The sequence below is a fragment of the Colwellia sp. 5_MG-2023 genome, assembly GCF_030547795.1.
Taxonomy (GTDB): Bacteria; Pseudomonadota; Gammaproteobacteria; order Enterobacterales; family Alteromonadaceae; genus Colwellia.
Genome location: NZ_JAUOPW010000001.1, coordinates 288,357 through 346,027 on the forward strand (window position 1 = coordinate 288,357; position 57,671 = coordinate 346,027).

General features: G+C 35.8%; 40 protein-coding genes and 1 pseudogene (2 of these 41 cut by a window edge). 21 read left to right on the forward strand and 20 right to left on the reverse strand.

The window, feature by feature from the left end; translation table 11 throughout:
- From Q4496_RS01185 to Q4496_RS01200, 4 genes are all read right to left on the reverse strand, one after another.
- A protein-coding gene (locus Q4496_RS01185; RefSeq protein ID WP_303602479.1) for an SLC13 family permease crosses the window boundary here: on the reverse strand, positions 1-242 show its start. It extends 1,486 nt beyond the left edge of the window; only the first 242 of its 1,728 coding nucleotides appear in the window; the start codon lies at positions 240-242; its stop codon lies off the left edge, out of view.
- Positions 243-350: 108 nt separating this feature from the next.
- Positions 351-1,751 carry a sulfate adenylyltransferase subunit CysN gene (cysN, locus tag Q4496_RS01190; RefSeq protein ID WP_215973793.1) on the reverse strand — a complete coding sequence of 467 codons (1,401 nt, stop codon included), beginning with the start codon at positions 1,749-1,751 and terminating at the stop codon, positions 351-353.
- 94 nt (positions 1,752-1,845) lie between these two features.
- Positions 1,846-2,751, reverse strand: coding sequence for a sulfate adenylyltransferase subunit CysD (gene cysD, locus Q4496_RS01195; RefSeq protein ID WP_354668420.1), 906 nt, complete (start codon positions 2,749-2,751; stop codon positions 1,846-1,848).
- A 216-nt stretch (positions 2,752-2,967) separates the two neighbouring features.
- Positions 2,968-3,276: a ComEA family DNA-binding protein gene (locus tag Q4496_RS01200; protein WP_303602478.1), complete on the reverse strand. Its 309-nt coding sequence runs from the start codon at positions 3,274-3,276 to the stop codon at positions 2,968-2,970.
- A gap of 170 nt (positions 3,277-3,446) precedes the next feature.
- Between Q4496_RS01200 and mfd the strand changes: the two genes are divergently transcribed.
- The 5 genes from mfd to Q4496_RS01225 all read left to right on the forward strand — a co-directional run bounded on the left by mfd (position 3,447) and on the right by Q4496_RS01225 (position 14,270).
- A complete protein-coding gene (mfd, locus tag Q4496_RS01205) occupies positions 3,447-7,052 on the forward strand; it encodes a transcription-repair coupling factor (protein WP_303609797.1) in 3,606 nt (1,201 codons plus the stop codon).
- A gap of 27 nt (positions 7,053-7,079) precedes the next feature.
- Entirely contained in the window at positions 7,080-8,483 is a 1,404-nt protein-coding gene (locus tag Q4496_RS01210) for a CsiV family protein (RefSeq protein ID WP_303609798.1), read from the forward strand.
- Positions 8,484-8,541: 58 nt separating this feature from the next.
- On the forward strand, positions 8,542-8,820 hold the full coding sequence (locus Q4496_RS01215) for a DUF1244 domain-containing protein (RefSeq protein ID WP_215973788.1): 279 nt from the start codon (positions 8,542-8,544) through the stop codon (positions 8,818-8,820).
- Positions 8,821-9,530: 710 nt separating this feature from the next.
- Positions 9,531-12,446, forward strand: a complete 2,916-nt coding sequence (locus Q4496_RS01220; RefSeq protein WP_303602475.1) for a TonB-dependent siderophore receptor — start codon at positions 9,531-9,533, stop codon at positions 12,444-12,446.
- A gap of 156 nt (positions 12,447-12,602) precedes the next feature.
- A complete protein-coding gene (locus tag Q4496_RS01225) occupies positions 12,603-14,270 on the forward strand; it encodes a tetratricopeptide repeat-containing sulfotransferase family protein (protein ID WP_303609799.1) in 1,668 nt (555 codons plus the stop codon).
- Positions 14,271-14,400: 130 nt separating this feature from the next.
- Here Q4496_RS01225 and ccoG read toward each other — a convergent pair whose 3' ends face one another.
- On the reverse strand, positions 14,401-15,774 hold the full coding sequence (gene ccoG, locus Q4496_RS01230; RefSeq protein ID WP_215973785.1) for a cytochrome c oxidase accessory protein CcoG: 1,374 nt from the start codon (positions 15,772-15,774) through the stop codon (positions 14,401-14,403).
- A 114-nt stretch (positions 15,775-15,888) separates the two neighbouring features.
- Here ccoG and Q4496_RS01235 point away from each other — a divergent pair, with 114 nt between their 5' ends.
- Positions 15,889-17,337, forward strand: coding sequence for a PLP-dependent aminotransferase family protein (locus Q4496_RS01235; RefSeq protein WP_303609800.1), 1,449 nt, complete (start codon positions 15,889-15,891; stop codon positions 17,335-17,337).
- A gap of 149 nt (positions 17,338-17,486) precedes the next feature.
- Positions 17,487-21,107: an EAL domain-containing protein gene (locus Q4496_RS17975; RefSeq protein WP_368411044.1), complete on the forward strand. Its 3,621-nt coding sequence runs from the start codon at positions 17,487-17,489 to the stop codon at positions 21,105-21,107.
- A 69-nt stretch (positions 21,108-21,176) separates the two neighbouring features.
- Here the strand turns inward: Q4496_RS17975 and Q4496_RS01250 are convergent, their stop codons facing one another.
- The 4 genes from Q4496_RS01250 to Q4496_RS01265 all read right to left on the reverse strand — a co-directional run bounded on the left by Q4496_RS01250 (position 21,177) and on the right by Q4496_RS01265 (position 26,716).
- On the reverse strand, positions 21,177-21,869 hold the full coding sequence (locus Q4496_RS01250; protein WP_215973783.1) for an ABC transporter substrate-binding protein: 693 nt from the start codon (positions 21,867-21,869) through the stop codon (positions 21,177-21,179).
- 171 nt (positions 21,870-22,040) lie between these two features.
- Positions 22,041-24,536 carry a GGDEF and EAL domain-containing protein gene (locus Q4496_RS01255; protein WP_303609801.1) on the reverse strand — a complete coding sequence of 832 codons (2,496 nt, stop codon included), beginning with the start codon at positions 24,534-24,536 and terminating at the stop codon, positions 22,041-22,043.
- A 156-nt stretch (positions 24,537-24,692) separates the two neighbouring features.
- Entirely contained in the window at positions 24,693-25,454 is a 762-nt protein-coding gene (locus tag Q4496_RS01260) for a pseudouridine synthase (RefSeq protein WP_303602016.1), read from the reverse strand.
- Positions 25,455-25,564: 110 nt separating this feature from the next.
- Complete coding sequence (locus tag Q4496_RS01265; protein ID WP_303609802.1) at positions 25,565-26,716, reverse strand: cupin domain-containing protein; 1,152 nt, start codon at positions 26,714-26,716, stop codon at positions 25,565-25,567.
- A 390-nt stretch (positions 26,717-27,106) separates the two neighbouring features.
- Between Q4496_RS01265 and Q4496_RS01270 the strand changes: the two genes are divergently transcribed.
- The 9 genes from Q4496_RS01270 (at position 27,107) to Q4496_RS01310 (ending at position 39,763) form a co-directional block, all read left to right on the forward strand.
- Positions 27,107-27,748, forward strand: a complete 642-nt coding sequence (locus Q4496_RS01270; protein ID WP_215973780.1) for an ANTAR domain-containing protein — start codon at positions 27,107-27,109, stop codon at positions 27,746-27,748.
- A gap of 10 nt (positions 27,749-27,758) precedes the next feature.
- The gene (locus tag Q4496_RS01275) at positions 27,759-28,826 is read left to right on the forward strand and encodes a CmpA/NrtA family ABC transporter substrate-binding protein (RefSeq protein ID WP_252727568.1); all 1,068 of its coding nucleotides are present in this window, start codon (positions 27,759-27,761) and stop codon (positions 28,824-28,826) included.
- Between the two features lie 466 nt (positions 28,827-29,292).
- Positions 29,293-30,690 carry a CmpA/NrtA family ABC transporter substrate-binding protein gene (locus tag Q4496_RS01280; protein ID WP_215973779.1) on the forward strand — a complete coding sequence of 466 codons (1,398 nt, stop codon included), beginning with the start codon at positions 29,293-29,295 and terminating at the stop codon, positions 30,688-30,690.
- Positions 30,691-30,791: 101 nt separating this feature from the next.
- Positions 30,792-31,748, forward strand: coding sequence for an ABC transporter permease (locus tag Q4496_RS01285; protein ID WP_215973874.1), 957 nt, complete (start codon positions 30,792-30,794; stop codon positions 31,746-31,748).
- Between the two features lie 22 nt (positions 31,749-31,770).
- Positions 31,771-32,613, forward strand: coding sequence for an ABC transporter ATP-binding protein (locus Q4496_RS01290; protein ID WP_215973778.1), 843 nt, complete (start codon positions 31,771-31,773; stop codon positions 32,611-32,613).
- Positions 32,614-32,693: 80 nt separating this feature from the next.
- Entirely contained in the window at positions 32,694-33,878 is a 1,185-nt protein-coding gene (locus tag Q4496_RS01295) for an alginate export family protein (RefSeq protein ID WP_303609803.1), read from the forward strand.
- Between the two features lie 139 nt (positions 33,879-34,017).
- On the forward strand, positions 34,018-36,600 hold the full coding sequence (gene nirB / locus Q4496_RS01300) for a nitrite reductase large subunit NirB (RefSeq protein WP_215973776.1): 2,583 nt from the start codon (positions 34,018-34,020) through the stop codon (positions 36,598-36,600).
- A gap of 10 nt (positions 36,601-36,610) precedes the next feature.
- A complete protein-coding gene (gene nirD / locus Q4496_RS01305) occupies positions 36,611-36,976 on the forward strand; it encodes a nitrite reductase small subunit NirD (protein ID WP_215973775.1) in 366 nt (121 codons plus the stop codon).
- Between the two features lie 102 nt (positions 36,977-37,078).
- Positions 37,079-39,763: a nitrate reductase gene (locus Q4496_RS01310; RefSeq protein WP_303609804.1), complete on the forward strand. Its 2,685-nt coding sequence runs from the start codon at positions 37,079-37,081 to the stop codon at positions 39,761-39,763.
- Positions 39,764-39,892: 129 nt separating this feature from the next.
- Here the strand turns inward: Q4496_RS01310 and Q4496_RS01315 are convergent, their stop codons facing one another.
- The 4 genes from Q4496_RS01315 to Q4496_RS01330 form a co-directional block, all read right to left on the reverse strand.
- A complete protein-coding gene (locus Q4496_RS01315; protein ID WP_215973773.1) occupies positions 39,893-40,099 on the reverse strand; it encodes a Trm112 family protein in 207 nt (68 codons plus the stop codon).
- Positions 40,100-40,258: 159 nt separating this feature from the next.
- On the reverse strand, positions 40,259-41,278 hold the full coding sequence (gene lpxK, locus Q4496_RS01320) for a tetraacyldisaccharide 4'-kinase (RefSeq protein WP_303609805.1): 1,020 nt from the start codon (positions 41,276-41,278) through the stop codon (positions 40,259-40,261).
- A gap of 53 nt (positions 41,279-41,331) precedes the next feature.
- A complete protein-coding gene (msbA, locus tag Q4496_RS01325; protein WP_303609806.1) occupies positions 41,332-43,095 on the reverse strand; it encodes a lipid A export permease/ATP-binding protein MsbA in 1,764 nt (587 codons plus the stop codon).
- Between the two features lie 78 nt (positions 43,096-43,173).
- The gene (locus Q4496_RS01330) at positions 43,174-45,588 is read right to left on the reverse strand and encodes a DNA internalization-related competence protein ComEC/Rec2 (RefSeq protein WP_215973771.1); all 2,415 of its coding nucleotides are present in this window, start codon (positions 45,586-45,588) and stop codon (positions 43,174-43,176) included.
- A gap of 90 nt (positions 45,589-45,678) precedes the next feature.
- Here Q4496_RS01330 and Q4496_RS01335 point away from each other — a divergent pair, with 90 nt between their 5' ends.
- Positions 45,679-46,194: a DUF2062 domain-containing protein gene (locus tag Q4496_RS01335; protein WP_215973770.1), complete on the forward strand. Its 516-nt coding sequence runs from the start codon at positions 45,679-45,681 to the stop codon at positions 46,192-46,194.
- An 82-nt stretch (positions 46,195-46,276) separates the two neighbouring features.
- Here Q4496_RS01335 and ruvB read toward each other — a convergent pair whose 3' ends face one another.
- Positions 46,277-47,287, reverse strand: coding sequence for a Holliday junction branch migration DNA helicase RuvB (gene ruvB, locus Q4496_RS01340; RefSeq protein WP_215973769.1), 1,011 nt, complete (start codon positions 47,285-47,287; stop codon positions 46,277-46,279).
- A gap of 103 nt (positions 47,288-47,390) precedes the next feature.
- Complete coding sequence (gene ruvA / locus Q4496_RS01345; RefSeq protein WP_215973768.1) at positions 47,391-48,020, reverse strand: Holliday junction branch migration protein RuvA; 630 nt, start codon at positions 48,018-48,020, stop codon at positions 47,391-47,393.
- A 257-nt stretch (positions 48,021-48,277) separates the two neighbouring features.
- Between ruvA and Q4496_RS01350 the strand changes: the two genes are divergently transcribed.
- Positions 48,278-49,378, forward strand: coding sequence for a Gfo/Idh/MocA family protein (locus Q4496_RS01350; protein WP_215973872.1), 1,101 nt, complete (start codon positions 48,278-48,280; stop codon positions 49,376-49,378).
- A gap of 81 nt (positions 49,379-49,459) precedes the next feature.
- Here Q4496_RS01350 and ruvC read toward each other — a convergent pair whose 3' ends face one another.
- Both ruvC and aspS read right to left on the reverse strand, forming a co-directional pair.
- On the reverse strand, positions 49,460-49,987 hold the full coding sequence (ruvC, locus tag Q4496_RS01355) for a crossover junction endodeoxyribonuclease RuvC (RefSeq protein WP_215973767.1): 528 nt from the start codon (positions 49,985-49,987) through the stop codon (positions 49,460-49,462).
- A gap of 68 nt (positions 49,988-50,055) precedes the next feature.
- Complete coding sequence (gene aspS / locus Q4496_RS01360) at positions 50,056-51,840, reverse strand: aspartate--tRNA ligase (RefSeq protein ID WP_215973871.1); 1,785 nt, start codon at positions 51,838-51,840, stop codon at positions 50,056-50,058.
- Positions 51,841-52,131: 291 nt separating this feature from the next.
- Between aspS and cmoA the strand changes: the two genes are divergently transcribed.
- A complete protein-coding gene (gene cmoA, locus Q4496_RS01365; protein WP_215973766.1) occupies positions 52,132-52,881 on the forward strand; it encodes a carboxy-S-adenosyl-L-methionine synthase CmoA in 750 nt (249 codons plus the stop codon).
- A gap of 66 nt (positions 52,882-52,947) precedes the next feature.
- Positions 52,948-53,913: a tRNA 5-methoxyuridine(34)/uridine 5-oxyacetic acid(34) synthase CmoB gene (cmoB, locus tag Q4496_RS01370; RefSeq protein WP_215973765.1), complete on the forward strand. Its 966-nt coding sequence runs from the start codon at positions 52,948-52,950 to the stop codon at positions 53,911-53,913.
- 54 nt (positions 53,914-53,967) lie between these two features.
- Here the strand turns inward: cmoB and Q4496_RS01375 are convergent, their stop codons facing one another.
- On the reverse strand, positions 53,968-54,744 hold the full coding sequence (locus Q4496_RS01375) for an ABC transporter substrate-binding protein (protein WP_303609807.1): 777 nt from the start codon (positions 54,742-54,744) through the stop codon (positions 53,968-53,970).
- A gap of 156 nt (positions 54,745-54,900) precedes the next feature.
- Between Q4496_RS01375 and Q4496_RS01380 the strand changes: the two are divergent.
- Positions 54,901-55,227, forward strand: a pseudogene (locus Q4496_RS01380) (dGTPase); the annotation flags it as partial.
- Between the two features lie 127 nt (positions 55,228-55,354).
- On the opposite strand, the gene yfbR reads toward Q4496_RS01380, so the two are convergent.
- Entirely contained in the window at positions 55,355-55,945 is a 591-nt protein-coding gene (yfbR, locus tag Q4496_RS01385; RefSeq protein WP_303609808.1) for a 5'-deoxynucleotidase, read from the reverse strand.
- Positions 55,946-56,163: 218 nt separating this feature from the next.
- On the reverse strand, positions 56,164-57,671 hold the 3' portion of the coding sequence (locus Q4496_RS01390) for a hypothetical protein (protein WP_303609809.1). It continues 178 nt past the right edge of the window; only the last 1,508 of its 1,686 coding nucleotides appear in the window; the start codon falls outside the window, past its right edge; the stop codon is at positions 56,164-56,166.

The window sequence follows — 57,671 nt, forward strand, 5'->3', positions numbered from 1 at the left end:
TTACTTAAACGGCGTAATATACTGGTTCGCTCAAATGAAAATGAGCAAAGCACTAATAAAATTAAGGTGACTAAACCTGGGTTTACTGCATTACTAAGAATATCGTCAACACTTACAAAAGAAAGTGCTAAACAAACAAGTACTGTAATAGAGAAAACCCGTTCGGGTGCTTGTTGATATTTAAGAAGGCCGACAAAAGTGGCGATAAAAACCGCTATAATCAACCACTGTTGTATTGTCATTTTTATCCTAGGTGTTAGATATTCATACTTAGCGTTGTTGATGACAAAGAAAATATGTACGCCTAACTAATTCAAGAAGGCGTCACGACAAACTGAGCTATAGCTAATCTATTTAGTTATATCTCTAGCACCCCAGTGAGGGAACTGCTTACGAACTAATGCATTTAACTCTAACTCAAATGCTGAGTATTCTTTTACTTCTTCAGCGATAGCATGATTAATCATACCTGCACCAACCGTTAGGTTACTTAGTCTATCAATAATAATAAAAGCACCACTACCACGGTTAACTTGGTAATCGTCAAAATGCAATGTTTCACCCATGACAAAATCAACATTACCAATTTCGTTAACAGCCAGTTGCGCTGAAGCCGATTTTTCCATGGTATTAACGTCAAACTTATTCACAATTTTACTTGCGTGACCAGTAGTCATTTTACTGCCATGCTTAATAAAGTATTCACGTCCCGCTTCTAATTCATTTTCATGCATCCATACTACTGTTGCATTTAATTCTTTAGCCGATGTTGGTAAACAACCTTTTTTAACAATGATTTCACCACGGCTAATATCAATTTCGTCTTCTAATGTTAGTGTTACTGCCATACCTTTATCGGCACGGTCTATGTTACCGTCAAAGGTAACAATTTCTTTCACAACACTTTCTTTACCTGAAGGTAAGGCAACAATGGTATCGCCGACAAGTACATGACCTGAAGAAATAGTGCCGGCAAAACCACGAAAATCTAAGTTAGGGCGGTTGACATACTGCACTTGAAAACGTAATTCTGTGAATGCATTTTGTTCTTTTACATCAATGGTATTTAGCAACTTCATTAATGTTGCGCCTGGGTACCAATCCATGTTTGCACTTTCTTCTACTACGTTGTCACCATTAAGCGCCGACATAGGTACAAAACGTACATCTTCAAAGTTAAGTGATTCAGCAAATTCACGGTAATCTTTTTTGATTGCTTGATATTTTTCTTGCGAGTAATCAACCAAGTCCATTTTGTTCACGGCAACGACAATATGCTTAATACCTAATAACGAACAAATAAATGAATGACGACGTGTTTGTGTTTGCACCCCGTAGCGTGCATCAATTAAGATAATTGCGATATCACAAGTAGACGCACCTGTTGCCATATTACGCGTATATTGTTCGTGGCCAGGAGTATCTGCAATAATAAATTTACGTTTATCGGTAGCAAAATAACGGTATGCCACATCAATGGTGATACCTTGCTCACGTTCAGATTGTAAACCATCAACTAATAATGCTAAATCGATAGCTTCACCAGTGGTCCCTGATTTTTTTGAATCTTTTTCAATAGCGGCTAATTGATCTTCAAAAATCATTTTAGAGTCATGTAACAAGCGACCAATTAAGGTACTTTTACCATCATCTACGCTACCACACGTTAAAAAACGTACTAATTCTTTGTTTTCATGCTGCTTTAAATAAGCTTGAATATCATCTGCAATTAAGTCTTGCTGGTTACTCATAATGTTTTCCTTCGAAAATTTTTAATCAAATAAAATGTTATGTTGAAAATAGAAGCCTCACCTTAGTTATACATATAAGGTTTATATTTAAGGCTTAGAAGTAACCTTCCATCTTTTTCTTTTCCATCGAGCCAGCACTATCATGATCTATTACACGACCTTGGCGTTCAGAGGTTTTTGTTAATAACATTTCTTGAATAATTTCAGGTAACGTAGTCGCTGTTGACTCAACTGCACCTGTTAATGGGTAACAACCAAGCGTTCTAAAACGAACACTTTTCATTTGTATTTCTTCATCTTCTTCAATTGGCATACGATCGTCATCAACCATGATTAATGTACCATCACGTTCAACAACTGGACGTTTTTCAGCTAAATAAAGTGGCACAATTGGAATGCTTTCTAGATAGATATACTGCCAAATATCAAGCTCAGTCCAATTAGATAAAGGGAAAACACGAATACTTTCGCCTTTATGAACTTTACCGTTATAGATATTCCATAATTCAGGACGTTGGCTTTTAGGATCCCAACGATGTTTATCATCACGGAATGAGTAAACACGCTCTTTGGCACGAGACTTTTCTTCATCACGGCGTGCGCCGCCAAAAGCAGCATCAAATCCGTATTTATTTAGCGCTTGCTTTAAGCCTTGTGTTTTCATCACGTCCGTATGGGTTGCACTACCATGAGTAAATGGTCCCATTCCCATGGCAATACCTTCCGGGTTTTGATGAACAAGTAGCTCAAAACCATAGTCTTTTGCCATTTGATCACGAAAAGCGATCATTTCTTTAAATTTCCAATTCGTATCAACGTGCAATAATGGAAAAGGGATTTTACCTGGAGCAAAAGCTTTGCGAGCAAGATGTAACAAAACTGCAGAGTCTTTACCGACAGAATAAAGCATTACAGGGTTATCAAACTCTGCAGCCACTTCACGAAAAATATGAATAGATTCCGATTCTAATTTTTTTAAATGAGTTAAATTCATTGCCAATACACAACTGTTGATAAAATTAATAAGGTAAGAATGCCACACCTACCTTGATTTTTCTATAATAAGAAACAGCTTTATTATAACCAAAAGGAATAACAAGGTGATCTGTCTAACTTTCATAACGATAGTTAGACAGTAGTGTTAATTTAGTAGCTCAACTTATAAAAAAGTCAGCGAAATGCTGACTTTTAGAAACACACATTAATGATATCCGTGCTATATTTTCAGGCGACCCATATTATCCTTTAATACTTTTTCGCCTATACCTTTAACATTCATTAAATCGTTAATAGACTTAAAATCTCCCATTTTTTTGCGATATGCTAAAATCGCTTGTGCTTTTTTCTGACCAATTCCTTTTAAAGTCATTAACTCTTCGAGGGTAGATTTGTTCAAATGAACAACTTGTTGTATTGCTTTAACTTCCTTCGTGACCGTTGGTGCAGCAATAGCTAAATTTGAATTGAACAATAACGTAGTAGTGAATAACGCACAGAGCAGTGCTCTCATAATTAAAACTTTCATATTAATTCCTTATAAATAGTCCCATTAAAAGTTCAAACATCGATGCAACTGGTTAGATGTTCATTATTATGTTTAGATGTGAAATATATTTTTGTCAAATGCATTTAAAATTGTACAGAAATAGTTAAACTATACAGTTATAATTTTTGAACTATCATTTAAAGCATTCCATGAGCAAAAAAAGCTATTTACTGGCGCCAACTCTAGCTAAAAATAAAACAACTAATACAAGTACCACAGTTGACAGAAAAACTTGGCACAATTTGCAAGGCTCAAGTGCGAGTATTGCTTTGTATCGAGGAGCGTTAACAAGTGATGTTCCAATATTATTACTCACTCATGACACGCCTTCTGCACTCAAACTAGAGCAGGAGCTACAAAGTTTATCGCAAGACGAAAATGCATTATCGATTTGCTTATTTCCTGATTGGGAAACACTACCCTACGATACTTTTTCTCCTCATCAAGATATTATTTCTCAAAGGCTAGCGACTCTTTACCAATTGTCCCGCATGAAAAAAGGCATTGTTATTGTGCCTGTAACAACATTGGCGCAAAGGCTAGCACCTAAGAAATATATAGAAGTAAATAGTTTAGTCATTAAAAAAGGTGATAAGAAAGACTTACATCAACTTCGACAAGATCTAGAAGCAAGTGGTTACCGCTGTGTTGATCAAGTTATGGAGCATGGTGAGTTTTCTGCTCGTGGTGCTATTTTAGATCTATTTCCTATGGGCAGTAATACCCCATTTCGTTTAGACTTTTTTGATGACGAAATTGATGAAATCCGTTTGTTTGATCCTGAAAATCAACGGTCAAATGAAAAAGTAGACAATATTGATTTATTGCCCGCTCATGAATTTCCAACAGACAAAGAGGCCATTAACTTATTTCGTAGCCAATATCGTGAACTGTTTAAAAGCTCGATTGATAAGGAGTCTATCTATCATCAAGTAAGTAATGGAATTCTTCCTCCTGGGATAGAATATTATTTACCGCTTTTTTTCAAAAATGAAAGTACTGAAGATTGCACCGATACGCTTAAAAATACCAATACACTGTGTGATTATTTAATGCCTGATACGCTAATTGCTATTTCAGGTGATTTAGAAAAATCATTAAAAAAACACTGGCAAGACATTGAATATCGCTATGAAAATAGACGCTACAATCCTACTCGACCTTTATTACCACCAGAGCAACTATTCTTAAGCAAAGATGAGTTATATAGCGCATTAAAGCCATTTGCACGTATTACTATAAAAAGCTGTGAAGAAGAAGCTCAACTAAGCACTGATGAAAATGACAATATCAGTGGTAGTATTGATAACAAAAAACAAAAATCGAGTGCTATTTATTTCGATGTTAATGCCCTGCCCGATCTGACTATTGATCATAAGTTAAAACAACCTTTTGAATTAATAAATAACTTCATTCAGTCAAAAGAGACACCCAATAAAATTTTATTTATCGCTGAGAGTCAAGGTCGACGTGAAAGTGTTTTAGAGTTACTCGCACGTGATAATGTCAAACCCAGCATTTTTAATACTATTGAAGACTTTATTGAGTCAGATGAATTATTAGGTATCAGTGTTAATGCACTTAACCAAGGTTTTAGTTTTCAATCAAAAAGCAGTGCAAAGAAAAATGCGATTGCTTTAATTACTGAAGCTGAGTTATTAGGCGATCATGTTCGCCAATCAAGACGACGTAACAAATCACAAGAAATTGAAACTGACGCTATTTTCAAAAATTTAGCGGAACTTTCTATCGGTCAAGCTGTTGTACATATAGAACATGGTATCGGTCGATATTTAGGTTTACAAACACTAGAAACCGGTGGCATAACCACTGAATTTTTAATGCTTAGTTATGCTAACGACGCAAAACTCTATGTACCTGTTGCCTCTTTACATTTAATTAGCCGCTATTCAGGTACCGACGCTGAGCATGCTCCTTTACATAAATTGGGTACAGATACTTGGAGTAAAGCGAAACAAAAAGCAGCTGAAAAAGTACGTGATGTAGCAGCTGAATTACTTGATATTTATGCCAACCGCGCAAACAATACCGGCTATGCTTTTAAGCGAGATAAAGATGATTATTTAGCCTTTAGTGATAGTTTTGGTTTTGAAGAAACATTTGATCAGCAACAAGCGATAAATGCCGTTATTAGCGATATGCTGTCTGCAAAAACAATGGACAGGTTAGTATGTGGTGATGTCGGCTTTGGTAAAACCGAGGTCGCAATGCGCGCCGCTTTTGTGGCGGTAAATGATGGTAAACAAGTTGCCATACTAGTACCCACTACGCTGCTTGCCCAGCAACATTATGAAAGTTTTCGCGATCGTTTTGCGAACTGGCCAGTTTCAATCGAAGTATTATCTCGCTTTAAAACAGCAAAACAACAAACTGAAATTATAAAACAAGTTGAATCTGGGCAGATAGATATCTTAATAGGCACTCATAAACTACTGCAAAACAGTATTAAATATAAAGACTTAGGATTATTGGTAGTAGACGAAGAGCATAGATTTGGCGTAAAACAAAAAGAAAAAATTAAACAACTACGTAGCAATGTTGATATTCTTACCTTAACTGCAACCCCTATTCCTAGAACACTTAATATGGCAATGGGTGGCATGCGTGATTTATCAATTATTGCGACACCACCAGCAAAACGACTAGCTGTTAAAACTTTTGTTCGCCAGCATGATGATGCCTTAATTAGAGAAGCGATTTTACGAGAAACATTACGTGGTGGTCAGGTTTACTATTTACATAATCATGTCGATAGCATAGAAAAAACCGCCGCAGATATTCAAGCACTAGTACCAGAAGCTAGGGTTATTACTGCTCATGGACAAATGCAAGAACGAGAACTTGAACGTATCATGAGTGATTTTTATCACCAACGGTTCAATGTTATCGTTTGTACGACCATTATAGAAACAGGTATTGATGTACCTAGTGCAAATACCATTATAATGGATCGAGCTGATAATTTAGGGTTAGCTCAATTACATCAACTACGTGGCCGTGTTGGTCGTTCGCACCATCAAGCCTATGCTTACCTGTTAACACCTCACGAAAAACGCATGACTAAAGATGCGAAAAAACGTCTTGAAGCTATCGCGTCATTAGAAGATTTAGGTGCTGGATTTACATTGGCAACACATGATTTAGAAATACGTGGCGCAGGGGAATTACTTGGTGAAGATCAATCAGGATCCATGAGCCAAGTTGGCTTCAGTTTATATATGGAAATGCTTGACCATGCGGTAGAAGCCCTAAAAGATGGTAAGCAATTATCATTAACACAAGTCACCGCAAAACAAACTGAAATAGAGCTACGTTTACCTGCCCTTATTCCTGAAAGTTATATTTTTGATGTAAGTATACGATTAAGCTTATATAAACGTATCGCTAGTTGTAAAAATAAAAATCAACTGGATGATATTCAAGTTGAGTTAATCGATCGCTTTGGATTGTTACCACAAGCAACGAAGAACTTAATTCAAATAGCTAAAATACGCTTGAAAGCTCAAACTATTGGTATTTCACGTATTGAAGTCAACGAAAAAGGTGGATCAGTTGAATTCAATGACGATACCAGCGTGGATCATATGTTGATCATTGCCTTAGTGCAAAAGCAACCAACAACGTATAAAATGGTGCCTCCTAATAAGCTTAAGTTTAGTCGAGCAAGTGAAGGTGAACAAGCCAGGTTTAGCTTAATCACCACTTTATTAAATGATCTAACCACAGCTAAATAAAGATAACTTAAAATAATTGGACTATTAATGAAAGTAAATCCAGCTTTTTTCTATTCACTATTTGCTCTTGGCATCTCAACAGTAACCATGAGTTCAGACGTGTACGCTAAAAATAAAGCAGCAGATGAACGTTGGTTTGAAGTTGAAGTGATACTTTTCCAACAATTAGGCAACAAAAACGAATTAAAAGAACAATTTCCTGAGGATATTGACGTATCCAGTTTGCCTAATTACCAAAAATCTTTTGATTTATTAGGGCCTCACATCCAGCCCGATTTAACAAACATAAAACAGTTCTTGCCACTTTGCTCTAAAGAAAGTGAAAATAATATTCAGCCAGTATTGTTACACCCTCTTAAACGTACTAATGCTACTTTTGATAAAAAAGTTAATCAAGTTACACAAATCACCGCGATTAATACATTTGAGTTAAGAGAAAGAGCGGATATCTCTTCTCAAAATTTACTATTCGACAACTTAACCCATAAACTTTTATCTACTGACACTATATGTGCTATTTCTCAGCAAGAAATGGAAAGATTATTTGATAAAGAGCAGCTCGCTAATATGAATATAAATTCAGTCGAGATAAATGCGCTGCCAAATAAGTTGAATGCTTTAGGTATACACAATGAATACAACCCTTACTTAATTGCTGATGAATCTTTACTATTAACTGATATTAGTCAGCGACTACGCTGGAGCAAAACATTTAAACCGCTACTACATTTTGGCTGGAGACAAGTTGGCGTAACGCAAAAAGATGCTATTCCACTTAAGTTATTTGCGGGTCAAAATTTAGCGCATGAATACCAAAAAGCATTAGAAGAATATCAACTTGAGGTTGAGAAAGAAAAACTATTAGAAGAAAACTTAATTAATCAGCTAACTAAAACACAAAACTCAACACTGACAACAGAGTCGACTAACATTGAAAGATCTCGTAATAATCAGCAAGTCTTAAACCAAATATTTACACGTTTTAATGCGTTTAGTCGAGAGCCTATTGATATAGATACAATTAATAAGACAGTTAACCAAGTTAACGAAATGGATTTGGAAACTATTATAGCCACCAATTCTGTAGAGACTATTGTCAACAAACAACACTCAGAACTAGGTACCCCACTCAAGACACCAATTCAACCTTGGTTCTTAGATGGTTTTCTTAAAATACACCTAGATCATTATCTTTATATAACTGCTGATTTCAATGTATTTAATGAAAGTGATCTTGAAAAAATAATTAAAAATGTGCCAACTAGTAGTAATGATAGTACAGCAAAACTTATTAACTTTAGCCAAAACCGTCGAGTAATAACAGGTGAAATACACTACTTTGATCACCCTTACATTGGCATGATAGTACAAATAAGACGTTTCGATCCAACAAAACCAGAAGGTGAACAAGTAAGCCAAGCGATAAAATAGTCTTAGCAAGCAACTTCTTCATAGAAATCATATAACAATTAGCTTTAATAGGAATATCATGAACAAAGAAACTGAAATTCAAGCTGCAGTCTTTCGTCGTTTATTAGCTCATTTAGATAGTAGAAAAGATGTACAAAACATTGAACTGATGAATTTAGCGGGTTTTTGTCGTAATTGTTTTAGTAAATGGACAGTAGCTGAAGCAGAAAAACTTGGTGTTTCAGTCGATATCGATAGCGCACGAGAACAAGTATACGGTATGCCTTACAGTGAATGGAAAGAAAAATATCAGCTGCCAGCTACCGAAGAGCAACTTGCTAAATTTAATAAAGGTTAACGAAACAAATTAACGTTATCAAGAATATAAAGTACTCGTTAATTTACACTATTAAACTCATGATAATTCTCTGAAATGATTAGCCTCAGAGAATTATCATTTTATCACCTACTTATCATCACCTTTATCGATAATGGCAATACAAACAGCTCTTGCTTCTAACTCGATAGGCACGTTATTTAAAGTTTTTAAAATTAATAATTACCGCTCTTAGGACGTAATAACTTATTACATCTAATAAGTTAAAAAAATTCAATTGTTCTTTTTTTGTACTAGTAAATTAAATTTAAATAGATAAAAACACGCAAAAAAATATAACTAATTGATTTTTATTTATTTTTTACTAAGTTTAATATTTAAACAACTAGTAACGAAAACTTTACTACCTCCAAAACAAAGTAACATATTGATTTTTATATATTTATCATAATCTAACATGCTAAGTTTACTTTTTCTAAGTTTTTTTATTTAAGTAAATGATACTATATTAAAGTAAAGTCAACTTGTAACCAGTTGATTTAAAATAAAATTACCCGCCCTTCTCCGTTTATCCTTTTGTTGAATTTAAATGTTACAATTAGTGTTGCCTTATTAAGCGCTAAGTACTAGTATTTTAAAGGTTAGTTCCTGCCGTTAGAGCAAAATAATATTAGGATTAACACTTTACTTAAACACTGCAAGTAACCACGTTAGTGGTTCAGGGAGAAAATATGTATAACAATACTAAAATAGCGAAAGCTGTTCGTTTGGCCGTAATGTTCGGTGCAGGCGCAACGGCTGCAATGAGTTCAACCTCATTTGCTGCTTCTGAAGAAAGTGCAGAACAAATTGAAAAAATCGAAGTAACTGGTTCTCGCATTAAACGTGCAAATATCCAAAGTACAAGCCCTATTACTACAATATCCGCTGAAGATATTAAAGTTTCTGGTATTACTCGTATCGAAGATGTATTGAATGAAATGCCGGCTATTTTTGCTGACCAAACATCTGGTGTAGCTAATGGCGCAACAGGTACAGCAACGGTTGATTTACGTAATTTAGGCTCTGTACGTACCCTAACATTAATGAATGGTCGTCGATTACCATCAGGTTCACCTGCAGCCGGTGGTACTGGTGCTGATATTAACCAAATTCCAGCAGCGCTAGTAGAACGTGTAGAAGTTTTAACTGGTGGTGCTTCTGCTACATACGGTTCAGATGCTATTGCTGGTGTTGTTAACTTTATCATGAAAGATGATTTTGAAGGTGTTCAATTTGAATACCAAAACAGCTTCTATCAACACAATAATGACCATAGCGATATGCAGCGTGCTGTATCTGAGGCTGGTTTCCCTTTACCTTCAAGTAATGTAACTGACGGTGATACTAACGATTTTTCATTGATTATCGGTGGAAATACTGCTGACGGCAATGGTAATGTTACGTTATATGCTACATACCGTGATATTAAAGCAGTAACACAAGATAACCGTGATTACAGTGCTTGTGCAATGGATATTGATGGTAATGGTCAGCGTGTTTGTGGTGGTTCAAGTACTATACCTGAAGGTCGTTTTACCGATTTTGCTACTTTTGATTACATAGTTCAAGGTACTGATTTTGTAGATCGCAACGGTCTCTTATATAACTACGGTCCTTTAAATTATTATCAACGTCCAGATAAACGTAAAACCTTTGGTGGTTTCGGTCATTATGAAATTAATGAGCATTTTGAAGTTTATGCTGAAGCGAGTTATATGGATGACCGAAGTGTTGCACAGATAGCGCCATCAGGTGCGTTTTTTGTAACTGATAGCTTAAATTGTGATAACCCACTTTTATCAGATCAACAATTTGATGCAATTTGTGGTAGCCAAGGCTTAACCGCAAGCGACAGTCAAACCGTTTATATTGGTCGTCGTAATGTTGAAGGTGGTCCTCGTCAAGATGATTTAAGACATACGTCTTCACGCTTTGTTCTTGGTCTACGTGGTTATATCAATGATGACTGGTCTTATGATGCATCAGTAAACTTTGGTTCAGTTGCTTATTTAGAAACTTACCGTAATGAAATGTCAATAACGAACATTAAGCGTGCGCTAAATGTTAAAGATGTTGATGGCGTAGCGACGTGTCAATCTGTTATTGATGGTTCAGATCCTGATTGTGTACCATGGAATGTATTTGAAGAAGGTGGTGTTACTCAGGATTCCCTAGACTACCTAATTAAAAACTTATACTCTCGTGGTGATACAAAAAGTACACAAATGGTTGGTTTCGTATCGGGTGATTTAACTGAATCTGGCTTTATGGTACCAGGTACCACTACTGGTGCTGGTGTTGTATTTGGTTATGAGTACCGTAAAGAATCATTAACTCTTGAACCAGATAATGGTTTTACTTCAGGTGATGGTGCTGGTCAAGGTGGCCCAACTGCCGGTGTTAAAGGTGAGTACTCAGTAACAGATTTATTTACTGAATTTAATTTACCACTAATTGAAGATGCTAAGTTTGCACAAGAGTTAGGTGTAGAGCTAGCATATCGTTATTCAGATTATTCAGTAGAAGGTACTACTGACAAGTCTACAGATACTTATAAAGCAGCACTTAACTGGACTGTTAACGACGAAGTTCGCTTCCGTGCTAGTTACCAACGCGCAGTACGTACAGGTAATGTACGTGAATTATTTGCACCAACATCAATTGGTTTATTCAACTGGTCAGATCCTTGTGGACCTAACCCTACGTTAACGGAAGAGCAATGTGCACGTACTGGTGTTACAGCCGCACAATATGGTTCTTCTAGCTTAGAGAGTCCTGCTGGTCAATATAACTCTGTTTCTGGTGGTAACCTAGATCTTAGACCTGAAAAATCAGATACGGTTTCATTAGGTTTAATTTTATCTCCTAGCTTCCTTGATGGATTAGATATCACATTCGATTACTTTAATATTCAAATTGAAGATGCTATTCAATCGAAAGGTGCTGCTGTTGTTCATAACGAATGTGCGGTTGATAATCTTCAATCTTCATGTGACTTAATCAACCGTAATGCAAATACAGGTGCATTATGGGTTGGACAAGATAGCATCATTGATACTAATAGTAATATCGGTTTTATTGAAACTTCAGGTATTGATGTTGATGCTTCTTATGAACTTTCTTTAGATGATATGGGTGAGGTTCGCTTCAATTTTGTTGGTACATACTTGATGCAACTTGATACGCAAAATACTCCGGGTATTGCTATTGACTCTTGTGAAGGTTACTGGGATCGTTCAGTGTGTGGTTCTCCTTCTCCTAAATGGCGTAGTAACTTACGTGCTGCTTGGATAACTCCGTGGGATGCAACAGTTACAGCAACATGGCGTTACTTTGGTGAAGCTGAAGAATTCACTCGTAATGCTGAATCAAATACTATTGAAGCAGGTCCAACTACGTTAGGTGCTCAAAACTACTTAGATCTTGCAGCATCATTTAACACGTTTGAACATGTAACAATACGTTTAGGTGTAAATAACCTTCTTGATAAGGCGCCACCAATGGTACCAAATGCACCATCAGGTAGCGGTAATGGTAATACATTCCCTGGCGCGTATGATGCACTAGGTCGTTTAATTCATGCAGGTGTAACAATTAGCTTCTAATTGTCGTTTGTTTGTAATTTAGATAAAAGAGCCAATATTACATTGGCTCTTTTTTTATATAATCATATATACTTTATTTCGTTTATTTTAATAAGTGCTTTAAAATAAACGAAATAAAGTAAAGTTACTTACTCATTAAATTTTAATTATGGACTTATGAAAGCTGAAGTTACAATCGAATATGCTTTACGGCTACTAAATTCAAATAAATTAGACCAAGGCCAAATGGCACTTGAAGATTTATTAATACAAGATCCTACCAATATCCAAATACACCAGTTATTAGTAAAACTTGGTTTCACTAATAAAAATTATAAATTAGCTGAAAAACATTTAATTAAACTGCTAACCTTTCAACCCTTATCTAAAAACTATTTTAATACCTTAAGTGAGCTCTATAATGCTCAGTCTCGTTGGCAAGATCTAGCAAACTTATATGAAAAACAATCAAAAAGTAACATTGCTAATGCCACAACTTTTTTCAATTGCGCCTATTATCAAAAGCTTTCGGGTAATTTTGAGCAAGCCATTATTTTTTATAATAAAGCATTAGCCATTGGTATTGATAAAGATTATGAAGTATCTTTAAATGTAGCAACCATTCTCAGTGAACACTTATCTGAACCAGATAAAGCCATCGATATTCTCACTAAAGCTATTGTTAAGCATCCTGAACAAGATTCTTTATGCTACAACTTAGCCAATTTATATGAACAATTAGGTAATAGAAATAAAGCGCTATATTACTTTCAGTTAGCTTGTACAATCAATCCTAAAAATTATACTGCTCTAGCTAGACAAGCTGATCTTTATAAAATTGAAAATCAAGAGCACCCACTAATTAATCAATTAAAAGATGCTTTCTTAAGCTCTGATATTGCTCAGTCAGATAAAATCAATGTTGGTTATGCTCTAGGAAAGGCTTTTGATGATTGTAAAGCTTATGATCTTGCGTTTCATTATTATCAACAAGCTAATGAATTAGATAAAAAAACGCTACCGTCATACGATGCTATAAAGTTTGAACATACAGTAGACAGTATTATAGCTACTTTTAATAAGCAGTGGTTTTCTACTGTAGATAGCACAGAGTCTAGCAGCACTTCACCTGTTTTCATCTGTGGTATGTTTCGTTCAGGTTCAACACTTTGCGAACAAATATTAGCTGCACATTCAGGTATCAGTATTGGAGGTGAGCAAGAGTTTTTTCATCGTTTAATGTTTAATAATTACCCTGATTTTCCACAAAATGTTCTTGAAGATATACAGGTAGATCGAAAAAAAGATAGATTACTTTCAGAATACTTAACGGAAATTAACCGCTTTAAAAACCAAGGTGATCAATTAACTGACAAACGACCAGATAATTTTTTATACTTAGGGATAATTAAATTACTTATGCCTAATGCTAAAGTTATATGGACTACTCGTTCAATACTAGATAATTGCTTATCAATTTATTTTCTGCGTTTAGGATCTTCTATGGCTTATGCGACAGAGCTAAAAAATATTATTCATTTTTACCAGCAACAAGAAAGGTTAATGGCACATTGGCAGTCATTATTTCCAGAAGATATTTTAACATTTAATTATGACAATCTAATCCAATCACCTAAAGAGCAAACCCAACGACTGCTTTCATTTATAGGGTTACCTTGGGAGGATAACTGCCTTAATTTTCATCAATATAAAAATCAAGTTAAAACAGCAAGTGTTTGGCAGGTAAGAAGACCACTATATAATAGCTCTTCAGGTAGGTGCAATAATTACCAAAAGCATTTAGAGACTTTATTCCCCTTAAGTTCACTAAAGAGTATTAAGTAATCAGAGCTTGGCTTAATAATATCAACAATATTAGGTGTAAAAACTCAGTATGCTCTAAATAAAATAATAACTCTGTCAACGTAGAAATATACGAGAGAGTTATTATTGCTATTGCCCTAGTAAGTGAATATTACCAACCACCATCACCACTATAAAAAGATGTATTTTTTATTACCTGCTTATTATCAACTATATCGACAATATTAAAGCGAATATCATTTCTCCCATCGACTAAAGGCTGCTCAACAGCTACTGTTACTGATGATGTTTTCATATCCCCAGGTAAAACTTGTACCTTTGCTTGTCCCATAATACGAGCATGAGTTAAATCTGCGACAGCAATTTTAAAGGTTTTAGTTTCACTCGATTTATTTCTGATTTTAAAAACATACGTATTTTCGATATGGCCTTCATGGTTAACACGATACAATGCTTGTCGATCTCTAATAATATTCACTTCAAAAGATTGCCAAGTTAAAACCCACACCAGCATAGATAAAATACTTAAAGATACTATAGCGCCATAAACTATATGCCTTTTCCACCTGTTTTTCGGCGCTTGTTCATGAGTAAAAGAGATTAACCCTTTTTCGTAATTAAATTTATCCATTGTCATATCACACGCATCAACACATAAACCACAATTAATACATTCGTATTGTAAACCGTCTCGAATATCGATGCCTACCGGACAAACTTGAACACATAAATTACAATCAACACAGTCACCTAACGCTGCTGCTTTTTCCTGTGTGCGTTTTCTTTTACCTCGGCTTTCGCCTCGCTTAAAGTCATAGCTGACAAGCTTAGTTGATTTATCAAACATTGCAGACTGTATTCGTGAATAGGGACACATATGTAAACACATTTTCTCCCTTATCCAACCAGCGTTTATATAAGTACAAGCCATGAAAAATAAGACCCACGAAACAACCAATGAAGATGATTCTAATGTAAAAAAATTAATATAGAGTTCTTTAACGGGCACAAAATAAGAAATAAATACTAAGGCAGTAAACAGTGAAATAATCAACCAACAACAATGCTTAACGAGTTTTTTAACTAATTTATTAAAGTTTAATTTTTGTGCATTAAGATATTTACTATGATTATGAGAGCCTTCAATTCTGCGTTCAACCCAATTAAAGAGTAGCATCCAAATAGTTTGAGGACAGCTAAAACCACACCATATTCGTCCATAAATTTTAGTTATGTAAAATAGTAAAAACGCGGAAAAAATAAATACTAGGCAAAGAAGCAGCAAATCTTGTGGGAAAAGTGTTAATGAAAACAAAGAAACCCTTTGCTGTTCAAGATTAAAATATACGGCTTGAGAACCATGATATTCAATAAAAGGAATCAAAATAAAAATAGCCATTAAGGTAAAACTTAAATAACGACGAATTCGCTGAAAACGCCCTTTTTGTTCTCTAATATATATATTTTCATCAACTACTGATGTTTTACAAATAAGATTTTCTTTCGATAAATATGACGAATTCACCTTGCTACTCCGATAGTAAGTTACACGAAGCTTAGTTTAAATATTCAATCTGTTATTAATAGATACAAATAAATAAACTATAATAGGTACAGTTTAATTAATGATAATTAACTTATGACACAGTTTAAATATGAACAGCTAGCAAATACTTTAAAAGCCAGAATAGACGACAAAGAATGGTTAGCCTATGAAAAGCTTCCTTCAATTCGATCGCTAGCCCGTTGCTATGGTGTTTCAAAAATATCGGTTCAAAAAGCACTGCATACCTTAGAAGCAAGAGATATAGTTTTCGTAAAGTTTAAATCTGGTTATTATGTATCCCCCGTTAACCAAAATCATAATATACATATTGAACTAAAAAAAATTAGCCAACCTAAACTTGTTGATGTACCTGAAGTGTTTTATGAAATAATGGAACGAAGTGCGGCTTTTGACATTACGCCTCAACACATAAATAACGAACAAGTATCGACTAACTTATTGTTATTAAACAGACATATCAGTCGCGCTTTAAGACAAAAACCACAAAGTAATGCTTTGTATTATTCAGAGCCCCCAGGTGATCGCAACTTAAGGCATCAAATTAGTAAGCATTACCGAAAACGGAATCTCAATATAGCAGAAGAACAAGTCTGCATTACTTCTGGTTGCCAAAATAGTTTGTTTTTAGCGCTTATGGCAACTTGTGAAGCTGGGGATATTGTTGCTATTGAGAGTCCAGCATTTTATGGCGCCTTACAATTATTCCAGCAATTAAAATTAAAAGTCATAGAATTACCTAGCTCTCTTACCACTGGCTTAACCGTTCAATCGTTACAAAAAGCAGCTGAAGAGTGGGAGATTAAAGCCTGTATTTTAACTCCTAATTTTGCTACACCAACAGGCGCTTTGATGCAAAATAAGGAAAAACGTAAACTCGTTGCGCTCGCCGCAAAGAACAATATCACGTTAATTGAAGATGATATCTATGGTGATTTAGGATTTCATACCACTGTCGAGCCACTTAAAAGTTATGATACACAAGGAAATGTTATACTTTGTAGCTCATTCTCTAAAGCACTATCACGAGATCTACGCATTGGTTGGATAATAACGAATAAGCATTACAAAAAAATCGTTCATTTAAAATTAGTTAATCAACTCTCTACTAGCCAAGCAATTCAAAACGGCTTAACAAGTTTTATGGCTGAAGGAAGTTTTGATCGGCATATTTATCAATACCGCAAAACTTTACTAAAACAGCGTGATCAATTAATTAATGGCATAAAAGATAACTGGAAAATACCGACTAAATTTATGGTACCTGATGGCGGCCTAACAATCTGGATAGAGTTACCCCCCGAAGTTGATACATTTGTACTTTATAATCAAGCAATATCCGAAGGCATTATTATAACGCCAGGAAAACTCTTTTCTACCACTAATAAATTTTCAAATAATCTTAGATTAATTTTTGCACATCCAACAACAGGATCTCGTTTACAAGCACTAGTTAGATTAGGGGAATTATGTAAGGAATTAACCAATACCCGACAAAAATATTTACCGGAATATAATGGTTGAGCCAAATCTTTGCTATAATTGCTGATATGACATCTATGTCAATATCAAGCGCTGTTTTTTATAAGAAATATCTGTGCTTAAGGTTAAATACAAAGAATTTTTTGTTAACAAGAAGAATTCACCTCCTATATTAAGTGCGGATATTACTGATGAAAACTGGCTCTCATAAAATAATTTCATTTATTTTAATCTTAACATTGATAACTATCACGATTGTTTACTATCCATTTAATACCGGACGTGACATAGCTGAAAGACACTCCCCCCTAATTAACGCTGCTATAAAAATTAAGCTTGAAGTAAGTACTGCACACTTGTGGTTTGAAGAAGTTATTAGTGGTGATAAAAATGTAAATATTGAAACTGTCTGGCTCCACCTTGATCAATCAGAATGGTACGCCAAAGCAATGCTTGATGGCGCCACTTACGAAGAAACCGTATTCATCCCCTTAAACGATGCCAATTTACGTACACAAATTGAAAAAACGATAGAGGATATTCATTATTTTCGCCAAATAGCACAAAAACGATGGGCATCGAAGTCAACATCTGGCATAGGGTCTGATTTAGATCAGGCGCTAGATCTCGCCTTTTCTAAACTGACCACATCTGCAGATAATATTGAGATATCATTAAAAAAGTCGATCGCCGCAGATATTAAAAAATTCAAAGAACGACAACTATTCATCACAATTTTTATTGTTATATTATGTACTGTCATAGGTGGATTATTCCTTCGTTATAATAACAAGCAACTAAAAAGTATTAATGCATTAAAACAAAATAAAGATAGTGCTCAAAAATCTCAACACCAACTACAAAATATCATTAATGGTGCAAAATTAGGATATTGGGATTGGAACTATCAAACAGGTGAAAATATTGTTAATGATGAATGGTTATCCATGCTTGGTCTCACTAGACAAGATATTACTAACCATATTAGTGATTGGGAAAAACTTATTCACCCAAATGATAAAGAGTACATAGAAAACATTATCCAATCTCGTATTGCATCAGGAAGCAACTACATGATTGAATTCAGAATGAAGCATGCCGATGGTAGATGGATATGGCTTAAAGGCTCTGGCTCTGTCATTAAATATGATGAAGACACTAATGAACCTCTTCAGATTTGTGGTACACATCATGAAATAACAGCGCGTAAACAAGCTGAATTACGCGAACGTTCACGCTCTTATGTCTTAGAACTTATTACAAAAAATGAGAAGCTTTCAGTAGTCTTAGAAGCTATTGTGCATGGTGTTGAGGAAGAAAACACAGGTATGCTTTGTAGCGTTTTATTACTCGATGAGGCCTGTAAACATCTATTAGTTGGAGCCGCCCCTAGTCTCCCCGACTTTTACAACCAAGCTATTCATGGAACTGAGATTGGCTTTGGGGTGGGCTCTTGTGGTACTGCAGTATTTACAAATAAGCGAGTTGTCGTAGAAGACATTCACCACCACCCTTATTGGACGTCGTACAAAGATCTTGCAAGCAAAGCAAAATTAAGCTCATGTTGGTCAGAGCCAATACGTACGACCCAAGGAAAGGTACTAGGTACTTTTGCCATTTATCATCGTACAGTCAATACACCAACAGAAGATAACATAGCTTTAATTGAACAATCGGCTAACTTAGCGAGTATCGCTATTGAAAAAAATCAAGCTAACTTAGCACTAAAATCAAGAGATGAACAAATGCGCTTGGTATTGGCAGGAGCTGAGTTAGGGTTTTGGGATTGGAATATAGTAAAAAGCACTGTTGAAAGGAATGAACGCTGGGCAACAATGTTAGGCTACACTCATGAAGAAATCAAACAAACCACAAATCAATGGTCTGACTTTATCCATCCTGACGATAGAGAAAAGGCCTGGCAATCAATTAATGACGTATTAGAGAGCCGTTCAAAATCCCATAGCCTTGAATATCGTATGTTAACAAAAGAAGGTGATGTTAGATGGATACATGATCAAGCAAATGTGATGCAGCGTGATATGGATGGTAAACCTTTACGTATGAGTGGTATTCATAATGATATTACCAATCGTAAATTAGCAGAAGAAAAGCTCAAACTCGCTGCAAGCGTATTCACTCATGCTCGGGAAAGCATCATTATCACTGACACAGCAGGCATAATTATTGATGTTAATGATACATTCACAGCAATGACAGGCTATAGCCGTGAAGAAGCCATTGGGCAGAACCCACGTATTCTAAAATCAAGTCGCCAGTCTTCTGAATTTTATAACAATATGTGGTCAACCTTAAACGAAGAAGGACATTGGCAAGGTGAACTTTGGAATTATCGTAAAAATGGCGACTTATTTGTTGAAATGAAAACAATAAGTGCCGTTCAAGATGAACAAGGAATTACTACCCATTATGTCGCTCTAGGCAATGACATTACGGCAATAAAGGAACATCAAGATCAGTTAGAACACATAGCACATTACGATATACTTACACGTTTACCTAACAGAGTATTACTGGCGGACCGATTATCTCAAGCGATGTTACATTGTAGCCGTCATGAAGAATCTCTTGCGGTTGTCTTTCTAGATTTAGATGGTTTTAAAGCAGTAAATGATACTTATGGCCATGATATCGGAGATGAGTTATTAGTTACTCTGTCTATTCGCATGCAAGAAGCGTTACGAGAAGGTGATAGTTTAGCGCGTCTTGGCGGTGATGAATTTGTCGCAGTGTTAACAGACTTAACACCATCAACTGCAGCTAACGATTGTGAGCCGGTATTATCACGATTATTACTGGCCGCTTCTGAGCCTATAACTATCCGTGACATTGTCTTAAATGTATCTGCCAGCATAGGGGTAACCTTGTACCCACAAGATAATGTCAATGCCGATCAACTGATGCGTCATGCGGATCAAGCTATGTATGTGGCTAAAGAATCAGGAAAGAATCGTTATCACTTATTTGATACAGCACAAGATGTTGCTGTTAAAGTGCAACGAGAAAGCTTAGAGGCAGTTCGCAGTGCTTTAGAAAATAACCAGTTTGTACTCTACTATCAGCCTAAAGTGAATATGAAAACAGGCACTGTAGTTGGGGTTGAAGCACTTATTCGTTGGCAACATCCTGAGCGGGGTTTACTAGGTCCAATAGAGTTTCTACCCGTTATAGAAAACAACCCCATGATGGTTGAGCTAGGGGAATGGGTAATTGACACTGCCTTAACACAAATTGGTGAGTGGCAAGCTATGGGACTGCAACAGCCATTTAATACCAGTGTTAATATTGCAGCGGTTCAATTACAACAATCAGACTTTACAGAGCGATTAACAAAGCTTCTTTCGAATCACTCAAATGTCGATCCTCGGTGTTTAGAGTTAGAAGTATTAGAAACAAGTGCTTTAGATGATGTCCATCATGTGTCAGCTATTATGTGTGCTTGTATGGCGCTAGGAGTAAAATTTGCGTTAGATGATTTTGGCACGGGTTATTCATCGTTAACTTATTTAAGACGATTACCAGCTAAAATCATTAAGATAGATCAGACTTTTGTACGCGATATGTTAGTTGATACAGATGATTTGGCGATTGTTGAGGGGGTAATTGCGTTAGCTAAATCATTCAAACGAGATGTGATTGCTGAAGGTGTTGAAACGATTGAGCATGGTACTGCGCTCTTGCAGTTGGGGTGTGATTTAGCTCAAGGTTACGGTATTGCTAAACCTATGCCGGCAAATGATATTCATACCTGGATTAATAACTGGAAACCAGATGTTAATTGGCAAAAGTAACTATTTACTTCACCTTTCTGCCTAATTTTTTTATTTGATGAAGCATTGCTGTATTTTAAATAAGTACAATTATTCTTTTATTTTAATTAGCCCTTTTTCTAGTAGATTCATTGCTTTTATCGTATTTTTTGATTTGCTAAAAGCAACATAAATATCACTTGTGTGGTTAATAGTGCCTTTTTTGATATCGTTAAATTGAAGTCCCATTTCGTTTAACTTACTTTTAACAACTTCATCGAACATAATTGCCATATCTATTCGTTTGTTTCTTAGTAGTCCAATTAATTGTGACTGACTCGCTACTTTAACTTCTCTAAATCGACTTTTATAAATATCATAATTATCACCATATTCGTAACCAATAATGACTCCAATAGAAGTACCTTTAGGAATATCTTTGACTGAAGTAAAATTCAATGACGAATCATTATGATAATAAAATGAAGCACTAGCCTGTAAAATTGGAACATTACCGAAATTAAACATTGCTTGCGTGCTCTTTTGTTTTGTCACATTAAACGCACCATCTACTTGACCTTGCTCAGTCATTTTAAGTGCTCGAGCATATGGAACAGAAATAAACTCAACGTTAACATTAACCGCGTTATACGCTGCTATAATAATATTTTTAGAAAGACCATTTCCGTTCTTATCTGAATAAGGTGGCCAGCTATTTTCGACAGCTAAAACAATAGGCTCTATAGCCAGACAAGCTTTGCCTATAATTAATAAAACAATAGTGAACAAGTTTCGAATTAACATTACGAAGATAAGTTTTTCCAGACATAATAAAGAGTAAGTATAAATTAAAAGCGTTACGACTTCTAAAATTCATACTGTATTTTACGTTCTATATCAATATAGATTGTATTATCCCCCTTTATTTTCGAGACTAACGTATCTAGCTCTTTAAAAACAATGTTAGTATATTTCTTAGCTTTGCCAGCATATATCAGGCTTCCAATTTTCACACCACGTTGGAATGTCAGCTCCAGGCATCGGCCTAGCAATGCCATAACCTTGGGCTAAATCACACCCCAACTGCAAGAGCGCAGTACCATGCTCAATCGTTTCAACACCTTCAGCAATCACATCTCGTTTGAATGATTTAGCTAACGCAATTACCCCCTCAACAATCGCCAAATCATCTGTATCAACTAACATATCGCGTACAAAAGTCTGATCTATCTTAATGATTTTAGCTGGTAATCGTCTTAAATAAGTTAACGATGAATAACCCGTGCCGAAATCATCTAACGCAAATTTTACCCCTAGCGCCATACAAGCACACATAATAGCTGACACATGATGGACATCATCTAAAGCACTTGTTTCCAGTACTTCTAACTCTAAATAAGATGGATCTACATTTTTATGCTCAGCAAGTAGTGCCGTTAATCGCTGCGTAAAATCAGATTGCTGTAATTGAATACCTGCAATATTAACACTGGTATTAAATGGCTGTTGCAGTCCCATAGCTTGCCACTCACCAATTTGTGCTAAGGCAGTGTCAATTACCCATTCCCCTAATTCAATCATCATAGACGTATTTTCAATAACGGATAAGAATTCTATTGGACTTAGCAAACCACGCTTAGGATGTTGCCAACGAATAAGTGCTTCAACCCCAACCACTGTACCTGTTTTCATATTCACTTTAGGTTGATAGTAGAGTACAAACTGGTTATTTTCTAAAGCACTGCGAACTGCCTCTAAGCTTTCTCGTTGCACTTTAACAGCAACATCTTGTGCTGTATCAAATAAGTGATAACGGTTTTTCCCTGACTCTTTAGCCACATACATAGCTTGATCCGCATGACGCATCAGTTGGTCGGCATTGACATTATCTTGTGGGTACAAGGTTACTCCAATACTGGCAGATACATTCAACACGATCTCGCCGATAATAATAGGCTCGGAGACTGCACGTAATAATCGTGTTAATACTGGCTCACAATCATCAGCTGCTGTTGATAATGTTAAATCCGTTAACACTGCAACAAATTCATCACCACCAAGACGCGCTAAACTATCACCTTCTCGCAATGCTTTTTGCATACGAGCGGAAATAGCAATCAAGACTTCATCACCCATTTTATGGCCATAAGTATCATTTACCGCTTTAAAGCCATCCAGATCTAAAAAAACAACGGCAAGAGATTCTTCATGACGATTACAGTGCAACATAGTTTGAGATAATCGATCAGAAAGTAATACTCGATTAGGAAGGTTAGTCAATATGTCGTAATGAGCAATACGCTCTAATTGATCTTGATGCTCTTTTATTAAAGTAATATCGTTTCCTAAAGATACATAATGAGTTGTAACACCTTGTTCATCACGTACTGCGCTGACTGTTTTAATTTCAGCATATACTTCGCCGTTTTTACGACGTTTCCACATTTCGCCTGACCAATAGCCATCTTTTAATAACACTTGCCACATGTCAGCATAGTTTTGTTTTGCTTGTCTTCCAGGCTGAAGCTCACTTGGGTAATGCCCAATAGCTTCTTCACGACTAAATCCCGTTGTGGAGGAAAAGGTATCATTAACATCAACAATAATGCCCGTAGCATCAGTGATCATGATGCTTTCCCTAGCGTGTGTAAATACACTGGCAGCTAACTTAATTTTTTCCTCTACCAACTTACGACGAGTAATATCTTGAATTATGCCAACAACCCATAAAGGCCTACCTTGCTCATTATGCTCAAGAATAATTCCTCTATCCCAAATCCAAATTTGTTTATTATCACTTGGACGTATCATTCTATATTCAATACTATAAGGAACATTTTCGGTAACTAGCTTTTCAATAGCCTCATTGACTTTTTCTTTATCACCGGCAAAAATGCAACGTTGAAATTCTTCAAACGAATTCTCTAAATCAACAACACCTGTAATTTTTTCCCATCTTTTATTATGAAATACATCATTAGTTTCAGTATTCCAGTCCCACATTCCTTCGTGTGATACTTCTAAAACCCCTGCCAACCTTTTTTCATTTTTTTCAGCTTTATCTTTTAAGATAGTGATATCGGTAATATTATTGGCAATAATAACAACATTATCTTCCCCTTTACTGTTAACAAATGGGGTTTTTAAAGAAAGAAAATTGTTAATTTTTCCAGTTTTTATATCTGTAACATTCTCATAGACAACCTGGGGCTTTTTACTTTTAATAATGGCTTGTACACTTTCAGTGAAAAACTCTGTTTGCTCTTTATTACAGTTGAAATATGAGTCATCTTTGCCAATTAAATTCTGAGGTGTGGTATTGTAAAAGTCAGCAAGAGCTTTATTCGAAAAAATAAACTTACCATGCCAATTTTTTGCCATTATCGGCTCAGGAATAGCATTAATAATATCTAGCAAAAACCTAGTTTTTTCTTGTTCTTCTTTAAGTTGTTGCTGATAATTAGCTGCCATTCTAAAGAATTCCTTATTTTACTTAACAATTCAATGAAGCATATAAACTTAATTATAAAGTAATAATTGTAGTCAATTTTTTAAAATAAGTGACATTAAATTCAAAAATAATACTTCCACTTGTCAAATAAACAATTCAACTTGAACTCTGATTATTTAAGAAAACAGCGCTATTTCGTCTTCGGTTAGCGATCGCCACTCTCCCGGTGCTAACTCACCAAGTTCAATACCGCCAATTTTTTCTCGATGTAAACCTACAACACGATTACCAACAGCCGCAAACATTCGTTTTACTTGGTGGTATTTACCTTCCGTGATAGTGAGTAATACCTCACTCGTTGCCTTCTCTCGAGTATCAATTTCATCGTTACTTTCTGTACTGTTATGTTCCTCATCGTTATAAACTAACTCTAGAATCGCCGGACGTGTTAATGCCGGCTCTCCTTGTAGTTGAATACCTTGTTTAAATTGCTCAATTAATTCATCGGCTTGATGTTCAACAATTGCATTCCTAAGCCATACACGATATGTTTTTTGGCAATCTTTTTTCGGTGAAATAACATTATGTGACCATCTACCATCATCCGTAATAAGTACTAAACCTGTGGTATCGGCATCTAACCGACCAGCAATATGCAAATCAAATGCTTTATCAACATCAATAAAATTTAACACTGAAGGATAAATTTCATCCACGTTAGAACAAATAGAATCAACCATTTTGTGGAGCATAAAATAACGTGAAGTACGAGCAGTTAATACTTGACCATCTATGGTAATGGTATTGTTTTCATGTACCTGCATCGCTGAATTTTTTGCTACTTCACCATTAACACGTACTTCACCACTTTTAAGCAGTTTCTTTGCTTCGTTTCGTGTTAACTCCGTACTTTTACAAATAAATTTATCTAAACGCATGCTATTTCCTGGTAAATCAGCTTATGTCGATGTTTTGTTTGTTCAAACATATTAGTTTTAATGTTTTATCTCTTTCTAATACATAATTTTATTGCGCTATAAGTTTTAAATTATTCGGCTTCAGTCCAAAACCAATAACCTTGATCAAGTAACCCTACCATCAAAGTAACAAAGTGCTCATTTGTACTCCATGGCGCTAATTCACTTGGCGTAACGACTACCTGATTACATAAAAGTTTAATCACCGGCGCTATTTCACTATTAAAATTAATTTGCTCACCGTTGAGATAAAAAACGCCATCGTTTAACGTATCTTCAAAATAAAAAGCACGTAATCCACCTAAGCGTTTAATCGCATGAATAGCTAGAAGTTCACTAACTTCAGCTGCTTCAAAAGGCTCATCACTCGGCATTAGATCTAATTCATGTTTTGCATTAGTTAAAAAATTACCCACAAAATTTTTGAATAATTTATCGTCATCAAGTAAATTTTGTAACTGCTGTTTAATATTCGCATAATCACTATTAGTAATTTCTCCGCTATTGGTAATTGCTTTTCGCTGCGGGTCTTGAAGTAATTGACCACCTAATTCATTATCAATTAAGTGATCTGCAAAACCACTTAACAAGCTAATAGCAGAATTAGCACGAAAGCCTATTGAGAAACTCATTGATGGCTCTAAAGCAACACCTTCATGTGGAAAACCAGGTGGAATATATAAGATATCACCAGCTTCTAATTCAACATCGATAATCGCTTCAAAAGGCTCTACATGTAATAACGCTTCATGGGCAATAACTTCGCTATGTCGACCATTATCTCCAACTCTCCAATGACGCTTACCAGATCCTTGACAAATAAAAGTATCATAGTTATCAACATGAGGACCAACACTACCGCCTTCAGTAGCAAAGCTAGCCATTAAATCATCTAAGCGCCAATGCGGTAAAAATCTAAAGGGCTCTATTAATTCAGCTGCTTCTTCAGAAAAGTTATCTAGGGCTTGAATAACTAAAGACCAATCACGTTCACCTAAATGTTCATAACTTTCAAACGGGCCAAATTCGGCTTGCCACTCACCATTTTCTTTAGAGATCAGACGAGATTGCACCATTTCTTCCATCGCAATACCAGCAAATTCATCTGCTGCAATAGGGTCAACAAAATCTTTAAAGCCTTGACGAATCACCACTGGTTTTTTCTGCCAATAAGTCGTTAAAAATTCATTTTTGCTCATTTGATTTAAATCTAAGTTATACATAATGCTCTCTAAGGTGTTTAAGTGTGGTTACTACTATTGGCTTACGCTTTATTATTGAGATTATACGGGGAAGTGAACCTAGTTTGAATGTTATTAAGTACAAAAAATTTACTTCCTTACAAAATTAGTTTTCTATTGTTACCTTTCCCACATAGATGCACCAATAAAGTAATAAATAAGTTACTTTTAAGGAATATACTTAATCAACAAGAATAACCCACCATTAAGCTTCTGTTACATTTGTTATTATGGGGCAGTCTTGCATCATAAACTAACAATTAACAACATAAAAAGTAATGAAAACAATTTAATAAATTGATTTTATTGACTTTATTAAATGGCACGAATACTGCTTCATTCTATAAAATATACGTTATTAGTTAATTTAATTTGAATAAATTGAAAAAAAGCACTTTATCATTATCTAAAAATAATCATATAAAAGAGCCAACTGCTAAGTTGAAAGTATTACTTGCAGAAAATAATCATGTAAAAGCGAAAGCTTTAATGGATGTGCTCACAAATACTGAATATGACATCTATCATATCGCTAATTCAGGTGTTCCTTTGTTAAAGGATGTAGAACAACTAAATCCTGATGTCATCATTATCGACATAGAGTCACCTGATCGGGATATGCTCGAGAATCTTAATAAAATATCTCAATTCGCCCCTAAACCTATTGTTGTTTTTTCTGAACAAGAAAACGATAAAACAACAATTAATCAAATAGTTAAATCAGGTGTCAGTGCTTATGTGGTCGGTGATATTGGTCAAGATAGAGTAAAATCAATTATTGATGTCGCAATTGCTAGATTCGGCCTTTTTCAAGGCATGAAACAAGAGCTTGCTGATACTAAGCAAAAACTATCGAGTCAAAAAAATATTGATAAAGCTAAACGATGGCTAATGGAAACAAGACAGCTTTCTGAAAGTGATGCCTATAATTTCATCCGAAAAATAGCTATGGATAACAGCCAGAAAATGGACGATGTTGCTAAAAACATTCTATCTGTTGCAAGTATATTTTAGAGAAAAAATCATGTTTAAAATTGAAAAGAAAAATATAAACTTAGGGTTTATGCCCTTAACAGATAGCGCTCCTGTGGTCATTGCTTACGAAATGGGCATGTTCAAAAAATGGGGGTTAAATGTTACCTTAACCAAGCAAAATTCTTGGGCTACCCTAAGGGATAAGCTCCATTTAGGTGTAATTGATGCTGCACAAATGTTGGCACCCATGCCAATAGCAAGTAACTTAGGTTTGTATGGTCAAGAATCACAAGTGATATCGCCATTGATCTTAAGTCGAAACGGCAACGGTATCACCATATCAACAGCCCTATATCAAAAATTATTAGCACATAAAAATAATACTGAAATTAGCATGCCATTTTCAGCAAATATTCTTAGCCCTGAAATAAAAGAACGTAAAAAAGAGGGCGAAAAACTTACCTTTGCTGTGGTATTTCCTTATAGCTGTCATTACTATGAACTCATTGAATGGTTAAAAGAAGGTAATATCGCTTTATCAGATATAAACTTGTTATTTGTACCGCCTTCTGGAATGGTACCATCAATGCAGTCAGGCGATCTTGATGGTTTTTGTGTCGGTGGCCCGTGGAATGCTAAAGCCGTTCGTGAAGGCGTAGGCGTAACCGGTGTAACTTCATCAGATTTATTGCAAGACTCCCCAGAAAAAGTACTTGGGTTAATGTCGTCTTGGCAAAGTAAATACCCTCAAACAACGCTCGCTTTAGTGTCAGCTTTATATGAAGCCTGCCAATGGCTTGAAAATGTTCCCAATCGTTTTGAAGCAGCAAGATTATTGAGCCGTGCCTGCTACCTAGACACACACATTGATGTAATAGCACCTTCATTGCTTGGCAGTTGCTTAACCTTTAACGGCACAACACCACGAAAAGTAACAAGTTATAATCAATTTTCCACACTAGACGACCCAGAGTTTAACAAGCCTGCCCTAAATTGCGGTGAAAAAATTGCCGATTTAATGCAAGAATGTGGGCATATAAGCACCAAACAACGAACTGAACTGAGCATTGCCAATATTTATAGAGAAGATATATATCTAACGGCTATTAGCATTTGAAACAAACTTAATTCTACATAATAGCTAATCTCGAATATTAGTATAAATTATCAACTTATAAATTCGATTCACACTGAACATTAATTAAGGCTGATAATGTAAAGTAGAGGTTAAGCGGACAAATAAGCGCACCAAATTAAGGCGAGACTTTCCCAATATTGGATCAATTAAACAGTTTGAGCACCACAAAAAAAAAACTGAAAAACACTAAACCATTGATTTACATATAAATAAAAACAATGGCACTAAATATGCTTTATTATTAGCATTATGTTTTCGAATTAATACAATCAACAGCGGTTGCATTAATATAAGTTGAAAACAATATAAGCTAAAAAATTACTAAAAATTTATCTCGTTAAAACTAATCGCACTGCAACGGCGTAGTCACTATTAGTTTGGCATTGTAGCCCATAGCACTTGGATTTATCCAAAGTGCTATGGGCTTTTTTATTTGGAGAAAAGTATGTTGAAAATACCTTTAAAAAAGAAATGTAAAAAGTTATACCATGCTGCCATTGCCAGTATATGTATATCAGGTGCCTTGCTAACCTCGACTTTACAAGCAGCTGAATTAGGTTATCCAGAAAAAGAAGAATTGAAATTCGGTTTTATTAAACTAACTGATATGGCCCCTATTGCTATTGCATATGAAAAAGGCTTTTTTGAGGATGAAGGCTTATACGTCACCATTGAATCTCAGGCAAACTGGAAGGTTTTACTTGATGGCGTCATAGATGGTCGCTTAGACGGCGCTCATATGCTAGCTGGTCAACCAATAGCAGCGACAATAGGTTATGGCACTAAGGCTGATATTATCACGCCTTTTTCAATGGATTTAAATGGCAATGCCATTACTGTTTCTAATGATGTTTGGAAACAAATGAAGGTTAATATTCCTAAACAAGCCGATGGACGTCCTGTTCATCCAATTAAAGCTGATGCACTAAAACCTGTAGTAAGCAAATTCCTTAATGAAGGTACCCCTTTTAAAATGGGGATGGTCTTTCCTGTTTCTACACATAACTATGAATTACGCTACTGGTTGGCTGCTGGTGGTATTCACCCTGGATTTTATGCACCTCATAAAGGTGATACTTCTGGCCAGATTGATGCCCAAGCATTGCTATCAGTTACGCCTCCACCGCAAATGCCTTCAACATTAGAGGCTGGCACTATCCATGGATATTGCGTAGGTGAACCTTGGAATCAACAAGCGGTATTTAAAGGTATTGGTGTACCCGTAGTTACTGATTATGAAATTTGGAAAAACAACCCTGAAAAAGTCTTTGGTATCACAAAAGAGTTCGCCGAAAAATACCCGAATACCACTATTCGCTTAACCCGAGCGCTTATTCGCGCTGCAAAATGGTTAGACGATAACAATAATGCCAATCGCCCTGAAGCCGTTAAAATTTTATCTCAATCTAACTATGTTGGTGCTGATTATAAAGTTATTGCAAATAGCATGACCGGAACCTTTGAGTATGAAAAAGGCGATATACGTTCATTACCTGATTTCAACGTATTCTTCCGTTATAACGCAACTTACCCTTACTACTCAGATGCAATTTGGTATTTAACACAAATGCGCCGTTGGGGACAAATTAGCGATGACAAGCCAGATAGCTGGTACAAGGAGATTGCCGCAAAAGTTTATCGTCCTGATATTTATATGGCTGCCGCTCAATCTTTAGTTGATGAAAAAATAATGTCAAAAAGCGATTTCTCAGATCTAGCTGATGAAGACGGTTTCCGTGCCCCACAAAAACACTTTATTGACAATATTGTATATGACGGCACAACACCAAACGCTTATATCAATAAGTTTAATATTGGTTTGAAAAATGGTGACAAGCTTTAGTCCTTGAACAAACTTTAATGCGCATTAGTGCGCTGTAACCAGCGCACTAGGGAGAGAAAATGACTGCCTTAATAAATAAACAAAAGACAGGTATAACGCCTATGAATAGGAACAAAATCATCATGCCCTTGTTGTTAAAAAAAGTACAAACCTTTATTTTACCTATGGCCGGTATTTGCTGTTTCTTGCTGCTATGGTCATTAACTGCCAATAGCATTGAAACTTCACTAGGTAAGTTTCCAGGCCCTAGTGCTGTTGCAACTCAAATGGTTAACTTAGTTAATGAGCACAATACAGAACGTGATAAAGAAAAAGCTTTTTATATACGCCAAGATGAACGAAATGAAGCTCGCATGGCAAAGGATCCTAGTTATCAACCAAAAGTACGCATGTACACCGGCAAAGAGACCTTCTTAGATCAAATAGTTACCAGTTTAATTACCGTATTAAGTGGTTTTTTAGTGGCTGCAATTATTGCTATTCCCTTAGGTATTGCTATCGGATTAAGTAAAAACTTGAATCGAGCGATTAACCCAATAATACAAGTATTCAAGCCGGTATCCCCTTTGGCTTGGTTACCCCTAGTTACCATGGTAGTAAGTGCTGTGTACGTATCTCCGGATCCAATGTTTGCAAAATCATTTGTTAACTCATTAATCACAGTAACCCTATGTAGCCTTTGGCCTATGGTTATTAACACTTCGTTTGGTGTTGTGTCGATGAATCAAGATTGGGTAAATGTCAGTAAAGTATTAAGTCTGCCAAAACTCGTACATATTCAAAAAATTGTTTTACCTGCGTCTGTTCCTGCCATTTTTACGGGTATGAGAATGTCATTAGGTATTGCGTGGATGGTACTTATTGCGGCAGAAATGTTGGCACAGAATCCAGGGTTAGGAAAGTTCGTTTGGGATGAATTCCAAAACGGTAGTTCACAGTCATTAAGTCGAATCATGACAGCCGTTATTGTTATTGGCCTTATTGGCTACATGCTTGACCGCACCATGCTGCAATTACAAAGAATGTTGTCTTGGGACAAATCAAGTGCGCAACTGTAATCAATAACAAAGAGGAAATCACATGAGTATTATTTTAGACATCAGTAAAGTAGATATGGTATTTCCAACCCCTAAAGGTGATTTCACCGCATTAAAGGGAGTTGACTTACAAATTAAAAAAGGGGAGTTCATTTCACTTATTGGCCATTCTGGTTGTGGTAAATCAACTGTATTAAATATTGTTGCCTGTATACACAAAGCAACTATTGGCGGTGTTTTACTGAACAATAAAGAAGTAACTGAACCGGGTCCTGAACGCGCAGTAGTTTTTCAAAACCATTCATTATTACCTTGGTTAACCGCTTATCAAAATATTGAATTAGCCGTAAAACGTGTATTTAAAAATAAAATGTCAAAAGCAGAGATGAAGGAATGGATTGAACATAATTTACGTTTAGTTCATATGGATCATGCGAAAGATAAACGTCCTGATGAAATTTCAGGTGGTATGAAGCAACGAATTGGTATTGCCAGAGCTCTTGCAATGAAGCCAGAAGTTCTCTTAATGGATGAGCCGTTTGGTGCACTTGATGCTTTAACGCGTGCACATATGCAAGACTCTTTAATGGAGATCCAGCAAAAGCTTAATAATACCGTGATTATGATTACTCATGACGTAGATGAAGCCGTTTTATTATCTGATCGCATTGTCATGATGACCAATGGTCCTGCCGCAACAATTGGTGAAATATTAGATGTTAATTTACCTCACCCACGAAACCGTTTAGCCCTCGCAGAAGATCCTGAATATAACCGACTTCGATCAGCCGTCTTAACTTTCTTATATGAAAAACAAAGAAAAGTTGAACATATATCGGTACCTGATACAGACAAAGTAAAACAGAAATCATCGAGTGTAGCTTAATTAATTGAGCAAAATAAAAAATATAAAAATAAGAACAAAAAATAAAAAATAAAAAACATCAAAAAATTTAAGGGATAACCATGCAAACAGAATATAAATTATACACAATTGCTGCCTTGACTTTATTAGCCACTGTAGGTATTTCAGCTAACGCCAATGCAGAAAATCAAGCGAAAACAACCATTGATTTAAACTTACGTTACGAAGCAGTAGACCAAGAAAATACGTTAAAAGACGCATCAGCATTAACATTAAGAACGCGATTAAATCATACTACTGCTAGTTACAATGGCTTCTCAGGTGTGGTTGAATTTGAAGACTCACGTCAAATTGCAGGAGTGGATGACTATAACGATACCGTTGGTAATAACGCAGAGTACTCTGTAATTGCCGACCCTGAGTCAACCGAACTTGATCAAGCTTTTGTACAATATAAACAAGGTAAGCTTACCGCAAAAGTTGGCCGCCAAGTCATCGCGTTAGATAATCACCGTTATGTTGGCCATGTAGGATGGCGTCAAGATAGACAAACTTTCGATGCTGCAACAATCAACTACAACGCCTTAGAAAATCTTAATATCAGCTACAGTTTTCTTAATAAACGTAATCGCATATTTGCACAAGCAAATGACCTTCATTCAAAAGATCATTTAATTAATATTGCTTACAAAACCCAATACGGGCAACTAACTACTTATGGCTACCTTTTAGAAGTTGATGAAGGCACAACCAATGGTTTAGATACTTTTGGTCTGAGTTTTAAAGGACAAAAGGATAACTTTTCATATTTTGCTGAATTTTCTACTCAAGACTCTGAAAGTGGCACAACAGACTATTCGGCAACTTACATAGCGCTTGAAGGTGGCTATAGCTTTAATGCCGTAACCTTAAAACTAGGTGCTGAAGTGTTAGGTAGCGATGACGGAATGTACGGTTTTTCAACGCCACTAGCAACCCTTCATAAATTTAATGGTTGGTCAGATCAATTCTTAGCAACACCTAAAGAAGGCTTAGTTGATCTATATGCATCATTATCAGGTAAAGCATTCGGTGGCGGTTGGACAGTAGTAGTACATGACTTTTCAGCTGATGAAGCAAGTGAATCTGTTGACGATTTAGGTAGCGAGATCAATGCCGTATATGCGAAAAAATTTGCTAACAATTATACCGCTGGTATCAAGTATTCAGCTTATTCAGCAGGTGATACTGCCTCAGGTAAAGTTGATACCGATAAGGTTTGGGTCTGGGTTAGCGCTAAGTTTTAACTCAGTGAAAACCGTTAATTATCTCACCCGACAATCACTAACTTGAACGAATAACAATATACAAGGTTAACTCCCGATATTTAAATGAGGAGTTAACAAAATTTATAAAACCAATATCAATATTGAAGCAGGTATCCAAATGAGCTCAAATAATCAACAATCAATAAAAAAACAAAGCGTGGTCGTTGTCGGTAACGGCATGGTTGGTCATCATTTTGTTGAGCAATTAGCTCAATTGAGAACAGCTAAGCAAGCAATAGAGATAACCGTTTTATCAGCTGAATCTCGTCTAGCCTATGATCGTGTGCACCTTTCAGAATACTTTAGCGGTAAAAGCGCTGAAGATTTAGCAATGACTGATGAGAAAACCTATCAAGATTGGGGGGTTAATTTTCAAACTAATGCAAAAGTCGTTGATATTGATCGTGTCAATAAGAATGTTGTCACAGAAAATGGCCAAATAATCAATTATGACAAACTTATTTTAGCAACTGGTTCTTATCCATTTGTTCCACCTATTCCAGGAAAAGATCGCGACCATTGTTTAGTGTATCGAACTATCGATGATCTTGATGAAATTCAAGCCAGTGCCAATGTCAGTAAAGTTGGAGTTGTCATTGGTGGTGGTTTACTTGGCCTTGAAGCAGCAAACGCCCTAACCCACCTAGGTTTAAAAACACATGTTGTTGAATTTGCACCACAATTAATGGGGGTTCAAATTGATGCTGGTGGTGGTCGGTTACTAAAAGAAAAAATTGAAGCTTTGGGTGTAGAAGTTCATACCTCAAAAGCAACAAATGTTATCGAAGATGGTGAAACGTGCCGTTATAAACTCTGTTTTAATGATAATACCACTCTAGAAACTGACCTTATTTTATTCTCAGCAGGTATTCGTCCCTACGATAACCTTGCGCGAACTTTCGATTTAGAATTAGGTGAACGTGGCGGTATTGTTATTAATAACCAATGCCAAACGTCTGATAAAGATATATACGCTATTGGTGAATGTGCACTTTGGAACAACTTTATCTTCGGGTTAGTTGCCCCTGGTTACAGCATGGCCAAAGTAGCTGCAAAACATGTTATTGGTGAACATGAGTCGTTTACTGGTGCAGATATGAGTACCAAATTAAAACTGATGGGCGTTGAAGTAGGCTCAATAGGTGATGCACATGCAAAAACATCAGGCGCATTAACTTATACTTATGAAAACCAACCTGAAGGCGTTTACAAAAAAATCGTTGTTTCAAGTGATAAAAGTAAAATGCTTGGTGCCGTATTAATTGGTGATACTAGTGAATATGACTCGTTACTACAATACATGCTTAACGGTATTGATTTACCTGAATCACCAGAAGCATTAATACTCCCTTCTTCAGGTGAAAAACCAACATTAGGTGCAGATGCATTACCTGATACCGCGATGATTTGTTCATGCCATAACGTCACTAAGGGCGATATTATTGCCTCAATAGATCAAGGTGCATGTACCGTCGGTGATGTAAAAACCTGTACTAAAGCCAGTACTGGTTGTGGTGGTTGTGCTGCTTTATTAAAAAATGTTGCTGACGCAGAATTTGAAAATCGTGGTGTTGAAGTTAAAAAGGATATTTGTGAGCATTTTGCTTATTCACGTCGTGAAATTTTTGACATTATTACCGTCGAAGAAATAAAAACCTTTGATGAACTTCTATCTTCGCATGGTAAAGGACATGGCTGCGAGGTTTGTAAACCTCTTACTGGCTCTATATTAGCCTCAGTATGGAATGACTATATTCTTAAAAAGCCACACTTATCACTACAAGATACTAATGATACTTACCTTGGCAATATGCAAAAAGATGGGACTTATTCCGTTGTACCACGCGTCGCTGGTGGCGAAATTACTCCCGATAAATTAATAGTTTTAGGTCAAGTTGCGAAGAAATATAACCTGTATACCAAAATAACCGGTGGCCAACGTGTTGATCTATTTGGCGCACGTGTTGAAGAGCTACCGCCTATTTGGCAAGAGCTTATCGATGCCGGTTTTGAAACAGGTCACGCCTACGGTAAATCACTTCGAACTGTTAAATCTTGCGTTGGCTCGACCTGGTGTCGATTCGGTGTGCAAGATTCAACCGCAATGGCAATATATTTAGAGAATCGTTACAAAGGCTTACGAGCGCCACATAAAATAAAATTTGGTGTATCTGGTTGTACTCGCGAATGTGCAGAAGCACAAAGTAAAGATATAGGCATTATAGCAACAGACAAAGGGTGGAACTTATACGTTTGTGGCAATGGCGGCATGAAACCTCGACATGGTGACCTATTCGCTATCGACCTAGATGATGAAACTTTAGTTAAATACATAGACTGTATTTTGATGTTTTATGTGCGTACCGCTGATCGTTTACAAAGAACCTCGGTCTGGATGGATAACATGGAAGGCGGTTTAGATTATTTAAAGCAAGTTATTATAGAAGATAGCCTTGAATTATCTGAGAGCTTAGAACAACAAATGTCATTAATTGTTGATACCTACCAATGTGAATGGAAAACAACGCTAGAAGACCCAGAAGCATTAAAACGTTTTAGACCTTTTGTTAACTCATCTAAACCCGATAGTAATATCATTTTTGTGCAAGAGCGCGACCAAATACGCCCTGCGACTAAAGATGAGAAAGCAACAAAAGTGTTAATTGAAGAAAAAATCAAGAAAATTGCTGAAGAAGCCTAAGGAATTAATCATGTCAGAGCAAAATATATCGGTAAAAAATAAAGACTGGCTAACAGTATGTAAAACAAGCGACTTAGTTAAAGATTCTGGTGTTTGTGCTTTAGTAGAACAAGGCTTAACAGAGAAGCAAATCGCTATTTTTCACTTACCTAATACAGAAAAAAAAGTATATGCCGTAGACAATTATGACCCTATTGGTGACGCTAATGTGCTGTATAGAGGTATTGTTGGTAATGTCGGTGACGATATTGTTGTCTCCTCACCTTTGTATAAACAACATTATTGTTTAACCACAGGAAAATGCTTACAAGAAGAAATAAGTATTGATGTATTCCCCGTAAGAATTATTGAAGACCAAGTACAGCTTTTTGTCTAATGATGTCAGCTGACTATTAAATATATGCAAACAAACTCAGTACACGCGTTATAAACCTTGTAGTACTGAGTATTACTCTCTGTTGTTGAAAAGGTAAATTTTATGAGTTGTTCTCAATCGTCACATATTGTTCAATCTACTTGTGCTTACTGTGGTGTGGGTTGCGGTATTGATATTACGGTTGAAAATAATGAAGCTAATGCTGTCGTTGGTACACTAGAGCATCCAGCTAACTTTGGTAAACTATGTGTTAAAGGAACCAATTTATTAAAAACGACTGACTTAACTAATCGCTTACTTGAGCCACAAATAAATAACCAAGCGGTTAATTGGTCCATAGCAACAAACCATGTAGCTGAAAAGTTTTCACAAATTATTAAAAAGCATGGCCCTGACTCAGTTGCTTTTTATGTTTCTGGACAAATCCTCACTGAAGATTATTACCTCGCTAATAAGTTAATGAAAGGTTATATAGGCTCAGCCAACATTGATACTAATTCACGCCTTTGTATGTCATCAGCGGTAGCCGCTTATAAACGTAGTTTTGGCGAAGATGTTGTTCCTTGTAGTTATGATGATTTAGACACGACTGAGCTTTTATTAATTACAGGATCAAATGCAGCTTGGACACATCCTGTTTTATTTCAGCGTATTGAAAGAGCTAAAAAACGTAATCCGAAAATGAAGGTGGTTGTTATTGACCCCCGTAAAACAGCAACCTGTCAAATAGCTGATTATTTTTTACCGTTAAAACCCGGTAGTGATGCAGCATTTTTTAATGGCCTACTAAATTATTTAGCTAACAATAAAGGATTAGATAGCAACTATATCAACAATAATACTCAAGGTTTCGAAGCCGCATTAATAGAAGCTAGTTACTGGTCAATAGAGAAAGTCGCAACTTATTGCGATATTGATCAACAAGATGTTGAACGTGTGTACCAACTATTTTTAATGACTGAAAAAGCAATTACCTTTTACTCAATGGGCATAAATCAATCAAGCTCAGGCGTGGATAAATGCCATAGTATTATAAATTGCCACTTAGCTACTGGTAAAATAGCTAAAGATGGTTGTGGGCCCTTTTCAATAACGGGACAGCCTAACGCTATGGGCGGTAGAGAAGTTGGCGGCTTATCGAATCAGTTAACATCACATATGGACATCGAAAACCCCAAGCATCGCTCTACGGTTCAGCGCTTTTGGCAATCACCAACTATGGCTGATAAGGCCGGCTATAAAGCCGTTGAATTATTTGACGCCATCAATGGAGGGAAAATAAAAGCTGTCTGGATTATGGCGACGAACCCATTAGTGAGCTTGCCTGATCGTAAAAAAATAGCTCAAGCATTAACTAAATGTGAATTTGTTGTCGTTTCTGACTGTGTTGAAAGCAATGATACTTTAGACTTTGCCGATGTAAAATTACCGGCAACCCCTTGGTTAGAAAAAAATGGTACTGTCACCAACTCAGAGCGTCGTATTTCGCGTCAAACTAATGCGATAGCACCTAACGGACAAGCAAAACACGACTGGGAAATTATTGCAGACGTAGCGACTGCTATGGGGTATTCAGGCTTTAAATACTCACATGTAAGTGACGTTTTTCGAGAGTTTTCTCAATTATCTGGTTTTGAAAATAATGGTGAGCGGATATTTGATATTTCAGCTTTTTCAGCCATTACAACAGCACAGTATAATCATTTAAAACCCGTACAATGGCCGGTTAATGACACTTACCCTGAAGGAAAAAAACGTGTTTTCGAAGATGGTAAGTTTTCTACACCGTCTGGCAAAGCAATTTTTTTTCCTATTACTCCGCAAGCACCAACACAAAAAAAATCGGCTAAATATCCCTTTAGGTTAAATAGCGGTCGTTTAAGAGATCAGTGGCACACTATGTCGCGTACTGGTAAAGCATCACAACTTACCGCCCACACAGACAAGTGTTATCTTTACATTAATCCAGAAGATGCCGCACAGTTACACATAGTTGATGATGAAATAGTTAATGTTTTATCAAATACTGGCCAAGTAACTGTTCATGTAAAATTAGATAAAAGCCAACGCAGCAAAGAATGCTTCATGCCTATTCATTGGAATGAACAGTTTGCTTCTAGCGCGAACGTCAGTAATTTATACGCAAGTATTGCCGACCCTATTTCTGGTCAACCTGAAAGTAAACATGGGGCAATTACTTTAAATAAAACTTCTTTTAAGCAATTTGGTCAACTACATGTTGATAAAGACTTTATTGTTCAAACACAAGTTAATAACGAATTTTGGACTAAAGCCAAAACCAGTTATGGTATGCGCTTTGAATTTGCCAATACGCACATTGAAACAGATATGTTAAATTGGTGTCAAACTACTAGCTGCATCTCAGGTGAATGGATGCAATTCACAAAAGAAAATACCTATTATGTCATTTGCTTACAAGCAGGTAAGTTAGTTTTTTTATGTTACTGTGCAGCAGCAACCCCAACAATAGAAAACGCATGGCTTGAACATGTTTTTAGTCAAAATAATTTACCTGAGAGCGATATTCAATCATTATTGTCTGGTAGAGCAAATGAGAGTTTTGCTAAAGGTCGACAAATATGTAGCTGTTTTAATATTGGAGAAAAAGAAGTTATTAACGCAATAAAGTCGGGGTGTCATTCAATTAGCCAGTTAGGCGATAGATTAAAGTGCGGTACTAACTGTGGCTCTTGTAAGTCAGAATTAGGTGTGTTGCTTGGTGAACATCAGGAAAATAAAGAAGAAATAGTGTTAACCATGCTTTAAGCAGGTTTCAATCACGTGCCAAATAACAATTAGTTTTAAAAAATGATTTGTCCACGTCAGGTTAAAGCTGGTTAGCTATATTACTTCTATTATGGTTACTAGTACGCTATACACTCATACTTTAGTTGACTATTCCGTGGCTTCTAACGGGCTAGTAGCATCATCTAGACTAATTCGGCGCGCTTCACTTTCCAGCAAAACAGGAATATCTTGCTCAATGGCATAAGCTAATTTATCAAATTTACAAATAAGCTCTTGCTGCTCTTTATTATAATCAAGCTTCCCTTTACACACAGGGCACGCTAATATTTCCATTAACTTTACATCAAAAGCCATAATTTCATTCTCTTCATTGGTTATATCTTTAAGTAGAATCAGTTCACTTCTACCTTGGTAATTAAATTAACTAATTAGTTACTAGCTAATTTTATAACTAAACTAATAATTAGCTTAATAGTTTAACTCGTCACTATCGTCACTTTACTTAAAAAAACTTTATACTTTAAAGCTACTTATAGCCTGAATTAATACTTCTTTGTCTTGCTCTGAAAACTGGGCACTAACAGGTAAATACCACCAGTTTTCTTGTGCGAAGGTTCGACATTTTACCGCATCTTTCTCTGTCATTAATAGCGGTAAATCGGCTTTAAATTCAACAAAATCATCAACAGAAAAGTTTTTATGGTCGATAAAGCCTTGCTCTATTGCTAAATTAAACCCTAGCGTTTGTAACGTATCAAAAAAACGCTGCGGTTCGCCAATGCCAGCAATGGCATTAACAACTTGCCATTGCTGAATAAAATCAGGTAACAACATTTTTTCACCTGTTGTTACCTGAATTAATTCACAGCCAGCTAATGCCATAAATAAAGACTTATTCACTAACTGTTCGGTATGGTCTGAGTTATTACCATTGTAAATAATCAAGTCAGCGTCTTGTATGCGCCAAAGTCCTTCTCGTAAAGGACCAGCAGGCAACAGTAAGCCATTACCAAAAAGACGCTTGGCATCAATAATTACCAACTCTAAATCACGTTTTAATCGATAATGCTGTAAACCATCATCACTGATGACAATATTACACCCTTGCTCAATTAACTTTTCTGCATTAGCAACACGATCAGCGCCGATAACAACCGGAATATTACAACGTTGATAAATTAAAAGCGGTTCGTCACCTGCTTGATAACTCGTGCTATTTTCATCCAATAAATAAGGATAAACGTCAGCTTGACTGCCATAACCACGAGAGATAACACCAGGCTTTAATCCTAACACTTTCGCAAGTTCAACTAAGTGTATAACAACAGGAGTTTTCCCATTGCCACCTACGCTAATATTACCCACAACAATAACAGGAACGTCAACTTTATACGATTTTAATAAACCAAAACGAAAAGCGACTCGCCTTACTAAACTTATTAAATAAAATAATCCAGTGAGTGGTAATAATAAAGGGACAAGCCAATATTTTGCAGAGTGTTTTTTAAACCATACTTTTTCAATTAGTCGCACACTAACTCCACTCTTCAAATTGAGCACTGATAGCACAAAAAAATAGCATCACTTTACGATTCAAATTGAAAACGATGTAATTGTGCATATGCACCTTCTTTACCAAGTAAACTTTGGTGATTACCTTGCTCAACGATTTTTCCTTGTTCCATTACAATAATTTTATCTGCATTTTCAATGGTTGATAATCGATGAGCAATAACAATAGAGGTTCTATTTTTTTGTAATGTTTGCAACGCATCCTGAATATGACGTTCAGATTCAGTATCTAAAGCACTGGTTGCTTCATCTAAAATTAAAAAGGGCGCATCACATAATAAAGCTCGGGCAATAGCCACACGCTGCCTTTGACCTCCAGATAACAAAGCACCATTCTCACCAATATTGGTTTGTAAACCTTGCTCCATCTTCTCAGCAAACTCCATCACGTGAGCACTTTTCGCTGCAGCGATAATCTCATCGATACTTGCCTCAGGTTTCCCGTAGGCAATATTGTTAGCCAAACTGTCATTAAATAACACAACATCTTGTGAAACATAGGCAAATTGTTGTCGTAAGTCGTTTAAATAATATTCTTCAATATTCACACCATCGATAAGTATTTCACCTTCACTAGCATCATAAAAACGTAATAACAGTGCACTCGCTGTTGATTTACCACTACCAGATCGCCCTACTAACGCTAAGGTTTCACCGGTATCTAGTTCAAATGAGACATTTTCAAGCGCCCACTTAGCTGGAGTAAGTGCATTTTTATCAAAATCATAAGCAAAATTAACCGACTTAAAAGCAATTTTACCCTGTGCTTTAGTTAAATGTTTACTACCAGTATCCTTTTCTTTTTCTTGATCTAATACAGAGAAAATACTAACACAAGCAGCCATGCCTCGTTGAAATTCACTATTAACATTAGTTAGCATTTTTAATGGTCTGAGCAACATAACCATGTAAGTAATAATACTCACAAAGCTACCGGCAGAAATACTGTCACGTAAAGTTTCAGAGTTAACAGCATAAAAAACAAAAGCTAAAGCAAATGACGCTATAATTTGGATAACCGGCACACTAGCAGATTTTGCCGCGACTAATTTCATACGCTGATATCGATTTTGGTCATTTATCTGCTGAAATCGCTTAAATTCTTCTGCTTGACCACCAAAAGTTAATACAACTTTATGGCCATTAAAAGTTTGCTCTGCTGCCGTCGTCACTTCCCCCATCGCACCTTGGATATTTTTACTTATTTTACGGAAACGTTTAGAGACTAAATTAACAATAATAGTAATAATTGGCGTGATCAGTATAAAAATAGCCGAAAGTTGCCAGCTGATATAAAACATTAACCCTAGTAATCCTAGAACAAACGCACTTTGTTGCACAATAACCAAGATAGATTTACTCACAGAATTCAAAACTTGCTCGGTGTCATAGGTTAATTTAGAAATTAACCCTCCGGTTGACTCCTTATCATGAAAAGCCACCGGCATTCCCATGATATGCTCAAACAAGCTTTGCTTAAGATCGGTGACCACATTATTTCCTACCCAAGCTAAGCAGTAATTAGCAACAAAGTGAAAAATTCCGCGAAAAACAAAGGCTGCCACAACAAAAACAGGCGCCCATTTCATAAAATCAGGATTACTGCCAGCAAGTCCTTCATCAATTAACGCTTGTAACTTTGACAAAAAGTAAACATCGATAGCTGCGTAACCTAACATACCAATAATAGATACAATAAAACCAAGTTTATAAGGTTTAGCATAACCAAAAAGACGCTTGAAGTTTTGCCTTGTTGTGCCGTTTGTTGAATTTTCCATGGGAGAAGTTATTTCACTATATCTGAAGGATATTATAATGAGCTGATTTTAACGTAGTTTAAGTCAACAACCAACTAATCAAAGCGAATTTGCAAACCAAAACGGCCATAAATCCTCGTGATAAGTATATTGAGTAATACCCTTTTCTGATAAATCTAAAACGATTTGTCCCGAAGTAGCACTATTAAGCATTTCAATATTGTTTGACTGATATCGTTCTACAACCTCAGTAACAGGCATACGCCAACGATTTAAATATCCAGCACTGACAATAGCAAGCTTAGGGTTAACATGACTAATAAAAGCATCGCTTGATGAAGTTTTCGATCCATGATGAGGTACAACTAACACCTCAGCCTGTAATTGTGGATACTGTTCAACAAGTTTACGTTCAACTTTTCTAGAGATATCACCTGTTAATAAAACTCGGTTATTTTTATCTGAAATAAGTAACACGCAAGAATCATCGTTATTATCGCCAACTAAGCTATCAGGCCATAAAAATTCAAACTTTACCTTTTGCCAATAAAATTCTCGTCCTTGTATGCAGTGACTGTTTTTATGAGCGTTACCACTTTCACTGTCAACGTTATAAATAAGCTCTTTAATTGCAATTGACTGCTTTAAAATTGCTAACCCGCCAGCATGATCGTTATCGCTGTGGCTGATAATCACTTTATCTAACTGAGTAATTCCTGAGTATTGCAAATACGGTAAAATCACAGCATCAACCATATTAAAACCACTTTTATATGCTGCACCCGTATCGTATAAAATAGCATTATCATCACGTTTCACTAATATTGATAAACCTTGACCAACATCAAATACAACTAATTGCCAATTATTAAGGCCATCATCTGATTTATCACTCACTTTTAACATGAGTAAGAAGAAGATAGCGCACATCAACGTGATGCTCATAGCTTTAGAAGGAAGTTTTATTGTTGCTTGAAAAAATATTAAAAATACACTTAATATTCCAAACAAAACGATCAAGCTAACATCAAAACTTGATAACCTAATTATCGCCCACGAGACATTTGATAAATAAGTCAAATAGTGCCAAAGAAGCATTATTGACTCTAAACAGATAAATATTACAACCTGAGATAATTCTGGCGAAATCAACATAACAAGCACTGATAATAAGCACAAAGGAATAACGATAACACTCATCCAGGGCACTGCAATAATATTGGCTAATAAAGCAACAAGGGATATTTGTTGAAAAAATATGGCACTAATAGGCATTAAAAATAAGGTTAAACTTAACTGAATAACCACCAGTCCTTTGATAAATAACCACAATTTATTGCCTGATGATAATAAACTTTTAAAACGCCACAATGTGATAAAAATAATAATAACGGCATACACTGATAACCAAAAACTTGCGGTAAATAAACTAAAAGGCGTTGTTAAAGTGATCATAAACAAAGTAAGTAATAACCAACGTTTGATAGATACTTTTATACCTAATAGTCTTGAGCACCAATAAAGACTAAGCATGACAAGTGCTCGAACTGTTGGTAACGAAAAACCAGCCAAGTAGCCATAACTTAGCGCTGCCACCATACTTAAAGCAATAGCCAAATAGCGACTGTTTATTCTTTGAATCTTGTGACTATTGACAAAGAATCTCAGTGGTAGGTTTTTCATTAAAAACATGAATAAAAAGAATATTCCTGTTGCTACCAATCCAATATGTAAACCTGAAATAGCAATAAGGTGCCCTGTGCCTGTTGCTTGTAAAACCTGCCATAACGCTTGACTTAACTCAGTACGAGAGCCAAAACCTAATGCTAGTAATAAAGGAGACAAATCATGTTTTGGTAATAACTGTTGATAAGAACTAAAACTTTGCTGCCGTACAGAGACTTCATCTATAAGTACCCTGTTGTCTTTATTATTGACAACATAACCTGTCGCACTTATTTGTTTACTATTAAGCCATGTCTGATAACTAAAACTTCCTAAATTAGCTAAACCATGCGCTGGCTTAAATTTAACCTGCAAGCTAACTATTTGACCTTGTTGTAAAGATAACGTTGCATTATTCCAACTTAACCTGAGTTTTAATGCGTTGGTTAATTGGTTATTATTAATGTGAGTTACGTTAATATTAAACCGTATGCGATTTTCAGGTGACAACTTTTTACTTAAAGGATCTGGCAGCTCCCTTAGAGGTGAATGTAAAGTGAGAATATCTCCTTGTACCCACTGTGTTGTACTCGATAAAGCTAAAGCATCTAAATTATTTTTTTGCCATAATTGTTGAAAATTTACGGCATGAAATAACATCCAGCTTGCACCAAAGAGTAAACCTGAGCTTAGTCGAAAGGGTTTAAAAGAAGGATTAATACGTGAAGAGTAATAAAAAAAGGTAATAGATATAAATATAAGTGAAAATAGCACAAAAATATCTGGCACTATTGGTGAGAATAATGAGAATATAGCACCCAGAAAAAAACACGCTAACCACCAGTCCATAGTGAATAAAATACTTCCTGTATCAATTGCTGTGTAATCAATGTATTAACGAATAATCGACGATAAAAACTTGAATCTAATAGTAAGTATATGCCAAAAAAACTAATTAAGCGCATAATGCCAGACAATCAGCGTATCAAAGACAATAAACACTTAAGAATCTTTGGTGCTTTATTGCACAATCCTAACTTATGGCATATGAACCGTCATTCAGTAGCAAAAGCTTTTGCTGTTGGGCTGTTTTTCGCTTTTATTCCAGTACCTTTTCAAATGGTGTTAGCTGCAGGTACAGCCATTATGGTACATTCAAATTTACCACTTTCAGTTGCTTTAGTTTGGTTAACAAACCCGTTCACCATGCCTGCAATCTTTTATTTTTGCTATTCTGTCGGCGCATGGTTAATAAGCGCTCCTGTTCATGATTTTAAGTTTGAAGCAAACTGGCAATGGATAGCAGATAGTTTATCATCAATAGGTCCTGCATTTTTATTGGGCTGTGGCGTATTAGCCATAATTTTTTCTGTGTTAGGCTATTTTGGTATGCAACTCTTATGGCGTTACAGTGCGGTTAAAGCATGGAAAAAACGTAGCAAGAATGAAAAATAACTCAAAAACATCGTAATCCTAAATCAATTAGGGTTACGATGGCGCTAGATAAAATCAAATTATTAACGAGATAACGAACAATTTACTTCGGCTCTGGTCGCGTGATTGAAAAATGCTGATATGCCCTATCGGTAGCAATTCTGCCACGAGGTGTACGCTGTAAGAAGCCTTGTTGAATCAAAAATGGCTCAAGAACATCTTCTATGGTTTCGCGCTCTTCACCAATAGCAGCAGCCACATTATCAAGTCCAACAGGCCCTCCCATAAATTTGTCAATAATCGCATGTAGTAGCTTTCTGTCCATAATGTCAAACCCTTCATTATCAACTTCTAACATATCAAGAGCTGATGCCGCGGTTTCTTGATTCACTAGACCATGAGTTTTAATATCAGCATAGTCCCGTACACGACGTAACAATCGGTTAGCGATACGAGGTGTACCTCGAGAGCGGCGTGCAACTTCAAAAGCCCCTAGCTCATCAATATCTAAATTTAGAAAATGTGCTGAACGTTTAACAATACTGGTTAAATCTTCAACATTGTAAAACTCTAAACGTTGCACAATACCAAATCTATCTCTTAGTGGCGATGTTAACGCACCAGCTCTAGTGGTAGCACCAATTAAAGTAAAAGGCGGTAAATCTAATTTTATAGAACGAGCAGCAGGCCCTTCCCCAATCATGATATCAAGTTGATAATCTTCCATTGCAGGATAAAGTATTTCCTCAACTACAGGGCTTAACCGATGGATTTCATCAATAAAAAGAATATCATTTTCTTCTAAATTGGTTAACAGTGCCGCTAAATCGCCTGCCTTTTCTAACACAGGGCCAGAAGTGGTTCGAATATTAACGCCCATTTCATTAGCAACAATATTGGCTAAGGTTGTTTTACCTAGACCTGGAGGCCCAAAAATAAGTAAATGATCTAGGGGCTCTTCGCGTTTTTTAGCCGCAGGAATAAAAATTTCCATTTGTGCTTTAACATGAGCTTGCCCAGTATAGTCAGTGAGCATTTTAGGACGAATGGCACGATCAACACCTTCATCTTCAATACTTGCGACAGGCTCAATTAAACGATCTGCTTCTATCATTTTTATTTCCTATGATTACCGACACGCTTTGCGTTGCAATAATTAATATTATTTATGTTAGTAAAGGTTCTGCTTTAGGAGAGTACAGTGGCAGTATGAGTATTTACAACATCGATTTTAAAGAAAGGCGTATAATATCCTCGCTCGACATACCTTCATTATAAACAGCTTTAACAGCTTTATCTGCTTGTACTTGTTTATAACCTAATGAAATAAGAGCATTAATCGCGTCACCTTTATTATTACGGAAGGGATCATTCACAAAAGTATTTTCGGTGGTCAATTGTACTGGCATTGCATCCGTTGCTGGTGTTAACGAAGTGACTTGCCAGTCCTTTAAGCGATCTCGCATTTCAATTAACAAACGTTCAGCTGTTTTTTTACCGACCCCAGGAATTTTAACAATACCAGAGACATCATCATGGGCAACATAACTCACAAATTGATCAGCTGACATTGCTGATAATACCGCTAAGGCTAATTTAGGGCCAACACCATTCACTTTAATTAATAACCGAAAAAGCTTTCGTTCCGTCGTATTAGCGAAACCATACAATAATTGTGCATCTTCACGAACAACAAAATGAGTGTAGATAATCACTTGCTCATGCAATTCAGGTAGTGCATAAATACTTGTCATTGGCATAGTTACTTCGTAACCAACACCTGCACACTCAATGAGAATTTCGGGGGGGAATTTTTCAACTAAAGTACCAGATAAACGACCAATCACAAGATAAACCTAAAGAAAATAATTAATATGACAAAATCATACCACTAGATATTTATACAGTAAACTATTTTAATTCTGATAATATTTTAGTTAGTTTATATTTTCTGATAGTTTAGACTGTGAAGAACCAAAATACAGTGAATACAATTTTTCCTTATCGTTTAACTAAACGAGCAGTTACTAAAAATCAATTATTTACCAACAAGTATTAAGCATACAAATACATTATGAAAAAGACTTCTTTACCCAACAGAAAAATAAACATGGCTATTATTGGCAGTAATTTTATTGTAGATACTTTCTTAACTGCAGCAACAGAAGTGGAAGACTTTAATTTTTACGCCATATATTCTCGTCAACAAGCTACAGGTGAAGCGAAAGCCTTACAGTATGATTATATAAATGATGGTAAAAAAGTAAAAGTATTTACTGATTTAGCAGTAATGCTTGATGATGATAATATTGATGCCGTATATATTGCGTCTCCAAATAGCTTTCATGCCAAGCAGGCGATTCAATGTTTGAATGCAGGAAAACATGTATTAGGTGAAAAACCGAGTGCTTCAAATAGTAAAGAATTGAGTGAGATATTATCTGCCGCAATAGAAAATAACTGCTGTTTTATGGAAGCATTAATGAGCTTACATCTACCAAACTTTTCATTGGTCAAACAGCATATTTATCGTATTGGAAAGCCGCGTAAATATTTTGGCCAATATTGCCAATACAGTTCAAGATACTCCCTAGCGCTCGACTCTTTAGCAAAAAATAAATTAACGCCAGATAAACCAAGTCAAATACCGAATACTTTTTTACCCGAGTTTGCCAACGGCGCATTAATTGATATTGGTATATACCCACTTTATCCTGTTGTCGCTTTATGGGGCGAGCCTGACACTATTTCTGCCCAAGGCGTAAAACTCGAAACAGGAGTAGACGGTGCTGGTGATTTACAACTAAATTATGGAGATAAGATCGCTAATATCAGCTATTCAAAAATAAGTAATGGTGAAAACTTTGTAGAATTTCAAGGCGAATTAGGTCGATTAAGAATTGAATTTGTTGCATTAATGAGTAAAGTTGAACTGTTTTTGAATAATGGCAGTTATGAGTTACTCAGCATGAATAAAGGCACAAATTCAGATAAAGGTGTAATTGAAAATCATCAACCAATGAGTTATGAAATATCACATTTTATTGAATTAGTTCAAGCACATAAACACCTAAATAAACCAGTGAAAACAGTAAATATTGACGCTTTACAATCACCAGTAACCACCTGGGAATTAAGCAGACAGGTAATATCAATTATTGACCAAGCACGAAAGAAAATAGGGGTTATTTACCCTAATGATTAATTCCATTAGTTTATTTAAACTAATGGAATTAATTTAACTTAACTAAACTTAACTAAATTTGGCATTAGTATTAGTTAAGTATTATCTTAATCTTCTTCTCACTGTCTTTTGTGCTTGTCCGGTGAGTTTTGCTAAGCTTTCATGGCTATTAGCATGGCATAATGCCACGGCTAATGCATCGGCTGCATCGGCTTGTGGTGTGCCAGGTAACCTAAGAATAGTTTTGACCATATGTTGCACTTGGCTTTTATCGGCAGCTCCTGTGCCAACAACAGCCTGCTTAATTTGCCTTGCGGAGTATTCAGCAATCAATAAATCATGATTAGTTGCTGCAACGATAGCAGCCCCACGAGCTTGTCCTAATTTAAGTGCAGAGTCTGGGTTTTTTGCCATAAAGACTTGTTCAATTGCGAACATATCAGGCTTAAATTGAAGAATTATTTCAGAAACGCCCGCAAAAATAGTTTGTAAGCGTGAGCCAAGATCTTCACCTTGACTAAGCGCTTTAATACAACCACTACCAAGATAGGTAAAGCTGCGTCCTTCATAATTAATAACACCGTAGCCTGTAAAGCGCGAACCGGGATCAATACCGAGGATTATTGACATAGTAAATAACGAATCATTAGTTATAAGAACGACCGCCAGTATAACTGGCAATCGCTACTCAATACTATTTATTCGTCATCACTACTCTTTTCAAGCTTTTGGATACCTAACTCAGCTAACTGATCAGGATTAGCATTACCAGGCGCATTAGTTAATGGACAAGCCGCAGTAGTCGTTTTAGGGAACGCCATTACTTCACGAATTGAAGTTGTGCCAGTCATTAACATCACTAAACGATCAAGACCAAAAGCAAGACCGGCATGAGGTGGAGCACCATATTGTAGCGCTTCAAGTAAGAAGCCAAACTTTTCTTGTGCTTCAGCTTCATCAATACCTAAAATTCTAAAAGCAGCTGACTGCATATCTTGCTTATGGATACGTACTGAACCACCACCTAATTCACAACCATTTAGAACCATGTCGTAAGCATCAGATAAAGCACCTAATGGATTAGCTTCAAGTTGCTCAGGTGTTAAATTCGTTGGTGCAGTAAATGGATGATGGAGCGCATGCATACGACCATCTATTTCTTCAAACATAGGGAAGTCAACAACCCATAATGGTTTCCATTCACCTTCTAATAAATCTAAATCTTCACCGATTTTAAGACGTAATGCACCAAGTGATTCACTTACTACACTATAAGTATCTGCACCAAAGAAAATAATATCACCTGTCGCCGCTTTAGTACGTTCAAGTAATGCTTTTGCGGCATCCGCTGATAAGAATTTTAATATTGGTGATTGTAAACCTTCAACACCCGTGGATAAGGCAGCATCAATATCATTTACTTTCATCCATGGCATACCTTTAGCGCCATAAATACCAACAAACTTAGTAAGATCATCAATGCCTTTTCTTGAAAACTTCGCCGCTCCACCAGGAACACAAATAACAGCTACACGACCATTTTCATCATTTGCAGGGCCTGAAAACACTTTAAACTCAACATCTTTGACTAAATCATCAACATCAACTAGCTCTAATGGATTTCGTAAATCTGGTTTATCTGAACCATAACGTGCCATTGCTTCAGAAAATGGCATACGAGGAAAATCACCTAAATCAACATCAAGCATTTCTTTAAATAGTTCACGGATCATTGTTTCAGTGACTTCCATCACCTGATCACTCGACATAAATGACGTTTCAATATCTATTTGCGTAAATTCAGGTTGTCTATCAGCACGTAAATCTTCATCACGGAAACACTTAACGATTTGATAATAACGTTCCATGCCAGACATCATTAACAATTGTTTAAATAATTGTGGTGATTGTGGTAAAGCAAAAAACTTACCTTTATGAGTACGACTTGGTACTAAATAATCACGCGCACCTTCAGGTGTTGCCGCCGTTAAAATAGGTGTTTCTATATCTAAAAAGCCTAAATTTTCTAATGAACTACGTACTTTTGACGTTACTTTTGCACGAAAACGAAGTCGCTCTGTCATTTCAACACGACGTAAATCAAGATAGCGGTACTTTAAACGTTGCTCTTCTGAGTTTGTTTGATTTGAGTCTAATGGTAATGGCGCTGACTTATTTAAAATCGTTAACTCTAAACCTAATACTTCAATAGCACCCGTTTTCATGTCTTTATTTACTTGACCTTCTGGGCGTGCTCTTACTTTACCTTTTAACTGAACACAAAATTCATTACGTAAAGTGTTTGCCGTGGCAAGTACTTCAGGTAAATCTGGATCATAAACTACCTGCACTAATCCTTCACGATCACGAAGATCTAAAAAGATAACAGCACCTAAGTCACGACGACGGTTTACCCAGCCACAAAGAGTGACTTCTTGACCAATATGAGATTCATTAACCTCACCACAATAAAGACTACGCATAGTTTTTGCCTTGATAATAATAGAAACTACTGCTTGCAGGTACATCATGAACAACCCATGAATAACTTAGTGCAAGCTTATAAATGCCGGATATTATAAAGCAATGAATAGTAAAGTCACCCTAACTCAGAGTGATTATTTCATTAACTTAACTGAACAGACATTCAAAAAGGACAGTTATGGCTTTATCCCATGTAAATCGATATTAAAATTCAACTTTGCAGGTTCCTTTGCTTATATATCGAATAAATATCAGTTAAAATAACTCAAACTGTTACAACAATGAAAGCCATGGATACTTCAGACACTAACTTAACCAATACTGATTTAATTTATTCAAACCCACACGCACAAGTAAAAGACTTTGCTTTTGACGCACAAGTTGTGGAAGTTTTCCCCGATATGATTTCGCGTTCTGTGCCGGGCTATAACACAATTATTGACACTATTGGCCGTCTGAGCCAACGCTTTGTACAACAAGACACCTTGATATATGATTTAGGCTGTTCTTTAGGTGCAGCAACATTAGCCATGCGCAAGCGTATAAAAAACACGAAATGTAAAATTATAGCCGTTGATAATTCACCAGCAATGATTGAACGCTGCACAATGCATATTAATGCTTTTAAAGGTGAAACACCCGTCGAAGTGATTGAAGCTAATATACAAGATGTAGAGGTGACTAATGCTTCAATGGTCGTGCTCAATTTTACACTGCAGTTTGTTGATAAAGCTGATCGTCAAAGCTTAATTAATAATATAGCCGATGGCATTAATGATGGTGGTATTCTTGTTATTTCAGAAAAAATATCTCATGGTGATTCTGTTATTGATGAGCACTTAATCGATTTACATCATAACTTTAAACGTGCAAATGGCTATAGTGAATTAGAAGTAGCACAAAAGCGTACCGCATTAGAAAACGTGATGCGCACTGACTCAGTAGAGCAACATATTCAACGTTTAAAAGAGGCTGGCTTTAGCCATGTTTCACCTTGGTTTCAGTGTTTTAATTTTATTTCTTTTATTGCAATAAAATAGTTAACCTAACAAATACTTTACCTTATATATTAATTTCTAAATAGAAGTAATCTACAGACAAACACTATGACAAATTTTAGTAACTTTTATCAACAAATTGCGACTAACCGTTTAAGCCATTGGTTAAACACTTTGCCTGCACAGCTTGATCACTGGCAAAAAAACGAACTTCATGGCGAATTTAAACATTGGCAGAAAACGCTAGAAGCCTTACCTAATGGTCAGAGTAACAACGTAGATTTAACCACAAGTGTTACTGTGGGTAGTAAGGGTGATTTAAATCCCGGTGAAGAAAAACGCTTAGAAAACTTAATGAAAAAGTTTAAACCTTGGCGTAAAGGTCCATACCATATTCATGGCCTGCACATAGATACAGAATGGCGTAGCGACTTTAAATGGGATCGATTAGCGGAACATATTGGCGATTTATCAGGTAAGTATGTTTTAGATATAGGTTGTGGCAGCGGCTATCATTTATGGCGAATGCGCGGTGCCGGAGCTAAATTTGTTGTCGGCGTAGATCCGACACAACTCTTTTTAATGCAATTTAATGCTGTACAACATTTCATTCAAGATAAAGCGGTTAACTTATTACCTTTAGGTGTTGAACAATTACCGGAATTAAAATCTTTTGACACTGTTTTTGCCATGGGCGTTTTATATCATCGCCGCTCTCCTATCGATTTCCTTTACCAGTTAAAATCACAATTAGTCAAAGGTGGTGAGCTAGTGCTAGAAACCTTAATTGTAGACGGCGATGAAAATACGGTATTAGTACCTGGTGAACGCTATGCTAAAATGCGCAACGTTTGGTTTTTACCAAGCGCTAAGGCAATGTGCGCATGGTTAGAGCGCTGTGGCTTTAGCAATATTCGAGTTGTAAATACAGATATTACCGCCTTAGATGAGCAACGAAAAACAGAGTGGATAGATACTGAATCATTGTCTGACTTTTTAGATCCAGAAGATAACAGTAAAACAATCGAGGGCTACCCAGCGCCACAAAGGGCTATTTTTATTGCTAATGCTTAATGAACCTAAGATCAGGTTCATTATTCTTTCCTACTAAATCCTAGGCTTTCTAAGCTAGTTTTGAGTTTGAGGTTTTAGGTAACTATCAATAATTTTTTGATAGTTACCGTTCGCCTTAATCTCGCTGATGCCATTATCAAAATCTTTCTGCAGTTGCTGATTGCTAAAGCCTGCAACATAATCAATATTTCCGAACAATGGATGAACGACAAATTCGGCATTATAAATATTCTTACTTAAGCCTTCTTTTTTCATTAAGGTGAGTAAATACTTAAAAATATCTATATCAATTACCAGAGCATCAACTCGTTGAGTAAATAATAATGCTACTTGGCTTTTCTGATCAGCTAATTCAACATAGCTATTCGACTCTTTGAAAATATTATTGTATTCCTTTCCTAAAAACTTGAGCGCATTTTGAAATCCAGCAACGCGCATATCTGATAAATCTGAAATTTTTGTTATATTGACGTTATTATCTGCCAGTGTCACCACTACATTTCGGTAACTTATATAAGGTTTTGAAAGATATAACCCTAATTCATTTTCTGTCGTTGATAAGGTAATCAAGCCTTCAATATTACGTTTTTTATACACCTCTATATGCCTAGTCATTGGCAAATAAAAAAAGCTTATTTGATAGTGATATTTATCAAGTGCCGCCTGGATAATTTCAATTTGCATACCTTTATCATTCTCAACAAAAATAAAAGGCGGTTTAGATAAGCCGGCAAGCAAGATAATGTGATTATCTTCAGCACAAAATGCATTAGGCTGAATAGTAGCTAAAAATAGCATCACAAAAACAGCTGTTTTAACTAAAAATTTCAAAAACAATTCACTCCTAAATTCATACCCAAATGAATACTTAGCTCACTTCGAAATAAAGACTGATTGATACTATTTATTATTCGCTATAGTATCAATCAGTGTAACATTAATTGATATATTGTTATTCATGAAAAATCAAGACGGTATGAGACAGCTATGAATGAAGTTTGGTTGGAAAGACGTTTAAAGAAAGTATCAAAAAGACAACATGATCATCGTGATCCTTTTCAAAGAGATCGTGCTAGAATTCTACACTCCGCCGCTTTTAGACGATTACAATCAAAAACTCAGGTCATGGGTAGCGGTCAAAGTGATTTTTATCGAACACGATTAACTCATTCACTTGAAGCAGCACAAATTGGCTCAGGCATTACCGCACAGCTTCGTTGTAAATACCCTCAATTATGCCAAACATTATTTCCTGTTACCGACAGCTTAGTTGAAGCCATTTGTTTAGCGCATGATATTGGTCACCACCCTTTTGAAACAATTCCCCCTATTTAGTACTTAAAATGTATGTTTGAGTAAAGTTACTTGAAAAAAATCAATATTTTTCTATAACATTCAAAATTTCACATACATTTTTTAAAACTATAAATGACACTTTTAATTATGAAAGATCATCTATATTAGCTAAACAACCTTCTTCAAACATATCCATGAATATTTTTACTTCTTTCATTTCTATTTTATAAGCTTCTACTTTATCACCCAATCTCTTTTTGACAGAAATAAACTCAGGGTTATGAAACTTAAGCTCATCACATGCCTTAAAGTATGCAGCAATAACATCAGCAGCCTTTACTAGTTTTTTATATTCTGCATCGACATCTTTTTGAACTAATAACTCTTTAAATAATGGCTGAAGTTTAACTGGCAGTGAATCTAAACATTCTAATTCAGCCATATCCTCAATTTTTTTAAACTCTGCTGTCAGCGCAGGTGTACTATATTTTGTTACATGATTAATATCTTGTAACTTAGTTTCTGACACTTCATGATAAAGCGCCACCGTAGCGGCTCTTTCAGGATTAATATCGCCACCACAGTATACATTCCTGACCGTTGCCAACAAATGTGAGATAACAGCTACCTGATGACTATGCTCAGCTACATCTTCCTCTTTGACTAAATGCATTGGTGACCAACGCTTAATCAAATTCATTCGTAATATCCATGCTAAAAAAGAGCTTTTTTTCAATTTAGTATCCTTTGTTTATACAGATAAAAGACCCCGGTTAATGCTCGTATCTTCTACAATTGTAAAATCTTTCTATCCATTAACAACATAAAACATAACAATATTTTCAATCAATATTACATCTTTCTGTTACTTTTAAAACGACTTCTACACATTTAATATGATTAACTTCCTTATTAATTTTTAATTTTTAATTTTTAATTTTTAATTTTTAATTTTTAATTTTTAATTTTTAATGGGATTATTGAGTAATCATCAATTAAAAAACTTTTAACTTTTCCAAGAGGAAAATATCTATATATTGCTCCATCATCTAGTATTACTTCTATTTCATGGTCATGATGGCCATATCTAAAAGATATTTCCTTTAATATGTCTCCATTACGTAAACCTGAACGAAAAGCATTACTCTCCTTTGTTAAGCCGCTTATAGTATTAAATTGTTTCTCTGTTAATAGATAGTCAAAGCCAAGTTCAAAATTAACTAAAGAAATAGGTTCAATTAACTCAGAATACCTATCTAAGGTATTATTTACTCCCTTATTTCCAAAAATAAATTCATTAATATCTTTGCCTGCATGCTCAAGCCCTATTTCGTCCAGCGCTGAAATTATGCTCTCTTCATTAAGTTTAGGGTGCTCTTCCAAGAAGTTTGGGGAAGAAAGCTTATCAAAAAGATTAAATATAGTTAGCTTTCTATTCTGTGATCTTAGCTTTTCATCCCAATATAAAGCCAAAAGTACCCCTTTCCAATAAGGGACTCTGTAAAAGCTGTCAGAGCCACCCAACCAAATAGGTGAGCTATTATAAAGTGTTGTATATTCAACACTTGTCAATTTTGAAAAATCTGAAGTAACTAACCCAACAAGTGCTTCATTAATTTTTGAATTAAATTCCTTTCTAGAGATTATATTGCTATCTAACGAGAGTTGTAATGCAGCGTATTCTGTAAAACCTTCTACAAACCATTGTAAATTTAAGTTATTTAATTCGATTTCACCCATGGAGTTTGGGTTCCAAGAGTGAATAAATTCATGCATCATTGAATTAACTAAGTTACTCTCAGGTTCAGTTTCAGTTGCTTGAATCCAATATGTGTTGGTTAATGCTACACCACTCAAAGAGTGACTATTATCATCATTATTTAATGTGGTAAATGCAAGTACAAAGTTAGATGAAAAACTTGAAAATTGATTAGAAACAACAGTAATAGCTTTGTTAATTTTATCAATAAGCACTGGATCTAATTGCTTTAACTCTTTATCAGAAACTAATTCAATATTATTATTCACATTGAATGAATTCACTTTAGAATCATCTGTAATATATAAAAAAGACAACATGAATTCATTGGGATTTCCATTAAAAATTAAATCATTACCGTCCCGAATCATATTTGAAGAATAAATCTTTTTATGAAAAGCGTCACTGAATGATATCTTTACATTGATTTCCTCATTTGATAACCAAGGAACAATTAAAGCTAACCCATTTATCCATCTAACTTTGTTTTCATCTACAGATGGTAAAAATTGGTCAATGTTTGAAGTTGTATTTGTACGTTCTTTAATTTGAGTTAAAAAGTAGGTAACCTTGACTGGTCTTTCACTACACGGTGAAATAGAAATGAAGCTTTCCAGCTTATTAAAATCATTTGAAAAAGTGCACCCTTCTTGGTGAATATTTAATTCTTTAATTCCTTTTCCAGCTCCTTTAGTTGAGCCAA

Coding starts and splice junctions, on each gene's coding strand:
- cysN (WP_215973793.1), bottom strand. CDS start 1,751: ATGAGTAACCAGCAAGACTTAATTGCAGATGATATTCAAGCTTATTTA.
- Q4496_RS01200 (WP_303602478.1), bottom strand. CDS start 3,276: ATGAAAGTTTTAATTATGAGAGCACTGCTCTGTGCGTTATTCACTACT.
- mfd (WP_303609797.1), top strand. CDS start 3,447: ATGAGCAAAAAAAGCTATTTACTGGCGCCAACTCTAGCTAAAAATAAA.
- Q4496_RS01210 (WP_303609798.1), top strand. CDS start 7,080: ATGAAAGTAAATCCAGCTTTTTTCTATTCACTATTTGCTCTTGGCATC.
- Q4496_RS01215 (WP_215973788.1), top strand. CDS start 8,542: ATGAACAAAGAAACTGAAATTCAAGCTGCAGTCTTTCGTCGTTTATTA.
- Q4496_RS01220 (WP_303602475.1), top strand. CDS start 9,531: ATGTATAACAATACTAAAATAGCGAAAGCTGTTCGTTTGGCCGTAATG.
- Q4496_RS01225 (WP_303609799.1), top strand. CDS start 12,603: ATGAAAGCTGAAGTTACAATCGAATATGCTTTACGGCTACTAAATTCA.
- Q4496_RS01235 (WP_303609800.1), top strand. CDS start 15,889: ATGACACAGTTTAAATATGAACAGCTAGCAAATACTTTAAAAGCCAGA.
- Q4496_RS17975 (WP_368411044.1), top strand. CDS start 17,487: ATGAAAACTGGCTCTCATAAAATAATTTCATTTATTTTAATCTTAACA.
- Q4496_RS01250 (WP_215973783.1), bottom strand. CDS start 21,869: ATGTTAATTCGAAACTTGTTCACTATTGTTTTATTAATTATAGGCAAA.
- Q4496_RS01255 (WP_303609801.1), bottom strand. CDS start 24,536: ATGGCAGCTAATTATCAGCAACAACTTAAAGAAGAACAAGAAAAAACT.
- Q4496_RS01260 (WP_303602016.1), bottom strand. CDS start 25,454: ATGCGTTTAGATAAATTTATTTGTAAAAGTACGGAGTTAACACGAAAC.
- Q4496_RS01265 (WP_303609802.1), bottom strand. CDS start 26,716: ATGTATAACTTAGATTTAAATCAAATGAGCAAAAATGAATTTTTAACG.
- Q4496_RS01275 (WP_252727568.1), top strand. CDS start 27,759: ATGTTTAAAATTGAAAAGAAAAATATAAACTTAGGGTTTATGCCCTTA.
- Q4496_RS01280 (WP_215973779.1), top strand. CDS start 29,293: ATGTTGAAAATACCTTTAAAAAAGAAATGTAAAAAGTTATACCATGCT.
- Q4496_RS01285 (WP_215973874.1), top strand. CDS start 30,792: ATGAATAGGAACAAAATCATCATGCCCTTGTTGTTAAAAAAAGTACAA.
- Q4496_RS01290 (WP_215973778.1), top strand. CDS start 31,771: ATGAGTATTATTTTAGACATCAGTAAAGTAGATATGGTATTTCCAACC.
- Q4496_RS01295 (WP_303609803.1), top strand. CDS start 32,694: ATGCAAACAGAATATAAATTATACACAATTGCTGCCTTGACTTTATTA.
- nirB (WP_215973776.1), top strand. CDS start 34,018: ATGAGCTCAAATAATCAACAATCAATAAAAAAACAAAGCGTGGTCGTT.
- nirD (WP_215973775.1), top strand. CDS start 36,611: ATGTCAGAGCAAAATATATCGGTAAAAAATAAAGACTGGCTAACAGTA.
- Q4496_RS01310 (WP_303609804.1), top strand. CDS start 37,079: ATGAGTTGTTCTCAATCGTCACATATTGTTCAATCTACTTGTGCTTAC.
- Q4496_RS01315 (WP_215973773.1), bottom strand. CDS start 40,099: ATGGCTTTTGATGTAAAGTTAATGGAAATATTAGCGTGCCCTGTGTGT.
- msbA (WP_303609806.1), bottom strand. CDS start 43,095: ATGGAAAATTCAACAAACGGCACAACAAGGCAAAACTTCAAGCGTCTT.
- Q4496_RS01330 (WP_215973771.1), bottom strand. CDS start 45,588: ATGGACTGGTGGTTAGCGTGTTTTTTTCTGGGTGCTATATTCTCATTA.
- Q4496_RS01335 (WP_215973770.1), top strand. CDS start 45,679: ATGCCAAAAAAACTAATTAAGCGCATAATGCCAGACAATCAGCGTATC.
- ruvB (WP_215973769.1), bottom strand. CDS start 47,287: ATGATAGAAGCAGATCGTTTAATTGAGCCTGTCGCAAGTATTGAAGAT.
- ruvC (WP_215973767.1), bottom strand. CDS start 49,987: ATGTCAATAATCCTCGGTATTGATCCCGGTTCGCGCTTTACAGGCTAC.
- aspS (WP_215973871.1), bottom strand. CDS start 51,840: ATGCGTAGTCTTTATTGTGGTGAGGTTAATGAATCTCATATTGGTCAA.
- cmoA (WP_215973766.1), top strand. CDS start 52,132: ATGGATACTTCAGACACTAACTTAACCAATACTGATTTAATTTATTCA.
- cmoB (WP_215973765.1), top strand. CDS start 52,948: ATGACAAATTTTAGTAACTTTTATCAACAAATTGCGACTAACCGTTTA.